Origin of the sequence: Streptomyces sp. NPDC015125 (assembly GCF_043080045.1) — a bacterium.
Lineage (GTDB): Bacteria > Actinomycetota > Actinomycetes > Streptomycetales > Streptomycetaceae > Streptomyces.
Window position 1 is genome coordinate 1 of record NZ_JBIBVF010000037.1, and the last position, 46,001, is coordinate 46,001.

Here is a 46,001-nt window from a genome sequence, read left to right on the forward strand (position 1 = left end):
CTCATCCCCCGGAAGTTTCCGGTGGACGGGGTATCAACATATCTGGCGTTGACTTTTGGCACGCTGTTGAGTTCTCAAGGAACGGACGCTTCCTTGGGATTCCCTCTCGGGTTTCCGCCGGGCGCTTCCCTTCGGTGTTTCACACTCTATCAGGGCTTTTCCGGCTTTCGAACCGCTGCTTTTCTGCAGACATGCAGAAGCGCGCAATTCTTGAGTCGCGATCAAGACGCTGGGAGTGCCGCCCACCTCAACCGGACGCAGTTGATTGCGTCCTGGCTGTCCGGGGCAGGTCTCAGACAGTACAGCTCTGGTGTGGGCGAGGCAAATCGATTCAGCGTGACGCGCGGTGTGCAACCGGCGTCTCTCATGCGGAACCGTCAGTTCTTATGACTTACGCTTCTGAACGGTGCGCCGTCCAGGACAGGTAGTGACGGCGGCCTGATGAATCTCCACCCCTGGGAGGCTTCCCATGACCACCGTGACGTCCCCTCTTGCCGGACGCGCCATCGGACTCGCGGCTGTGCCCGACCCGGTCTTCTCCGGAGCGATGGTGGGTCCCGGTACCGCCATCGATCCGGTGCGCGAGCCGTCTGCTGCGGTTTCGCCCGTGGACGGTGTTCTCGTGTCACTGCACCCGCACGCGTTCGTCGTCGTCGACTCCGAGGGGCACGGCGTGCTCACCCACCTCGGTATCGACACCGTTCAGCTCAATGGCGAGGGCTTCGAGCTGCTCGTGAACAAGGGTGACACCGTCGCCCGCGGTCAGGAGGTCGTGCGCTGGAACCCGGCCGCGGTCGAAGAGGCCGGCAAGTCTCCGGTGTGCCCGGTCGTCGCGCTGGAGGCCACTGCGGACTCACTCGGTGAGGTGCGCGTGGACGGCGACGTCAAGGCCGGCGATCAGCTCTTCTCCTGGCAGTAGCCGGGCGCCGTCCCGAACGGCAGGTACGACATCCACCGCGGCGGCTCGGACCGCCGCATCAACCGGAGACGGGTGCAATGGAGACAACGCTGCGAGGCGTCGGCGTCAGCCACGGCGTGGCGATCGGCGAGGTGCGGCACATGGGCACGGCGGTCCTGGAGCCGCCGGCCAAGCAGATTCCGGCGGACGAGGCGGAGCGCGAACAGGGGCGTGCCCGCCAGGCCGTGGAAGCTGTCGCTGCTGACCTGATAGCGCGGGGGAACCTGGCGGGCGGCGAGGCGCAGGCCGTGCTGGAGGCCCAGGCCCTGATGGCTCAGGACCCCGAGCTGATCGCTGATGTCGAGCGGCGGATCGCCGTCGGCTCCACGGCCGAGCGCGGTGTGTACGACGCGTTCGCCGCCTACCGGGCGCTGCTTGCGGGTGCCGGTGAGTACCTCGCGGGCCGGGTGGCCGACCTCGATGATGTGCGCAACCGGATCGTCGCCCGGCTGCTGGGTGTGCCGATGCCGGGCGTGCCGGACAGTGACGAGCCGTATGTGCTGATCGCGCGGGATCTGGCGCCGGCCGACACTGCGCTGCTGGACCCGACACTGGTGCTCGGGTTTGTGACCGAGGAGGGCGGGCCGACCAGCCACAGCGCGATTCTTGCGCGGGCGCTGGGGGTGCCGGCCATCGTCGCGCTCCCGGGCGCGGGCGAGCTCGTCGAGGGCACGGTCATCGCGGTCGACGGCAGCACCGGTGAGGTTTTCGTCGAGCCGGGCGCCGAGAAGCGGGCGGCACTGGAGCAGGCCGCGGCGGAGCGGAGGGCGGCGCTGGCGGCGTCGTCCGGTCCTGGTGCCACCTCCGACGGGCACAAGGTGCCGCTGCTGGCGAATGTCGGCGGTCCCGGTGATGTGGCCGCGGCGGTCGAGGCCGGGGCGGAGGGCGTCGGGCTGTTCCGTACGGAATTCCTGTTCCTGGACGACAGCAAGAAGGCGCCGTCCGAGGAGAAGCAGGTCGAGGCGTACCGGACGGTGCTGGAGGCGTTTCCGGAGGGCCGCGTGGTCGTGCGCGTTCTGGACGCCGGTGCCGATAAGCCCCTGGACTTCTTGACGCCGGGCGATGAGCCGAACCCGGCGCTGGGTGTGCGGGGACTGCGGACCCTGCTCGACCACCCGGATGTGCTGCGTACACAGCTCACGGCGCTGGCCAAGGCGGCCGAGGGGCTGCCGGTCTACCTCGAGGTCATGGCGCCGATGGTGGCGGACCGGATCGACGCCAAGGCGTTCGCGGATGCCTGCCGGGAGGCCGGGCTGCGGGCGAAGTTCGGGGCGATGGTGGAGATTCCGTCCGCGGCGCTTCGGGCGCGGTCGATTCTCCAGGAGGTGGAGTTCCTTTCGCTGGGGACCAACGACCTGGCGCAGTACACCTTCGCCGCCGACCGTCAGGTGGGTGCCGTCGCCCGGCTGCAGGACCCCTGGCAGCCGGCGCTGCTGGACCTGGTGGCGGCTTCGGCCGAGGCGGCGAAGGCCGAGGGCAAGAGCTGTGGTGTGTGTGGTGAGGCGGCCTCCGATCCGCTGTTGGCGTGTGTGCTGACGGGGCTCGGTGTCACCAGCCTTTCGATGGGGGCGGCGTCGATTCCGTACGTACGGGCGACGCTGTCCAAGCACACGCTGGCGCAGTGCGAGCGGGCGGCGGCGGCGGCGCGTGCCGCGGACACCGCCGACGATGCGCGGGCTGCCGCGCAGGCGGTGCTCTCCGGGGAGTGATCCCGCGCGGCGCGGTGCGTCGCAGAAGTCAGGAGTGTTGATGGCCGTCCCGCCCTGTGGCGGGGCGGCCATGGTGTTTGTGGGGGCCGGGTGGGTGGCTCGGTCAGTGGTGGTGCGGGTCGGGTGGGGAGGTGAGGGGGAGGCCGGGGGCGTAGTCGACGCCGTGCTCGGGTGGGATCGGTTCGCCGGTGTCGGCGTCGGTGCAGTAGGCGGTGAAGACCTCGGCGGCGCCGAGCGGGCGGGGCCAGGAGTCGCCGAGGGTCCAGCCGCGGACCGTGTCGTGGGGCCGGTCGCCGGCGTCGCGGGCGGCGGGAGCGGTGGTGCGGGAGACGAGGCCGCCGGGGCTGCGCAGGGCGAAGCCGGCGGCGAGGACCGTGCAGAAGACGAGGGTTTCGGATTCGGCGAGCTGGGGGCGGGCGCCGTCGTGGCTGGTGGCGTGCAGGACCGCCAGGAGGGACGGCTCGCCGGCCGCGACGGAGCAGACGAGGTGGTGGGTGCCGTCGCCGAGGGAGGCCAGGAGTTCCTGGAGGGCCTGGGTGGCGCGGGCGAAGGCGGCGTGGGCGAGGTCGTCGCCGCACTCCTCGCAGCTGCCGGCGCGGGCCAGGACGCCTGAGGCGTGGTCCCAGGTCGCCTGGCGGTCGGCTTCTTCGACGAGGAGCGGCAGCAGCTCGGTCAGCGGTTCGCCTTGGTAGGTCAGCGTGGCGCCGGTGCGGGCCACTTCTGCGGTGTAGCGGCTGCGGCTGCCGGGGCGGTCCGGGTCCAGGGCGAGGTCCGCGCAGTATTTCTCGTAGGCGGCCGGGTCGAAGAGGCTGATGGTCGTGAGCACGCCCTGGGAGGCGAGGCTGCGCAGCAGGGTCTCCAGCTGCCGGAGGTAGCTGCGGTGGTCGTCGAACGGGAAGGTGGGGTAGCGGCGCATGGCCGTGAAGTCCTGTTCGTCGGCCAGGACGGCGGCGCTGCTGGGGATTTCGCGGCGTAGTGCGCGGCGGGCGGTGGACGGGTCGGTGGGCCGGGATGTGGATGTCATGACTCCCCCTGAGTGAGATGCGCCGGCTCTGTGTGAGCGGTGGCGGCCGAACATCACTTGTCACTGAGAGTAATCGGGGGGTCTGACAATGCGGCCGGGCGCCGGACCGGTGGGCGTGGATGGCCTGGTGGTCCGGCGCGCCGGCGGGCCTACTTCGCGCTGTCGGCGGTGCGGTCGCGGGCCACCCGCTCGTAGAACCGGAGCAGTTCGAGGTTGTCGACGGAGCCGGGGTTGACGGCCTTGTCGAGCGGGGTGCCCTGGAGGAGGCGCTTGACGGGGACCTCGATGCGCTTGCCGGTGAGGGTGTGCGGGACGCCGGGGGCTTCGATGATGTCGTCGGGGACGTGGCGGGGCGAGAGCTGTTCGCGGATGGTGCGCTTGATGCGGTCGCGCAGGGCGTCGTCGAGGGTGGCGTCGGGGGCGAGATGGACGAAGAGCGGCATCCAGTAGCCGCCGTCGGGGAGTTCCAGGCCGATGACGAGGGATTCGCGGATCTCGGGGAGCCGTTCGACGGCCTCGTAGATGTCGGCGGAGCCCATCCGGACGCCCTGGCGGTTGAGGGTGGAGTCGGAGCGGCCGTGGATGACGACGCTGCCGCGGGAGGTGACGGTGATCCAGTCGCCGTGCCGCCAGACGCCGGGGTACATGTCGAAGTAGCTGTCGTGGTAGCGGGTGCCGTCGGGGTCGTTCCAGAAGCGGGTGGGCATGGACGGCATGGGGTGGGTGACGACGAGTTCGCCGACCTCGTCGATGACCGGTCTGCCCTGGGGGTCCCAGGCCTGCAGGTCGGTGCCGAGGCAGGCGGCCTGGAGTTCGCCGATGTGGACGGGGAGGGTGGGGACGGCGCCGGCGAAGCAGCTGCAGACGTCGGTGCCGCCGCTGACCGAGGCCGTCCAGAGGTCGGCGCCGCTCTCCGCGAAGCAGTCGTGCAGCCAGCGGAAGCCGTCCGGTGGGAGCGGGGATCCGGTGGTGGCGACACAGGTGACGGCGGACAGGTCGAGGTCGCGGGCCGGGTGGATGCCGGCCTTGCGGCAGGCCATGACGTAGGCGGCGGAGGTGCCGAAGACGGTGGCACGGGTGGTTTCGGCGACCCGCCACTGGGCGGAGATGTCGGGGTGGCCGGGGCTGCCGTCGTAGAGCACGATCGTGGCGCCCACCAGGAGGCCGGCGACGAGGAAGTTCCACATCATCCAGCCGGTGGAGGTGTACCAGAAGAACCGGTCGTCGGGGCCGAGGTCGCAGTGCAGGCCGGTCTGCTTGAGGTGTTCGAGCAGGATGCCGCCCTGGGACTGGACGATGGCCTTGGGCAGGCCGGTGGTGCCGGAGGAGTACAGGACCCACAGCGGGTGGTCGAAGGGGACCTGCTCGAAGACCGGTTCGGTGTCGTTCGAGGTCAGGTCCGACCAGTTCAGGGCACCTTCGGGAGCGGGGGTGCCGAGCAGCGGAATGTGGACGACGGCGCGCAGGGTGGGCAGCTCGGCGCGGAGTTCGGCGACGGTGTCGCGGCGGTCGTGCTCCTTGCCGCCGTAGCGGTAGCCGTCGACGGTGAACAGGACGACGGGTTCGATCTGCTGGAAGCGGTCCAGCACGCTGCGGGCGCCGAAGTCGGGGGCGCAGGAGGTCCAGACGCCGCCGACCGCGGCGGTGGCGAGGAGCGCGACGACGGCCTGCGGGATGTTGGGGACGTAGGCGCTGACCGGGTCGCCGGGGCGGACGCCGAGGCGACGGAGCTCGGCGGCCAGCGAGGCGACCTGGGCGCGCAGCTCCGCCCAGGTGACCGGGGTGGGCTCATGGGTCTCGTCGACGTACAGCAGCGCGGGGTCGCCGGCGCGGGCCGGGTCCTCGGCAGCGCGCAGGGCGTGCTCGGCGTAGTTGAGGGTGGCGCCGGGGAACCAGCGGGCGCCGGGCATCGCACGGTCGGCGAGGACGGTCTCGTACGGGGTGGCGAAGCGGACGTCGAACCACTCGGCGGTGGCCTGCCAGAAGGCGGGGAGCTCGTCGACGGACCAGCGGTGCAGGGCTGCGTAGCTCGTGGCGGGGTCGCCGGGGGTGGGGGCGGGCGCGCCGTGGTGCGCGGCCGCCCAGGTGTGGAAGCGGGTGACCTGTGCGCCGGCGATGCGGTCCGGACCGGGCTGCCAGAGGGGCTCCGGCTGTGGGGCGGACTGCGGTGCGGTGGTCATGATGCGGCTCCCGGGCGGTACGCGTCGTAGGCGTCGAACGCACACGGCGGTGGGGTTCCCCGGCCCAGTCGGTGGGCGTGTGCGCGTGACACGGCTTGCCTGGACGATGCCATGTGATCGACTTGTGCACCAGGGTGGGCCGCCCACATTCGGGGGGTGGCGGGTGTGGTGCCGGCACGTGCCACGGGCCGGATCCGGGGGGCGTGGCGGAACATACGACGGGATTCGGCCATCGGGGGACGATCCGCGGGCCTGAAGGTGGCCGAGCGTGACCCCGCGCAGGTGAACGGCAGTTGAACGATGCCCGCGCACCCGGCCGTCAATGGCAGGCTGACCGGCATGGACGGGCGGGATCTGGTGCGGTCGGTACGGATGATCAGGGCGGTCGGGCCGGCGCAGGGGCTACGGTCCGTGCGGACGGCGTGGCGGGCGCGGCGGGCGGATGCGCTGGCGCTGCCGCGGCACACCGCCGAGCGGGCGCGGGTGCCGGGGGCGGCTCGCGGTGCGGAGCCCCAGCCGGGCGGCGGGTTGATCCACTTCGCGCGGTCGTCGCTGCGGGTGCGGGTGGCCTCGGGCGGTGCGGTGTTCTGCGGCTGGGAGGGCGCCGGGCCGGAGCCGTCGTACGCGCTGGCCGGGGCGTGTCCCGAGGTGGACGCGCGGGCGGTGCTGGAGCCCGACACCGAGGGCGGCTGGCGGGTGGTCTCCGAGCGGGTGCTGGTGGTGGTGTCCCGGCACGGTGCGGTGGAGGTGCGGACACCCGGCGGGGCGGTGCTGCGGCGGGAGTTGCCGCCGCGCTGGTGGGACCGCATAGCCGAGGAGGGAGCGGGCGGGCGGCCCGAGGGGGGTGGCGCCTCGCGCTGGGTGCAGCGGGCACAGGTCGCCGCCGATGCCCGGTTCTTCGGGCTCGGCGGCCGGGCGCACGGGCCGCGGCTGCGGGACGGGGTGTACCGGCTGTGGAACACGGATCCGGGCGGCGCCTTCGCACCGGGGGACGATCCCCTGTCGCTGACGATGCCGGTGCAGCTGGTGGTGGCGGACGCCGGTACGCATCTGGTCTTCCACGACAACTCCTGGGACGGCCGGGTGACGCTGCGCGAGGGCGCGGAGGGTGCGGGCTCGGGTCATGACCGGCCGGGCACCTGTGAAGTGCGGATGGACGGCGGACCGCTGCGCTACTGGGTGCTGGCGGGCACCCCGGCCCGGGTGCTGCAAGGCTGGACGGCGCTGACCGGGGCGCCCGCGCTGCCACCGCAGTGGGCGCTGGGATACCAGCACGCCCGCTGGGGCTTCGGCGGTCAGGCCGAGGTGCGCCGGGTGGTGGCGGGCTACCAGGAGCGCGGGCTTGCGCTGTCCGCCGTCCATTTGGACATCGACCATTACGACCGGCACCGGGTCTTCACCGTCGACCGGCAGCGCTATCCGGATCTGCCCGGTCTGGCGCGGGAGTTGCGGGCGGGCGGGGTGCGACTGGTGTCGATCGTGGATCCGGCGGTGAAGGCGGAGCCGGGGGACACGGTGTACGAGGGCGGGGCGGCGGCGGATGCCTTTGTACGGGACGCGCGCGGCCGGGAGGTGCGCGGGGTGGTGTGGCCGGGCGAGTCGGTGTACCCGGACTTCACCGATGCCCGGGCGCGCAAGTGGTGGGGGGCGCTGTACGCGGAACGGCTGGCCCAGGGTTTCGCGGGCGTGTGGCACGACATGAACGAGCCGGTCTCCTTTGCCGCGTTCGGGGAGCGGACGCTACCGCGCTCGGCACGGCATGCCCTGGAGGGCCGGGGCGGCGATCACCGGGAGGCGCACAACGTCTACGGCCTGGCCATGGCACGGGCCGGTTTCGAGGGGCTGTGCGAACTGCGGCCGGCCGAGCGGCCGTTCCTCTTCTCCCGTTCGGGCTGGGCGGGGATGCAGCGCTACGGCGGCACGTGGTCGGGCGATGTGGCGACGGGCTGGGCGGGGCTGCGCGCTTCGCTGTCGCTGGTGCTGGGCCTGGGGCTGTGCGGGGTGCCGTACAGCGGTCCCGATATCGGCGGGTTCTCCGGAGTGCCGTGCCCGGAGCTGTATCTGCGGTGGTTCCAACTGGGCTCCTTCCTGCCGCTGTTCCGTACCCATTCGGCGCTCGGGGCGGGGCGTCGGGAGCCGTGGGAATACGGGGCCGAGGTACTCGAACACGCCCGTACGGCGCTGCGGGAGCGACAGCGGCTGCTGCCGTACTTCGGGACGCTGGGCCAGTTGGCGCGGCTGACCGGTGCGCCCTATGTCCGGCCGGTGTGGTGGAGCGCGCCACGGGACCGGGCGCTGCGGGACTGCGAGGACGCCTTTCTGCTGGGGGATGCGCTGCTGGTGGCGCCGGCGCTGGCGGCGGGCGTCACCCGGCGGCCGGTGCGGCTGCCGCGCGGCCGGTGGTACGACACCGCGACCGGGCAGGCGTACGACGGCCCCGGGCAGGTGTGGGTGGAGGCGCCGCTGTCGCGGATTGCGGTACTGGCACGGGCCGGTGCCGTGTTGCCGGTGACGGGGGCGGACGGCGGTCCGGAGCTGGAGGTGTGGGCGCCGGTGGCCGGGCGCGGGGGCAGCGGGCTGGTGGTGCCGGACGCCGGGGACGGCTGGCAGCGGCCGACGGTGGAGCGCTTCACCTCGCGGTGGGAGGGCGACCGGGTGATCGTGGAGCGGCGGGACGGGGGTGCGGTGGGGTATCCGGTGCGGGTGCGGGGGCTGGATGACGGGGTGGAGGCGTAGCGGGCCGGGTTACGCGGCGAGCGGTGGTGCTGCCGGGCTCCCTGCCGGTGGTGCGGCCGGGCTTCCCTGCCGATTGTGCGGCGGGGCTTCCCTGCCCCCTGCCGCGCCTGGTAGACGGGGGCCATGCCGAGACTTGCTGCCGCGCTGCGCGGCCTTGCTGCCGCTGCCGCCGCGCTGATCACTGTGGCCGCTGTCCCTTCGGGTGCGGCGGCGGGCGCCGCTCCGCACCGCCCGGCGCCGCCGTCGCCGCCGCCGTCGAGGCCGGCCAACGGCCCCAAGGCGCCCGCGGAGTTCGTCGCGCTGCGGGACGTGGATCCCACCGTCATCCAGGAGATGCGCTACGTCACCCCGCACGACTTCATGGGAGTGCCGGTGACCGGCTACCGGGCGCCGATGTGCCTGCTGACCCGGGACGCGGCACGGGCGTTGCACCGGGCGCAGCGCTCGTTCCTGCGTCGCGGGTACTCCCTCAAGGTCTATGACTGCTACCGGCCGCAGCGCGCGGTGAACCACTTCGTGGCCTGGGCCAAGGACCTCGGCGACCAGCGGATGAAGGCCGAGTTCTATCCGCGGGTCGACAAGTCGACGCTGTTCCGGGACGGCTATATCGCGGAGAAGTCCGGGCACAGCAGGGGCAGCACCCTCGATCTGACGCTGGTGCGGCGGCCGGCCCTGCCCACCCGGCCGTATGTCCCCGGGGACCCGCTGTCGTCGTGCTACGGCCCGAAGGCGGCCCGCTTCCCGGACAATTCGCTGGACATGGGCACCGGCTTCGACTGTTTCGACACCCTGGCGCACACCCTCGACCCGCGGATCAAGGGCGAACAGCGGGCGAACCGGCTGCTGCTGAAGGACGGCCTGGAGCGTGCCGGATTCGTCAACTACGAGAAGGAGTGGTGGCACTACACCTTCACACCGGAGACGTTTCCGGACACCTACTTCGACTTCCCGGTCGCGCGGCGGTCGCTCGTCCGGCACTGACCGGCCGCGCCCGCCGTTGACGGCCCTCGTGGCCGAAGGTGAGCGGGAGGGGGCCGAGGACCGGGCTTCCCTCGGCCGTCGCGTCGCCGACGGTCCGGGGCACAGAATCACCCCCGTCGATCCCGTGCCCCGGACCCTGCTGTGAGGGACGCGGGCGGGCCGCGTCCGGTTCAGCGAAAGTCTGCGGAGTCATCCTTTCGGGGTCCTGCGCCTCCGTACGGCGACCGACTCGGAGCCGGCCGCCGGCTGTGCGCTCAAAGGGCGACGGCAGTGGCGCCGAGGGCTCGCCCGCAGCGAGGTCCACAGTGCGGCGCGGGCGCCCGCGCTGTGGAGTGCGCCGCTCCCCCATCGCCCGGCGGCTGTATCGGGTTCCGCGCGGAGCGGCAGCGTGGCACACTCCTGACGTTCCGTCAGCTCTGCCAGTTCCGTTAGTTCCGTTAGTTCCGTCAGTTCCGTTGCTTCGGTCGGTTTCGTCGTGTTCGGTCAGTTTCGTCGTGTTCCGTTGTGGTCGGTCTGCGGTCGGGGAGGTTCTGTGGCACAGATACGGAAGCCGGTGGTGCCGGGGTGGTTCGATCAGGACGCGGCGGACTTCCGGCTGCTGGGGACGCGCTGCCGGGCCTGTGGTGCGGTGTTCTTCCCCCGTGAGGACGTCTTCTGCCGCAACCCTGCGTGCGGGGGTGACGAACTGGTGGAGGTGCCGCTGTCCCGGCACGGCACGGTCTGGTCCTACACCGACGCGCGCTACCGTCCGCCTTCCCCCTACGTGTCCGATCCGGAGGCCGAGTGGCGGCCGTACGCCCTGGTCGCCGTGGAGCTGGCGGAGGAACGGATGGTGGTCCTCGGGCAGACTGCGCCCGGCGTCCGCGCCGCGGAGCTCAGCGTGGGCACGGAGGTCGAGCTGGTACCCGGGACTCTCGACGAGGACGACGGGCACGTCTGGACGACGTGGCATTGGCGGCCGTGCGGGCGGGGCCCAGCGGTCGCGACGGATGCCGCGCGGGCTGAGACGGAGGCCGTGGCGGATACCGCGGAGGCCTTGGCCGATGCCGAGGAGGCCTTGGCCGATGCCGCGGGCGCCGGACCGCGGGCGGAAACCGCATCACTACACCCGCCCACCCCCCGAAGGGGGGTGGGCGGCGGGGAAAAAACCAAGGGCGCGGGTGGGCGGCGGGTAGGGGGAAGCCCAGAAAGCACCGCCCTCGGCGACGTGGGCAGGGTCGCAGGTGGGGCCGTGCCCGGCGACCTGGGCAGGGGCGGAGATGTGGCCGTGCCCGGCCACGTGCCCATGCCCGGCCACGTGCCCATGCCCGGCGAAGTGGCCGTGCTGGGCGCCGGTATGCACCCCTGGGGCAAATGGGGGCGCAGCTTTGTCGAGTACGGCACGAAAGCTGCCAGAGAGGCGCTCGCGGACGCCGGGCTCGACTGGCGCGCCGTGCAGAGCATCGTCGGCGCGGACACGGTACGCGGGGGCTATCCCGGTTACGTGGCGGGCGCGACCTTCGCCAAGGCGCTGGGCTGGCAGGGCGCCCGGGTGACCAGCGTCTACGCCGCCTGTGCCTCCGGCGCACAGGCCATCGGCGCCGCGCGGGCGCAGATCCTTTCGGGGATGGCGGAGGTGGTCCTGGTGGTGGGCGCCGACGCCGCGCCCAAGGGCTTCTTCGTCCCGGCGGGCGGCAACCGGCCCGACGATCCCGACTGGCTGCGGTTCCGGGTGCTGGGCGCCACCAACCCGGCGTACTTCGGGCTCTACGCGCGACGCCGGATGGCGCTGTACGGCGAGACGGTCGAGGACTTCGCGCAGGTCAAGGTCAAGAACTCGGCGGCGGGCGCGGCCAATCCGTACGCCCGCTACCGCAAGCGGGTCACCGCGCGGGAGGTCGCTGCGTCAGCCGTGGTCTGCGACCCGCTGCGGCTGCTGGACATCTGCGCCACCTCCGACGGTGCCGCGGCGCTGGTCCTGACCAGCATGGACTTTGCCCGTCGGCACGGCGTCACGGATCCGGTCCGGATCCGCGCGGTCTCCACGGCCACCCCGCGGTATCCGCGGACCGTGCTGGATCTGCCGGATATCGCCACCGACTCCGCGGCCGCCGTTCCGGAGCCGGAGACCGGCTTCCGGGCGTCGATCGCGCGCACCGCCTACGAGGAGGCCGGGATCGGCCCCGGGGATCTCTCCCTGGCCGAGGTCTACGACCTGTCCACCGCCCTGGAGTTGGAGTGGTACGAGGACTTGGGGCTGTGCGCCGCCGGTGAAGCGGCCACGTTGCTGCGGGACGGGGCGACCGCACTGGGCGGGCGGCTGCCGGTGAATGCCAGTGGTGGTCTGGCCTCTTTCGGGGAGGCGGTGCCCGCCCAGGCCATCGCCCAGGTCTGCGAGCTGACCTGGCAGTTGCGGGGGCAGGCGGGCGCGCGGCAGGTGGCCGGTGCCCGGGTGGGGGTGACCGCCAACCAAGGGCTGTTCGGGCACGGGTCGGCGGTGGTCGCGGTGCGGTGACCCGGCGGTGCGGGACGCCGTGGCCGTGAGGCACGAGCGCGGCCACGGACCCGTGGATGACGGGACGGACGCCTCCGCTCCACCGGTCGGCAGCCGTCGGCGTCCTCCGCTGTGCGCGACCTTGACGCCCCCTCATCACCGGTGAACACTTCCGGATGCCAGTCGGCACCGCCGCACTCAGGCACCCCGGCCGGGTGGCAGCGGTTGTCCGCTGCCCGCCGGTGGCACGCACCCTGCACGGAGGACCGGGGGACGTCCCCGGGCCAGGGCCAAGGAGCCGCCATGTATTCCAATGGGGACATCGTCGTCGGTGAAGTGATCGGCACCGCGATACTCATACTCTTCGGGGCCGGTGTGTGCGCCGCCGTCACCCTGCACTATTCCAAGGCGAAGGACGCCGGCTGGGTCGTGATCGCTTTCGGCTGGGGCATGGGCGTCCTGGCCGGCGCCTACACCGCGGCGCCACTGTCCGGCGGGCATCTCAACCCCGCGGTGACGCTCGGCTCGGCGGTCGCGGGCGGCACCGAGTGGTCGAAGGTGCCGCTGTACATCCTGGCCCAGATGGTCGGTGCGGCGATCGGGGCCGTACTGGCCTGGGCGCTCTACTACGCACAGTTCGCCGCCAACGCGGACCGGGACAAGGCCCAGCCGACGCTGGGGATCTTCTCCACCGGCCCGGAGATCCGCAAGCCGGCCGCCAACCTCGTCACCGAGATCATCGCCACCATCGGTCTGGTGCTGCCGCTGCTGTTCTTCGGCCGGAACAAGGGGATCGGCATCGGCCAGGTCCCCGGCGAGCACGTGGGCGTCTACGGCTCCGGGATCAATGTGCTGCTGGTCGCCCTGCTGGTCGTCGGGATCGGGCTGTCGCTGGGCGGGCCCACCGGCTACGCCATCAACCCGGCCCGGGACCTCGGACCGCGTCTGGTGCACGCTCTGCTGCCGATCCCCAACAAGGGTTCCTCGGACTGGGGTTACTCCTGGATCCCGGTGGCCGGGCCGCTGATCGGCGCGGTGCTGTCCGGCCTGGTCTACAACGTGGCGTTCTGACCCCGGCCGGGGCGTGTCCGCCCGCCCGGGCGGCCCCCGGGCCCCGGGCCCCGCTGCACCCACTCACCAGGACTTCAGGAGGCGTGACGGCATGACGGAGCGAACCGGGAAGACCGAGAAATATGTAGCCGCGATCGACCAGGGCACCACCTCCAGCCGCTGCATCATCTTCGACCACGGCGGGGCGATCGTCGCCGTCGACCAGCGCGAGCACCGGCAGATCTTCCCCAAGCCCGGCTGGGTGGAGCACGACGCCACCGAGATCTGGTCGAAGGTGCAGGCCGTGGTGGCGGGCGCGCTCACCCGGGCGGGCCTGCGCGCGGACCAGCTCAGCGCGCTGGGCATCACCAACCAGCGGGAGACCACGGTCCTGTGGGACCGGGCCACCGGCAGACCGGTGCACCAAGCGATCGTCTGGCAGGACACCCGGACCTCGCAGCTGTGTGCCGAACTGGGCGGCGCCGACGGCCAGGACCGCTTCCGGGAGGCCACCGGGCTGCCGCTGGCGAGCTACTTCTCCGGGCCGAAGGCGGCCTGGCTGCTGGACGAGATACCGGGGCTGCGGGCCCGTGCCGAGCGCGGCGAGATCGCCTTCGGCACCATCGACTCCTGGCTGATCTGGAATCTGACCGGTGGCACCGACGGCGGGGTGCATGTCACCGATGTGACCAACGCGGGCCGCACGATGCTGATGAACCTCGCCACCCTCCAATGGGATCCGGCGATCCTGTCGGCGATGAACGTGCCGGCCGCGATGCTGCCGGAGATCAGGTCGTCGGCCGAGGTGTACGGCACGGCCGTGGGGCAACTGCACGGGGTGCCCGTCGCGTCCGCGCTCGGCGACCAGCAGGCGGCCGTCTTCGGCCAGACCTGCTACGGCGTCGGCGAGGCCAAGAACACCTATGGCACCGGCTCGTTCCTGCTGCTGAACACCGGAAACCGCCCGGTCCCGTCCAAGAACGGGCTGCTGACGACGATGGGCTACCAGCTCGGTGGCGAGCCGCCGGTCTACTGTCTGGAGGGGTCCATCGCCATCACCGGTGCGCTGGTGCAGTGGTTCCGCGACCAGCTGGGCATCATCGCGTCGGCCGACGAGATCGAGCCGCTGGCGGCGAGCGTCCCGGACAACGGCGGGGCGTATGTCGTACCGGCGTTCTCCGGTCTGTTCGCGCCCTACTGGCGTTCCGACGCACGCGGCGTGATCACCGGTCTGACCGGGTTCGTCACCAAGGCGCATCTGGCGCGCGCCGTACTGGAAGCGACCAGCTGGCAGACCCGGGAGGTGGTGGACGCCATGTTCCAGGACTCGGGGGTGCGGATCACCCGGCTCAAGGTCGACGGCGGGATGACCGCCAACCATCTACTGATGCAGCATCAGGCGGATGTACTCGATGTGCCGGTGATCCGCCCGGTCATCTCGGAGACCACCTGTCTGGGAGCGGCGTACGCGGCCGGTCTGGCGACCGGTGTCTGGCAGGATCTGGACGAGCTGCGGACCCACTGGAAGCGGGACACGCAGTGGACGCCGCGGATGGACGCGCAGACCCGCGACCGCGAGTTCGCCAACTGGCGCCAGGCCGTGGAGCGGAGCTTCGGCTGGCTGGCCGAGGACGGCTCGGCGGGATAACGGCGCCGGCAGCGCGCAGACGTACGGGCCGTACCCCGGACGGCGGGGTACGGGCCGTACTTCCGCGCCCCGTCAGGGAAGCGCGGGCTCCCGGCGGCGGGCGCCGACCTCCCTCGCATGCTCGACGACGGAGATCAGCACATCCCGCGCGGAGTCCTTGAGGCGGGCATCACACAACATCACCGGCACCTGGGGGTCGAGGTCCAGGGCGTCGCGTACGGATTCCGGCGGGTAGCGGTCGGCGCCGTCGAAGCAGTTGACGGCGACCGTGAAGGGCAGCCCGCGCCGCTCGAAGTAGTCGACGGCGGCGAAGCTGTCCGACAGCCGCCGGGTGTCCGCCAGCACCACCGCACCGAGCGCGCCCCGTGCCAATTCGTCCCAAAGGAACCAGAAGCGGCCCTGCCCCGGGGTGCCGAAGAGATACAGGACCAGTTCGTCGTGGACGGTGATCCGTCCGAAGTCCATCGCGACGGTGGTGGTGGTCTTGGTCTCCACCCCGTCGAGGTCGTCGACCGGCCGCCCCGCCTCGGTCAGCCGCTCCTCGGTGCGCAGTGGTTTGATCTCGCTGACGGCACCGACCAGGGTGGTCTTACCGACCCCGAATCCGCCCGCGACCAGGATCTTGAGCGTCACCGGCTCGACGGCGGCGGACCGTCGGCGGCGATCGGATCGCCCGAAGGCCATGGGATTCTTCTCCTGAATTGCCGTGTATACGGGTGGAGCTCACGCGTGCCATCCGAGCGACGGTGCACGGGGCAGCAGGCGCAAGGGAACGGTACAACGTGCTCAGCACGGCGCCCACTTGAGATGCGTCACGCCGGGGGACGCCGTGGGTCAGAGGCGGCCAAGCTGCCCAAAAGGGCGCCGGCCGGGGGGAGGAGCGTTTCCGGGGGCCGGAGCGTGCCCGGGGGGGGCCGGGAGCCGTCAGATTTGCGGCGGGGCGGGCCGGGACCGTCCTGGTGCCCGGCCCGGCCCCGGCCCGCCGCCGGCCCGCCCCGGCGTCAGGCGTACTGGCGTACTGGCGTACTGGCGTACTGGCGTCAGGTGTACTGGCCGAGGTGGTCGAGGATCTTGGGTGTGACCACGTCGGGGACCTCTTCGGGCAGCCAGTGGCTGGCGCCCTCCAGGGCCTCGAAGCGGTAGGGGCCGTCCGCCCACTCCCCCGTGGATTCGGCAGCTCCGCGGCCCAGGGCGGTGTCCTCACTGCCCCACAGGAAGAGGGTGGGGACGGTGATCCGGCCGGCGGGCACCGAGATGACCGACTCCGGGGCGCGGTACCAGTTCAGCGTGGCGGTGAGCGCGCCCGGGGCGGAGAGGCGGCGGACATTGCCGTCCACGAGGGCGGCGGGCACCTTGCCGGCGTAGGCGGCGCGCAGCCGGGCGGCGTCATCCGCGAGCAGCGCGGTCTCCGCTGCGCCGTCGTCGCGGCGGAAGAAACGGACGTAGTCGAGGCGGTGGTGCTGGGCGGGGTCCTCGGCGGCGGCCCGGTTGAGGGCGTCCGGGTGCGGAGTGGCCAGTACGGTCAGGGACTTCAGCCGCTCGGGGTGGGCACCGGCCAGCGCCCAGGCGACCATGCCGCCCCAGTCGTGCGAGACGAGGTGAAAGCGGCCCGCGCCCTGGGAATCGGCGAAAGCCAGGGCGTCGGCGACGAGTTCGGGCACGGCGTAGTCGGCGATCCGGGGCGGGCGGGCGCGCGGGGAGTAGCCGCGCTGGTCGACGGCGACGGCGCGGTAGCCGGCCGCGCCCAGGGCGGGGAGCACCGCGCTCCAGGAGTCGGCGAACTCGGGCCAGCCGTGCAGCAACAGGACGAACTCCCCGTCGGTGGGGCCGCAGGCCAGTGCGTCGTAGGTGTACGGGCCGGCCTGGATCTCCAGGTGCTCGACGGGTGCCGGGGTCTCGTCCGTGGCCATGGCGGCGGATCTCCTCCTGTTGACGATTGCTCCACAGGCACCGTAGCCGGGACACCCGACGCACCGCCCACGGGGAGCCGACGGGACCGCGCCCCGGCCGACGCTGCGGTTCCCCGCCCGGAGCCGGACGCACCCGGAGCCGGACGCGGCCGGAACGCGGGGGCCGCCACCGCGGAAGCATGTTCCGGAGGCCGGTGGCCGCCGGCCCCGGCGGGTCACAGCGCGCGCAGGCCGTCGATCACCTCGCGCAGCACCTTCTCGTCCGGCAGCTCGGCCGGCGGCACCGGCCTGCTGACATGGACCAGCTCGGCATCCAGCAGATCCCCGATCAGGACCCGTACGACGCCGACCGGCAGGTCGAGTTCGGCCGCCAGCTCGGCGACCGACAGCGGCTCCTGCCGACACCGCTCGACGATCTCGACATGCTCGGGCGACAGGGTCTGGTCGTCGACGGTCTCCTGCGCGCGGCTCTCGGCGATCACCAGCGCGATCAGATCGAGGCGTCCCTCCGCGGCGGTACGGGTGCGCCCGCGCGTCATGGCGTACGGCCGGACGACCGGGCCCGCGTCGTCGTCGAACCAGCGGGCCGCTTCCCGGGCCCGGGCCGGCCGGCCGTCCTGCTCGCTCATGCCGAAACCTCGCTTCGCTCGGCCTCGCACTCGCGCGGCGCGCACCTGACGATTCTTCGCTCGCCGCGCTCGCTCATGGCGTCACCGTCGTCGTGCTCAGGTGGAAAGGCCGGACCGGGGCGCGGTGCCCAGGTGCGTGCCCACGCGCTTGACCAGCAGCGTCATCTCGTACGCGATCAGCCCGACATCGGAGTCCGCGTCGGCCAGTACGGCCAGGCAGCTACCGTCACCGGCCGCGCTGACGAACAGGAACGCCTCGTCCAGTTCGACCATGGTCTGCCGGACGTGGCCCGCGTCGAAGTGTCGGCCGACGCCCTTGGCCAGGCTGTGGAAGCCCGACGCGACCGCGGCCAGATGCTCGCCGTCCTCGCGGGTCAGATCCTTCGAGGCCCCGGTGGCCAGGCCGTCGCTGGAGAGGATCAGCGCCTTGCGGATGGAGCCGACCCGTTCGACCAGCTCGTCCAGGAGCCAGTTCAGCTCCCCGGATCCCTTCTCCGAGACCGGTGCGGTGGAAGCTGCTGCCTTCGGTGCGGTCATGGACCGTCCCCTCCCGATGTGGTTCCTGGTGGTGCTGTGGTACCCGTGCCGTTGCCGTGGTGCGTGGCCGTGTCACGGGCGTCCGGGTCTGTGGTGTCCGGACCGATGGTGTCAGGGCCGGTGGTGCCCGGCCCCGTGGTGTCCGGACCGGTGGTGCCCGGACCGGTGGTGGTGCCCGGACCGGTGGTGTCCGGGAGCGTGTTGCCGGTAGGCGCCGTGTCGCCGGCTGCCGGGTCGTCGCCCGGTGGCGTTCCGGTCGCGCGCGGGTCCTCGCCGTTGTCGCGGCGGCCGCGCTGCCAGCCGCGCTGGAGCGAGGCCATCCGGGCGCGGACCGCCTCCGCATCGCGGTCGTCCGCGTCCGGTGCGCTCCGCCCCCGCGTTTCGGTCTGCCCGGTGGGGTCGGCCTTGAGCTGGGGCGCGAGGCTCGCCTGCCGTACCCGGCGGGGCAGGCCCTGGGCCGTGGTGGGCGCGGGCTTCTCCCGGCCCTCGGTGGTCCGGGCTCCGTCCGCGGCCGGGTCCTGCGGCGCGGCGGACGACGACGGCCGGGCGTCGGAGCGCTCGGCGGCGCGCTCCCCGGAGCCGGCGCGCTCGGGGCGCGGGCGCCCGGGGCCGGGGCGTTCCGCGGCCCGTTTCCCGTTCGGGTCACGGTCGTCGACCGTCCTGCCGTGGTCGGAGACCAGCACCGGCGGGCGGGGACGGCGCGGCAGCGGTGCCAGCCCGCCGGGCGCCTGGTCCCGGGTCTGCTGATGCTGTTCACCGTCGGGGACGGGCGGCACCGGTGCGATGCCGCGCGGTGCGGCGGCCGGGCCGTCGGGGAGGGCGGGCTTCCTCCGGCCGCCGCCGCGGCCCCGCTTCCGCAAGGGCGCGTCCTCGTCGTCGGCCGGTCCCTGCTCGTCCGGGCCGAGCGGCGGCTCCAGTTCGACCGGCCCGTCGATGACGGCCGGGGCGCGCCGCTCCCGCCGGTGCGGTGATTGCGCCTGGGAGAGTGCGGCCAGCTTGCCCGCTGCATGCTCCAGTTCATTGCCGACGGGTCCGCCGGACAGACCGTCCGGCGCCGGGCCGTCGTCCTCCCGGCCGCCGACGGCGGAGTCGGCGAGGAGCCTTGCCGGGATGAAGACCACGGCGGTGGTGCCGCCGTACGGCGAGGGCTGCAGGGAGACCCGTACGTCCTGGCGCCGGGCGAGCCGGCTGACCACGAACAGACCGAGCCGGTCGGTGTCGGACAGCTCGAACTCGGGGGTCTCGGCGAGCCGGAGGTTGGCCTCCAGCAGCAGATCGGGGGCCATGCCCAGTCCCCGGTCGTGGATCTCCAGGGTGTAGCCGTTGGCGACCCGTTCGCCCAGGACCTGCACGGCGGTGTGCGGCGGGGAGAAGACGGTGGCGTTCTCCAGGAGTTCGGCTATCAGGTGCGTGAGGTCCGATACCGCGGGGCCGTCCACCGCGAGCCGCGGCAGCCGGCGCACCTCGATCCGCTCGTAGTCCTCCACCTCGGCGACCGCCGCGCGCACCACGTCCATCAGCTGGATCGGTTTGCGCCACTGCCGGGAGGACGCCGCCCCGGAGAGGATGACCAGCCCCTCCGCGTGCCGTCGCATACGGGTGGTCAGGTGGTCGATCCGGAAGAGGTCGGCGAGTTCGTCGGTGTTCTCGGTGCGCCGTTCCATGGCGTCCAGCAGGGTCAGCTGGCGGTGCAGCAGGACCTGGCTGCGGCGGGCGAGGTTGACGAACACCTCGGAGACGCCGCGGCGCATTTCGGCCTGTTTGACGGCGGCCTCGATCGCGGCCCGCTGGAGGGTGTGGAGCGCCTGGCCGACCTGGCCGGTTTCGTCCGGGCCGAAGGCGAGCCGGGGCGCCTCGGTCTCCACATCGACCTGTTCACCGGCCGCCAGGCGGCGCATGACACTGGGCAGCCGTACCCCGGAGACGTCATGGGCGGTCTTGCGCAGCCGGATCAGGTCCCGGACGTGCCGGCGGCCGATGCGGAACGAGACGATGACCGAGACCAGCAGCGCGGCAAAGCCGAGGACGCCGGCGACGGCGGCCTTGAGCAGGACGTGCATGGCGACGGGGGCGACGCGCTCCTGGTAGCGGTCCCCGGCGTCCTTGCCCATCCGCTGGAGGTCGCCGAGCACCTTGCCCGCGGTGGTGTTCCAGCGCTCGGCGTTGACCGCACGCGGTCCTTCCTGTGCACCGGCGGCGATCACCCGGTCCTCGTACGAGGTCAGCTCGCGGGCCTTCGCGGAGCGCCAGTAGTCCTCGTAGAGACCGCGGTCCTTGGCGGGGAGGCCGGGCAGGCTGGTGCTGTAGAGGACCCGGCGTTCGGCGACCCGGTCGGACAGGGCGCGCAGATCGCGCTTGTTCATGCTGCCGGAGAGGAACACCGCGGACATCAGGGCGTCCTCGCGGGAGACCGCCTCCCGGGCCCGGGTGATATTGACCAGCGCCCTGGCCTGCTTGTCCATCTCCACGTTCTCCAGGGCGTGGAGCGCGGCGAGGAAGTCATAGCCGGGGTCGACGAGGGAGTTGTAGCTCTCCATGGCCTCGTCGCGGGAGACGGTGTTGTCCTCGACCTGGGCCCGCAGCGAGCCGAGTGTGCCCAGGCCCTTGAGGACGCCGTTCAGCCGGTCGGCATTGCCGTCGCTGAGATCCTCGCGGACGCCGCGCAGGTCGATGTCGGCGCGCAGCTGGGTGACGGCCTCGTCGGTGGCCCGGGTCTGCCGGTGGAGCTCGTCGAGCGCGTTGGCGCCGCGCCGGTCGGCGAGGTACAGCAGGCTCTGCCGGCGCTCCCGCTGGAGGGTCTGGATGACGTCCTCGACCGGGTAGCCCAGATTCTTCACGACGTTGCCGACGTCCAGCAGCTGGTTCGCCTCACGCCCGGTGATATAGGTCGTGAACGCCCACATACACGTCAGGGACACCAACGGTACGAGCAGCAACGCCACGATCTTCCGGCGGACCGACTTCCCGCGAAAGCGCATGGCCTCCCCTACGTCAACCCCGGCGCACGGGGGTGGTGTTCCGTCAACAAACGGCGCGAGCCTACTACTGTCGGGGGACCAAGCCGAAGACCTCTCCCGCCGTCGGGGAAGCAACCGGGGCGGGATCCTCGTCAGTTGTCCACCGATTCCCGGACAACCTGCCCGCGTTCACGCCCCGGACCACGCCCTTACCCTCCGGCAACATCCCGGACGGTTGGCCGGTTTTGCTCTACCCCGGGTAACTCTGCGCGGCTCCGGTACGTGACCATGAGGAGGAACGGGGTGCGGCACCACGGGCATGTACCCGGCGAAATCCGGGCAGCCACCGAGGAGTCGGACACGCGGGGAGAGTACGGGGAGAGTGACGCGTTCATGGACACCGGCAGACAGCCGTTGTGGCAGGAGGAACCGGCGGTCCGGCGCCGGATGGCGGATCCGGTGCGTACCGCCGCGGTGCGTGCCGTGATCATCGTGGCACTCACCCTGATCCAGGCGATGGTGGCCTTTCTGTGCACCCTGGCGGGCTCCTGGTTCGCGTTCCCCGCCGTGCTCAGCACGGTCGCCAGCACCGTGGTCGCCACCTGGGCGGTGCTGGACGTCTGGGTCACCCGCCAGGTGTGGGTGCAGCGCTACGGGGTGCAGTCGCAGCCGAGCAGTACGGCCCGGGAACGGCGCCGCGAGCGGCGAAGGGCACGCCGGCAGCGGCGCCGGGCATCACGGGAGGGCCCGTCGCGGATCGACCGGGCGGCCGCCTGAGCGGCCGGGTGTTTACGCCACCGCCTCTTCCCGCACGGCGGGCCGCACATGAATCATGCCGTCCAGGACACTGACCTCGTGGGTGCGCACCGGCCGGCGGGCGGGCAGGCAGGCCGGGGCGCCGGTGCGCAGGTCGAACAGGGCCGCGTGCAGCGGGCATTCGACGAAGCAGCCCTCGACCCAGCCCTCGGAGAGCGAGGCGTCCTGATGGCTGCAGGTGTCGTCGACGGCGTAGTAGCCGCCCTCGGCATGAAAGACCGCGATGGCCGGTGTGACGTCGTCGATCTCGATCCGTACGGACTCACCCTCGGGCAGGTCCTCGGTGCGGCAGACGGGAATCATCTGGCCCCCCTCTCGCTGATCGGTATCATGTGTTCTGAATAACGCATCGCAGAGCGCGATGCGCAACAGAATCCAAGCCGGGGAGCGGGCCGTCAAGGGCTTCCCGACAGATGCCCTCAGACGTGCCCCGCAGGGGCCACCGGGTGGTGACACAAAGACCCATGTCGAACACGAGCGATACGGCAGGCGACCGGTCCGAGGAACGGCGCGGCGGGGCGGGATCCGTCCAGTCCGTGGACCGTGCGGTGAGCGTGCTGGAGATCCTGGCCAAGCTGCGCGAGGCCGGGGTGACCGAGATCGCCGAGGAACTGGGCGTCCACAAATCGACCGCGTTCCGGATCCTCGGGGTGCTGGAGAACCGCGGGCTGGTGGAGCAGGAGAAGGATCGCGGGAAGTACTACCTGGGCGCCGGGGTGCTGCGGCTGGCCGGCGCCGCCGCGATCCGGCTGGACATCTCGCAGGAGGGCCAGCCGGTGTGCCGTGCGCTCGCCGAGGACACCGGGGAGACGGCCAACATCGCGGTGCTCGACGGTGATGCGGCGGTCAACATCATGCAGGCCAGGGGCTCCGCCGCGGTCACCGCGTACAACTGGCTGGGCCGCCGCACCCCGCTGCACGCCACCGCCAGCGGCAAGGTGCTGCTGGCGCATCTGCCGCCGGAGCGCCGGGAGACCCTGGTGACCCGCAAGCTGCCGCGGTTCACCGAGCACACCCTGACCACGGCGTCCGGTCTGCGGGCGCAGCTCACCGCCGCGCTCACGGACGGATTCGCCTGCACCAGCGAGGAGTTGGAGATCGGCCTGAATGCGGTGGCGGCACCGGTCCATGCGCACGACGGTGCGGTGATCGGCGCGATCGGCCTCTCGGGCCCGGCGTACCGGATGGAGCACGGGCTGCTGCCGGAGCTCGCGGAGCGGTCCGCGAAGGCGGCCGCGGAACTCTCCCGCCTGATGGGGTACCCGGGTTGAGCCGCCGGGGCCCAGGGGGCGTCTCTCCCTAGCGAAAAATCCCCCTTGACGGATCCTGACCCGACTTCCAGCATGTCTCCTATAGCGCAACCCAGCGCACTATGGGCAACACGGAGACAGGGGTGGACCGTTCTCCACCGCTGTCCCCTGTCGCAGGTTTCCTGGTCTCCGCATTCCCCGCATTCCCAGCACCGCGCACCACTCCCACCCCTCACAGGCATCCGTGCCACCTCACGCGTGCTACCCGCCCTGCCGCCCGCAGGCGCCGTTTTAGGAGTGAGACATGCCGCACGAAGCCCGCGCCGTCGTCGCCCTCAAGAAGGGCGCCCCCGTCGAGGTGCTGTCGATCCTCGTACCCGATCCCGGTCCGGGCGAAGTGCTCGTGACCGTGCAGGCCTGCGGGGTGTGCCACACCGATCTGCATTACCGCGACGGCGCGATCGGCGACGACTTCCCGTACCTGCTCGGCCATGAGGCGGCCGGGGTCATCGAGGCGGTGGGCGACGGTGTCACGGACCTGGCCCCCGGTGACTATGTGGTGCTGGCCTGGCGGGCGCCCTGCGGACAGTGCCGTGCCTGCCGTCGCGCCCGCCCCTGGTACTGCTTCGCGTCCCGCAACGCCGAGCAGCGGATGACCCTGCAGGGGGGCACCTCCCGGACGAGGTCCGGGGGAGGTACGGAACTGACCGCGGCGCTGGGCATCGGCGCCTTCGCCGAGAAGACCCTGGTCGCCGCCGGGCAGGCGGTGAAGGTCGATCCCTCGGCCCGCCCGGAGGCCGCGGGGCTGATCGGCTGCGGGGTGATGGCCGGATACGGCGCGGCCGTGCACACCGGAGGGGTGGGCAGCGGGGACACCGTCGCCGTCATCGGCTGTGGTGGCGTCGGCAATGCCGCGATCGCGGGCGCCTCCCGGGCCGGCGCCCGACGGGTGATCGCCGTCGATCTCGACGAGGGCAAGCTGGACGCCGCCGAGCGCTTCGGCGCCACCGACACCGTCAACTCCCGTGGCACGGACCCGGTCGAGGCGGTCCGCGCACTCACCGGCGGGCACGGCGCCGATGTGGTGATCGATGCGGTGGGCCGCCCGGAGACCTACCGGCAGGCGTTCTACATGCGCGATCTGGCCGGCACGCTGGTCCAGGTCGGCGTGCCGGACCCGGACATGCGGATCGAACTGCCGCTCATCGACCTCTTCTCCCGCGGCGGCGCGCTCAAGTCGTCCTGGTACGGCGACTGTCTGCCCAGCCGGGACTTCCCGGTGCTGATCGACCTGTTCCTGAGCGGCAAGCTCGATCTGGAGCGGTTCATCAGCGAGACGATCACACTCGACGACATCGACACGGCCTTCGCGAAGATGCAGCGCGGGGAGGTCCTGCGGTCGGTCGTGGTGATGTGACCGTCCGCAGGCCTCCCGTGCCGTGGCTCACCCGGTGGCCGGATCCGCCTCCTCCTCGGGAGCCGGGTCCTCCGGTCGGCGGTACATCCGCGTCGCCGTGATCTGGCCGTGCACCGCCTCGCCGGAGGGGTCCGGCTGCGGCAGGCCCGGCCGCAGATGCTCCTCGACGCTGATGTACTTCAGCCCGGCCCGCAGGTCCGCGTCATTGCGCAGCCGGATGACCAGCGGGAACTCCGCGAGCGCCGTGGTGTCGAAGAGGCCCGTGGTGTAGAGCAGCTGGACGCCCAGCGCATCGGCGACGGCGCGCTGGAGCTCCAGCAGATAGGTCGCGTTGGCGCGGCCGATGGGGTTGTCCAGGAACAGCGTGCCGGCGTGCCGCTGCTTGTCGCGACCCCGGTCGTTGCTGCGCAGCGCCGCCATCGTGCAGTACAGCGCGATGGCGGCGGTCAGCAGCTGACCGCCGGAGAAGACATCGCCCATCTGTCCGACCGGCACCCGCTCGGCGCGCAGTACCGCGTCCGGCTTGAGGATCTCCACGGCCACCCCGCGCGGCTGCAGCGCCGCGCTGACCCCGCGCAGCAGCAGGGACATCCCGTCCCGGCGCAGATCGCTGTTCTTCTTGACGGCCGCACGGGTCGCCTCGTCGATCACTTCGCCCAGCCGCTCGGCGAGCGTGGCCTGGTCGGGGTCCTCGAAGCGGATCCGCAGGAACTCCTGCCCGGACCACTCCCCCAGCCCCTCGGGCAGCCGGGACAGCCGCTGGGCCGAGCGCAGTGTCGTCAGCGACGACTCGACCAGCCCGCGCAGCCGGTCGACGATGGAGTCGCGGTTGCGCTCCAGCTGCTCCAGCTCGTCGGTGAGCACCCGCAGCCGGGGCGCGAAGGCCTCCGCCCACTTGGCCGCATGGTCCGGCAGGGCCGCGGCGGGCAGTTCGCGGATCTGCTGCCGGGCGGGGGTACGGACCTGTTCGTAGCGGGTGGAGTTGGCGTGCCGCACGAGGATGTCGCTCGCCTCGCGCACCGCGGACTCGGCGGTGGAGAGGTCGGCGGCGCAGCCGCGCAGCGAGCGGCGGGACTCGGCGGCGGCCTGCCGGGCGTCCTCCACCCGGCCGGCGTACGGCTCGGTCGGCCCGTCGCCGGCGTCCTCGGCGTCCTGGTGATCGCGGAGCAGATCGCGCAGCAGGGCGGCGGTCTCGTCGAAGCCGCCCGCGGCGTCCTCGGCGGCGCGGTGGCCGCGCAGCAGCTCCTCGTGCTGCGCCCGGGCGGCCTCCAGCGCCTCGGTGGCGGTGGCCAGTTCACCGGACGCCGCGCGCAGCAGCTCCTTGGCGCGGTCGGCGTCCTTGGGCACCAGCTCGTCGGGCAACTCGGTGTGTGCCTCGCCGTCGGTGGGGGCGAGGCGCTCGGCCTCGCCACGCAGCCGGCCGAGCTGTTCGCTGGCGGCCGAGGCGCGGGTCTCCAGCATCTGCACCAGCGATTCGGCGCGGCCCGCGGCGGCCTGCCGGGACGGGCCGTCGGCGGCGTCCGGGCTCTCCAGCAGCGCCTCCGCGCGGGTGCGGACCTTGTTGGTGAGGCGGTTCAACTCGGCCAGGGCGGCGCTCTCGTCGCCCTCGGCGCGGGCCTGTTCGGCGCGCAGATCGGCGCCGACGCCCACCTTCTCGTACAGCTGGGAGGCGGCGCGGTAGGCCTCGCGCAGCGCGGGCAGCGAGGCGCTGGTGCCCTCCGCGGCCGCCCCCACCTCGTCCGGTACGCCGGCGATCTCGGCGCGCTCGGCGCGCAGTGCCCGGGCGGTGCGCCGGGCGTCGTCGGCAGCGCGCTGGGCGGCCCTGCGGTCCTCGTCGGCGGCCCGTGCGCGATCCACGCATTCCTCGGCGCGATCCTCGAACTCGGCCGCCTCATCGGCGAGTTCACGCATCCGGGACTGCCAGGAGGCGCGCTCGCGCAGCCGGTGGGCAAGCCCGGCCAGCAGGTCGGCGGCGCGGCGGGCGCGCTGTGCGGTCTCCTGGCGTTCGTCGCGCACCCGGGTGGCCTCGGCCGCGACCTCCTCGGTCCCGTCGCGGGCGGCACGGGCCTCGGCCAGCTCGGCGGCGGCCTCCTCCGCCGCCGTACGGGTCTCGTCCGCGGCGGCGGTCAGTTCCCCCAGGCGCCCGGCCGGGCAGCCCGCACGCCACGAGCCGAGCCGGGCGGCCAGTGCCCGGTCCCCGGCGAGCCGGGCGGCCAGCGCCCGGATCTCGTCGTCACGCTCTATGGCGCGCGCCCGCAGCGCCTGGCGCTCCTCGTCGGCGGCGGATTCATCGTGCATCGCCGGGTTCGGCGGGACGAGGAATACCTGACCGGAGGTGCTCTCCCGCTCGTCGGGGGCGGGCGTGGGCGCGAGCAGCGCGGCGGCGGTACCGACCGCGACGGCCGAACGCGGCAGCAGCGCGGCCTGGGCGAGCACCTCGCGGGCCCGGGCATGGGTGTCCGGGTCGGTGATGATCACGCCGTCGACGAGCTCGGGGCGGGCGGCGAGCACCCGGGTGTGGTCGGCCGGGTCGACGGACTGGGCGAGATAGCGCCAGCCGGGCAGTGCGGGGACGCCGTGCTCACCGAGGTACTCCACGGCGGCCAGCACATCGGGCCCCGGGGGCAGCAGTCCGCCGTCGCCCAGCGCGCCGAGGATCCGCGCATCGTCGGCGGCGGCCGTGCGCAGGTCGAACAGCTGCCGTTCGGCGGCGGCGACGCCCCCCTCCAGCAGCTCGTGCAGCTCGTCGGCGTTGCGGTCCAGCTCCTCGGCGGTGAGCGGGCCGGCGGTGGGGCGGCGGGGGGCGACCGGGTCCGTGCCGGGCGTGGCCGTACGGGGGGCGGGCACGCCGGGGGACTTGGCCTCGGACTGCGGGAGTCCGAGGAGGTCGGCGAGCCGCTGCTCGGCACCGATCGACTCGGCGGCCCGGCGCTCGGCGTCGTGGGCACGCTCGGCGGCTTGCGCGGCGTCCTCGGCGCGGGCCGCCGCCAGCTCGGCGGTGGAGTGCCTCGCTGCGGCCTCGCGGGCGCGGTCGGTGGCCTGCCGGGCGGTCTCCCGGGCGGACTCCCAGGCTTCGACGGCGGTCTTCTCGGCGTCCGCGGCGGCGAGCGCGGCACGGGCCGGGTCGGCGTCGGGGGCGCTGTCGTCCAGCCAGCCGGCCCGGACGGCTTCGGCGGTCTCCTCGGTGACCTCCGCCAGACGCTGTTTGAGGTGGTCGGCCTCACTGCGGGCGCGCTGGGCGTGGGTGGCGGCCGTGGTGGCACCGCGGTGCGCGGACTCACCGGCCTCCTGGAGGGCCGCGGAGCGTTCCTCCTCCTCGTTGGCGACCTGCTCACCGGCTTCGGCCGCGGCATGCAGGGCACGCACGAGGTCGGCGGCGGCGGTGGCCCGGGCGGCGAGCGCGGGGGCGGCGTCCCGCTCGGCCTCGCGGATGGCGGCGGCGACCCGCGCCGAGCGGTCGGCGGCGGCGCGGTGCCGCAGCGCGGTCTCGGCGGCCTGCCAGGCGCTGTGCAGCGTACGGGCGTCGTTCAGCTCACGGCGCTGGGCGGCGGCGCCCTTCTCGGCGGCGGCCAGCGCCAGCGAGGCGTGCCGGTAGGCGAGTTCGGCGGAGACCAGGGAGCGGCGCTCGCGGCCCCGCTCGGCGTCGGTGACGCGATGAGCCGCGGCGGCGACCTCTTCGGCCAGCTCGGCGGCGCGGCCGCGCTCCTCGGTGCCGCGGGCGTAGAGCCGCTGGGCGAGGCCGCGGGTGCGGCGCTCGGCGCCCGCATGCACCTCACGGGCGCGTTCGCGCTGCTCGGCGGCGTCGGCGATACGGGAGAGCAGATCGAGGGAACCGGCGGTGAAGTCCCGCTCGGCGGTGAGTTCGGCGCGCCGACCGAGCTTGTGGGCGAAGCCGTGCACGAGGTCGGCGAGGCCGTCGGTGTCCCGGGTGTCCGTGACGGCGCGCAGGAGGAGGTCGGTGAAGTCCGAGTCGTTCTTGACCGCGAAGAGGCCGGCCGCCTCACCCTCGTCGGCGTTCATCTCCCGCTGGTAGCGGAAGAGTTCGGGGTCCAGGCCCAGATCGCCGAGGTGTACGTTCCAGCGCTCGTGGGTCTCCTCCCAGACCACGTCCAGATTGGGGTAGCTCTTCCCGGCCTCGGTGAGGACGTCGCGGAAGCCCTTCATCGTGCGCCGGCGGCCCTGGGCTCCGGAGCTGCCCTCACCGCTCTCCTGGCGGGGACGGACGACGGTGGCCTCGGCGACGGGGAGGGAGTCCAGGCTCATGCCCGGACCGGGACGGAAGCTGTACCAGGCCTCGGCGAACTTCCGGGGGTCGTTGGAGACCTGTCGGCCGCGCCATTCGCTGACCTTGCCGACGACCACGCTCTCACCGGTGAGGACGTGCTGCCACTCCAGGGCGACATGGCCGCAGTCGTCGGCGAGCAGGAATTTGCGCAGGACGCCGGAGCTGGCGCCGCCGAGGGTGTTGCGGTGGCCGGGCAGCATCACCGAGAAGATCAGCTTGAGCAGGACGGACTTGCCGCCGCCGTTCTCCAGGAAGAGCACACCCGCGGGCGCCGGGCGGCGTGGCGGGCCGACCGGTTCGTCCTCGAAGAAGTCCGCCTGGGCCGGGGCCGGTCGGGGTACGGGCGCGCCGACTCCGCGCAGGTCCAGCACGGTGTCGGCGTAGCGCGCACCGGCGGGCCCGATGGAGTAGAGGCGGACCCGGGACAGCTCGTACATGGCGGACTCTCGTTGTCGTGTCGGGAAGGGGTGGTGCTGCTCCCCCGCCCCTCCCCCTCCTCCCCTTCGGGGAGGGTTCGGGGGTGGGAGGGAAGCAAGGGCGTGCGGCGGTCGGCCGGCGGCGGTCGGAACGGTCCGTGTCGGGTGGTCGGTCGGAGCAGTCGATGGCTGTCGTTCGGCGCGGTGTCGGTGGCGGGCCGGCCGGCGCGGTCGCCCGCCCGCCGGTCGGAATGTCAGCGGTCGTGGGGCCGGCCCGTCATCCGGAGTGGAAGGGCAGTCCGGCGTCTGCGACCAGGTCGAGGTCTTCGGTGTCCTCGCCCGGCAGCAGTGCGGCGCTGCCGTCGGCGACGGGGACGATGCCCAGCTCCAGCAGCTCGGCCATGGCGGCGCTGCCCGCCATGTCGCGGACCTGGAGCTGATAGCGGGCGGTGGTGCGGTAGGCGCCACCGGAGTCATCGCCGGTGCGCTGCAGGAAGCCGGAGTCCACGAGGAAGGTGACGGCCTTGGCGATGATGCCCGTGGTCGAACCGGCGAGCCGGCGGGCGTCCTTGGTGGCGCCGGTCGCGCTGCGCCGCGCGTAGAGGCGCCAGGCGGATTCCAGGCCGGGGGCGTCGGTGGCGGGGTCGGTGTTCTCGCCCTCCTGCTCGGCGCGCTCCTCCAGGCGACGGCAGGCCTGCCGGACGAAGGCGTCGACGCCGTTGACGGTGATCCGGCCGATATAGCCGTCGTCGGCGAGGTCATCGGGACGCGGGAAGGCCAGTGCGGCGACGGCGAGGTGGGCCAGGCCGTGCAGAAAGCGGTCGGCGGAGTCGGCGGAGGTGCGACGCGCGTAGTCACCCATCCGTACGGCGAAAACGGAGTCCTCGTGGGCGGTGACGGCCATCCCGGCGCGGGTGGAGACCTCCAGGACGACCAGGCCGAGGCCGGTGGCGACGGCGTCGGCGAGCCGGGCGAAGGCGAGCTCGTCGCGATAGCGGCGCAGCAGTTCGCCGTATTCGGCGTCGCGGGCGGGCAGCAGCTTGGGCTGGAGGCCGAAGGACACCAGCCGGGCGGCGTCGGCGGCGTCGGCCGGGGTGACGGATTGGGGTCGCCCCTGCTCGTGGCGGTCCCCCCGCTCAAGCGAAACCGGGGGAGGCGGAGGAGCCGGGAGCTCGGGGGCGGGCCCGGCCGCGGCCGGCTCGGTGTCGGCGGTGGGCGCGCCCCAGCCCGGTTCACCGGCCGCGGACGCCGGATCCGGCTGCGGCGCCTCGTCGTACTGGGTCACGGAACAAGCTCCTTGCTGGGGACGGTCTCGGAAATCTCTGGCCGGCACGACGCCGGGCGGCGGGGCGGCATCGGGCCGGGGCCCTGCCGGACCGGGCGCGCCACGCCGCTGGCCGGCCGCCCGTCCCGGACACGCGCCGCCATCACGCCACCTCCGAACGGTCCGCGGCCATTCCGGCGGAGTCCAGCAGGGCCGTGCCGACGATGAGGTCGGCGCCGCCGAACTCGGGGTCGGTCAGCTCGGTGCCGTCGTCGACGGCGAACAGCAGCTGCTGCTCGCCCTGCCGGTACGCGGTGCCGACCGGCGGGCTGGCGGCGTGCACCGCCAGCAGGGCGACGAGGTAGGGGAGTTCAGGGTCGCTGCGGCGGGCGTCGGCGAGGAGTCCGGAGAGCCTTCGGGGGGCGTCGGCGGGCAGGTCGAGCAGCGTCATCGCGGCGTCGAGCTGCGCCTCGCTGAAGCGGCTGTCGTCGGGCGTCGCCACCAGGTCGGGCTCGGGCATCTCGGCGCCGAGGTGCTCGCGCTCCACGGGCGGGGTGAGCAGCACCTCGACGAGGTCGCCGACCCGGACTGCCGAGGGCGTGCGCAGGCCCGTGCCATGGGCGAAGAAGGCGTCGGTGACGCGGATGGCCTGCTCGGCGGGGAGCGGCAGCAACGGGGCGACGAGCTGGCCGTAGAGGTCGAGCCCGGAGCGGGCGACGGGGGTGGCGAAGGCCTGCCGGTCCTGTTCGGCGCGGAAGAGCGGTCCGGCCTCCAGCAGCCGGGACTGGAGCTGGGTGTGGCGGCGGATGCAGTCCTTGACGATGTCGACGAGCTCGGCGGCGCGGCGCTTGTGCTCGGGCTCCTCGGTCTCGTCACGGGCCTTGCGGATGTTGGTCAGGATGGCGTTCTCGTGGCGGTAGCGGTCCGCGACGTGGTCCAGCGCCTCGTTGATCATGTCCGGGACGGTCTCCAGCCAGTCCACGGCGCGGACGTTGCGGCGGGTGGCGTCCAGGGTCCTGCGCAGCGTCTCGGCGTACTGCACGGTGCGGTAGCGGGCCTGCTCGGCGGCGAGCTGGGCGTCGGCCAGTCGGCCGCGGTTGATCAGCACCTCCAGCTTGACCTCGGCGGCGATCTGGGCGCTGGTGACGTCCGTGTCGAGCGCGCCGACCAGGACGTTGACCGCTTCGTCGGTGGCCCGCAGGAAGACGGTGCCGCCGGTGCCGGGGACCTCCTCGATCAGCTTGAAGTCGTAATCGCGGCGGACGTACTGGCCTTTGACGTCGAAGGTGCCGTAGACGGCCCGGAAGCCGCGGTCCACGCTGCCGACGTTGATGAGGTTCTCCAGCACCCAGCGGGCCACCCGCTCGTGCTCACCCGTGGGACGGCGGGGAGCCTGGGCGGCGACCCGCGGGAGTACCTTCGCCACTATCTCCTCGTGGTCGGCGCCGGTGTCGAAGTCCATGTTGAGGGTGACGAGGTCGATGACGGCGAGCGCCACCTCCGCCATGGCGTAGATCCCGTACTCGCCCGCGAGGTTGGCCTTGCGCACGTCGAGGTCGTGCAGCGGCGCGGTGCACGCGAGGGCGCGCAGCCGGCGGGCCAGGCCTTCGTCGGCTGCCGGTCCCGGCGCGGGCCGGTTCGGGCCGTTGAGCTGGGGCGCAGCGGGCCCCGGGGCGGAAAAAGTCACGTCGCACAGAGTAGGCGCTCGCACTGACAACGGACGAAACGGCGCGGATCCGTTCAGCGGATCCGTTCATGGGTGGAACCGCTGGTGGATCCGTTGACGGACCACTCGCCGGGCCGGCGCGTCAGTCTACGGCGTGGCCCGCGGCGGCCGGCCGCCAGGTCCGCGGCCTCCGTCGCCAGAGCTGGCGCCCGTCCGTGTCGGTGCCCGTGTCGGCGTCGGTTCCTGTACCCGTGTCGGTGCCCGCGCCCGTACCCGTGTCGGTGCCCGCGCCCGTGCTCAGTGGGTCGCCCCTCCCGCAATGCGGAGATCGGTGCGGGTGTGCGCGGCGGTGACCGCGATCTCCCGCAGGGCCCGGGCGACCGCGTCGGCCGGCAGCGACGGCTGGGCGCGGTCGACGACCTGCTCCGGCGTGTACGGGACGTGGACGAATCCGCCGCGCAGCTCGGGCAGTTCGGTGGCGATGAGGTGGGCGAGGCCGTAGAAGACGTGGTTGCAGACGAAGGTGCCCGCGGTGTTGGAGACGGAGGCGGGCAGACCGGCGGCGTGGACGGCCGCCACACACGCCTTGACCGGCAGGGTGGAGAAGTACGCGGCCGGGCCGCCGGGCACGATCGGCTCGTCGACCGGTTCGGCACCCGAGGCGTCGGGGATCCGGGCGTCGTCGACGTTGATGGCGAGGCGTTCGACGGTGATGTCGGGGCGGCCGCCCGCCTGGCCGACGCACACCACTATCTCGGGACGGGTCTCCTCGATCGCGGCACGCAGCACCGCCACCGACGCCCCGTAGACGCAGGGCAGCTCGGCGGCGAAGGCCTCGATGCCGGTGGGCGGTTCGTCCGCGGCGGCGCGTACCGCCTGCCAGGAGGGATTGGTGGATTCGCCGTCGAAAGGCGCAAATCCGGTCAGCAGTACCCGGGTCATACGGTCATCCTTGGTGCGGTGCGGTGCGGTGCGGTGCGTCCGGCGTCGGAGCCGACGGGCGACGGGCGGGGGCGGGGGCGGGGGACGGCGGGCCCACCATGCCGCGGAGGGCGGCACCGTGAGCCCGCAGCGGGCTCAGAAGGCGAACAGCGCCATGATCAGGATGTTGCAGCCGAGCAGGATCCCCGCGGTGGGCAGCTGCGCCTTGATCGGTCCGTACTGGTCCTTCAGCTCCAGCAGCGCCGCCGGAACGATGTTGAAATTGGCGGCCATGGGCGTCACCAGGGTGCCGCAGAATCCGGCGAGCATGCCGATGGCCAGGACGGCGGCGGGGTTGCCGTCGAAGTGGCCTATCAGGACCGGCCAGCCGACCGCGGCGGTCATCACGGGGAAGGCGGCGAAACCGTTGCCCATGATCACGGTGAACGCGAACATGCCCACGCAGTAGACGACGATCGCGATGCAGAGCGAGCCCTCGGGCAGGACGGAGGTGGTGAGCTTGCCGACCTGGTCGCCGACGCCGGAGACCTGGAAGATGGCGCCCAGCGTGGCCAGCATCTGCGGCAGCAGCATCGCCCAGCCCATCGCCTCCAGCATGGAACGGCCGGACTGCACGGGCACGGAGATCCGCTTCTCGCGGAGCATGATCATGCCGACGACGAGGGCGACGACGGCGCCGATCCCCAGGCCCAGGATGGTCTCGCTGCCCTCCTGGAGGACCGGTTCGCCCCCGATGGACAGGTGCTTGACGCCGATGGCGCAGGCCATGGCGACGGCCGGGATGGTGAGCGCGGGGACGAACAGCCTGTTGCCGAGCTTGGCGGCACTGGCGGTGCGCTGCTCGGGGGTCGTGGTGCGCGGGGTGCCGCGCCCGGTGAAGCCGAAGCCGGCCAGGCAGGCCATGACGAGCACCGCGGCGCCCAGGGGTTCGGCCGGCGCCTGCTTGGTGACGACCCAGCTGCTGTAGATGAAGCCGGCGCCGATCAGGCCCCAGAAGGCGCCGGTGCCCAGGCGCTTGGGGTTGCTGCGGTCGGTGACCATCTGGGCGGCCATCACCAGGAAGCTGAGGCCCACCAGCCAGTAGAACCACTCTGCCTTGATCACTGGGCGGCCTCCACTGCGGCGGTGTCGGGGACGTTGGCGGTGAGCAGTTCGCGTTCCAACTGGCGGTCCAGGCGCAGCAGCCGCCAGCCGTGGACGACGAAGGCGCACACGGCGGTGGGGATCGCCCACAGCGCGAGCTGCAGCGGTTCGAGGTGGGTCCCGTAGGTGGTGTTGACGAAGCCGGTGATCAGCAGGATCGAGCCGACGGCGAGAAAGACGTCCTCCCCGAAGAAGAGGCCGACGTTGTCCGCGCTGGCGGCGAACGACCTGACCTTCTCCCGTGTGCGGTCGGGGAGTTCGCCGTATTTCCGCTCGGCCGCGCCCTCGGCCATCGGGACGGCGAGCGGGCGGACGGTCTGGGCGGGGCCGAAGACATTGGTCAGCCCGACCGCGGCGCCGATCTGCCGCAGACCGAGGTAGAGCGCCAGGAAGCGTCCCGTGGTGAGCCCGGCGAACCGGGCGATGAGGTTGCGGGCCTGCTCCTGGAGGCCGTAGCGCTCCAGGAGGCCGATGACCGGGAGGGTGATCGCGAAGATCGTCACCGCCCGGCTGCCGGCGAAGCCGTCGCCGAACGCGGCGAGCACCTTGCCCGGCGACAGCCCTCCGAGGAGGCCGGTCGCGATGCCGGCCACCCCCACGACCAGCAGGGGATTGCGTTTCGTGGCGAAGCCGATCACGACCACGAGCACGCCGAGGAGCACGATCATGGATCCGCCTTCCGCGTACGGGGACCCACCCGGGTCCGCAAGGAGATGAAGAGATTGCAGCGGAGGCTAGGCGATTGTTCAACGATCCGACAAGGGGTCTGCGGGGACGGATCTCAACCCGCCTCCACGGCACGGCTCATGACCGACCTCGCGGCGCCCCGGCACGTACCGCACTGCACCCCGCCGCACTGCTCCCCCTCTGCTCACCCCTCCGCAATGCGCTGCGCGTACGCCCCCGACAACTGAGTGCGCGAGTCCTCCAGGTACGACAGCAACAGCCGCTCGGCCTCGACGGCATCGCCCGCCTGCAGCGCCTCGACAATTTGCCTATTACGGGTCAAATAGGGCGCATGAAAGCGCCGGGGGTCGGCCATGACATGGAAGACGAGCCGGAGCTCGGCGAGCACACCCCGCATCAGCTCATCCGTGCGCGGACTGCCCGCCAGGGCCACGATTCCCTGGTGGAAGCGGATGTTGGCGGTCGAGAGCGCCTGCCACTCCCGGCCTTCGGACGCGGCCTCGCCGGCCTGCACCGCGGCCTCGATCGCCGCAATGGCATCGGTCGCAGCAGCGCCGTAAGACCCCTGCCCCAGACCCCGTACCGCCGCACACTCCACGAGCATGCGCACCCGGTAGATATCCTCCAGGTCCTCGACCGTCACCACCCGGACGAACACCCCGCGGTTGAGCTCGTGCACCAGCAGCCGCTCGTGCGTCAGCAGCCGGAACGCCTCGCGCAGCGTGTTGCGCGAGACCCCCAGGGCGCCGCCGATGCTCTCCTCCGAGAGCCGGGCACCGGGCGGGAAGTAGCCCTCGGTGATCCGGTCGCGCAGGATGTCGGCGACCCGTTCGGCCGTGCTGGAGCGCCCCAGCAGGGCACGGTCCCCTTCCAGGCTCGCGACCTCGGTGAGCCGCCACTGATCGTTCTTCGCCGCTCCGCGCGCCATACCGCTCCCCGCTCTCGCGCCGTACCGGGACGGCGATCGAGGCCGCGCCGGTGTCGTGTGAGCGAAAGTCAATCCCAGATGGGAGAACGAAACAACGCATCCATGATCGCACCCCGAACACCTCTTGTCGGATCGTTGAACAATCCTCTACGTTGTCCTCGGCGCCGGTCGGCTCCAGTGCACTCGCTCCAGTGCACTCGCTTGAGTGCCCTCGAGGGAGAGTCACTACGGATACGGGCCGGCCGGAACGTCCCGCCGCCCCTGTCCGCGCACGAGCCGTCACACCGGCGCCCCCGCGCCCGGCCGGCCCCGAGCCCCATGGAACGGACCCATATGAGCGACCCGGCGAACCCTCCCGTCATCGACCTCAACGCCGACCTCGGGGAAGGCTTCGGCCGCTGGCAGCTCACCGACGACGAGGCCCTGCTCTCCGTCGTCACCAGCGCCAATGTCGCCTGCGGCTTCCACGCCGGCGACCCGGCCACCATGCGCCGGGTGTGCGAACTGGCCGCCGAGCGCGGCGTGGTCATCGGCGCCCAGGTCTCCTACCGCGACCTGGCCGGCTTCGGCCGCCGCGCGATGGAGGTGCCGCCGGACGAGCTGTCCGCCGAGATCACCTACCAGATCGGGGCGCTGGACATCTTCGCGCGCGCCGCCGGGACCCGGGTCCGCTATGTCAAACCGCATGGCGCGCTCTACAACCGCTGTGTCCACGACGAGGAGCAGGCCGCTGCCGTCATCGACGGCATCCGCGCCGCGGGCGGCGGCCTGCCGGTCCTCGGACTGCCCGGCTCACGGCTGCACGAGGCCGCCCGCCGGGCCGAACTGCCCGTCGTCGGCGAGGCCTTCGCCGACCGCGCCTACACCGACGAGGGCACCCTCGTCCCCCGCCGCGACCCGGGCGCGGTGGTCCACGACGCCGACGAGGTCGTCAAGCGTGCCCTGGGCATGGCCCGCGACCGCACCGTCACCTCCCGCGACGGCCGGCGCGTCGGCATCACGGCCCGCTCGCTGTGCCTGCACGGCGACACCCCCGGCGCCGCGGACCTGGCCCGGCGCGTACGGTCCGAGCTGGCCGCGGCCGGCGTACACATCCGGAGCTTTGCATGAGGCCGCTGCCGGTCGGTGAACACGGTCTGCTGATCGAGCTGGACAGCGCCGAGGAGGTCGAGGCGCTGCACGCCGAACTGCTGCGCCGGGCCGCCGACGGCGCCCTGCCGCCGCTGCGCGAGATCGTGCCGGCCGCCCGTACCGTGCTCCTCGACGGCCTCGCCGACCCCCGCGGGCTCCTCGCCGAGCTCGCCGCCTGGGACATTCCGCCGCTCACCGCCGGCGACCGGCCCACCGTGGAGATCCCGGTCCGCTACGACGGCCCCGATCTCTTTGATGTCGCCGCCCTGTGGGACTGCACCCCCGACGAGGTGGTGCGGCGGCACTCCGCAACGGAGTTCCACGTCGCCTTCTGCGGCTTCGCCCCCGGCTTCGGCTATCTGACCGGGCTGCCCGAGCCGCTGCACGTACCGCGCCGGGACACTCCCCGTACGAAGGTCCCGGTCGGCTCGGTCGCCCTGGCCGGCCCGTACACCGGCGTCTACCCGCGCTCCTCCCCCGGCGGCTGGCAGTTGATCGGCACCACCGACACCGTCCTGTGGGACCCGCGCCGCGAACCGGCCGCGCTGCTCGCCCCCGGCACCCGTGTCCGCTTCGTCCCGCAGGAGACCACCCGATGACCGACCGCGCGTTCTCGGTCGTCCGGGCCGGTGCGCTCACCACCGTCCAGGACCTCGGCAGGCCCGGTCACGCCCACCTCGGGGTGCCACGGGCCGGCGCCCTCGACGCGCCCGCGCACCGCCTCGCCAACCGCCTGGTCGGCAACCCCGAGTCCGCCGCCACCCTGGAGACCACGCTCACGGGCTGTGCCCTGCGGGTCCGTACGGCCGCCACCGTCGCCGTCACCGGCGCGCCCTGCCCGGTGACCGTCGACGGCCGCCCCGCCCCCTGGGGTGCACCGGTCCGCGTCCCGGCGGGCGCCGTCCTGGACGCCGGGCCGGCCACCCACGGCCTGCGCTCCCACCTCGCCTTCGCCGGGGGCATCGACACCGAACCGGTGCTCGGCAGCCGCGCCGCCGATCTCCTCTCCGGCCTGGGCCCCGAACCGCTCGCCGAGGGGACGGTGCTCCCGCTGGGCGCCCCGTACGGCCCGCCGTCCACCGCCGACGCGGTCCCGCACCCCGGCCCGGTGACGGAGCTCCTCCTGCCGTTCCTGCCCGGCCCCCGCGACACCTGGTTCACCGCCGCCGGTCTGCACACCCTCGCCACCGGCCGCTTCCGCGTCTCCCCGGCCGGCAACCGCATCGGCCTGCGCACCGAAGGCCCGCCCCTGGAGCGCGCCCGGACCGGCGAACTCCCCAGCGAGGGCATGCCCCTGGGCGCCCTCCAGGTCCCGCCCGACGGCCTGCCGGTCCTCTTCCTCCACGACCACCCCACGACCGGCGGCTACCCGGTCATCGGCATCGTCCCCGAGCGCTATCTGGCCCCGGCGGCCCAGGCGGTACCGGGGACACCGGTCCGCTTCCTCCGGATGCGTTAGGCGCTTTCCGATCTCTGCAGGCCCACGGAGTTCGGGACGACACACCTAAAGGCTGTCAGCAGCGACGTCCTGGCCAACGGGAGAACTCGCAAGGCGCACCGCGTTGCCACCGCCAGCCAGTCGACCGGTTTCGCGCCGCCGGTCACCTTCCGCAGCAGCCCGTCCGTACGGCGTGCACGCCCACCCCGGCCGCGGTCAGCTCCGCGCACAGCGCGGGGTCCTCCGCACCCGCCGAGCGGAGCACGTACTCCGGAGCGGCCCCGGCGGCCACGAGCTGCCGGATCAGGCCCGGGCCTTCGATCAGGCAGCGTCCGGCGGCGGTCCGTCCGGAGCGGGTGGCCAACGTCCGTGCGGTGGCAATCCGCGCGTCCTTGATCGAATCGATGAGCTCCATGGCCGACCAGACTGTCGATGCGCCGCGCGGGGGCGTGCCCAGGCCCACGCGGCCGCCCGTCAGCCCCCGTCCGCCTCTCCATATCCCCCGCCGCCCGGTGTGCGCAGCACCAGCACATCGTCGACGCCGACATCCACCGCGTCACAGCCCGCCAGCTCCACCCGTGAACCGTCCGCCCGTTCCACGGAGTTGGCGCCCAGCGCACCCGGGGCGCCGCCCGCCATGCCGTACGGCGCGATTCTGCGGTGGTTGGTCAGCAGGGCGACCGTCATCGGCTCCAGGAAGCGCAGCCGGCGCTCGACGCCACAGCCGCCGTGCCGGCGCCCCCTACCGCCGCTGCCGGAGCGGATGGCGAAGCTGTCGACGCGGACGGGGTAGCGCCACTCCAGCACTTCGGGGTCGGTCAGCCGGGAGTTGGTCATATGGGTCTGCACGGCGTCCGCACCGTCGAAGCCGTCGCCCGCGCCCGAACCGCTGGCGACGGTCTCGTAATACTGCACCCGGTCGTTTCCGAAGGTGACGTTGTTCATGGTGCCCGAACCCTCCGCCTGGACACCGAGCGCGGCGTAGAGCGCGCCGGTGACCGCCTGGGAGGTCTCCACATTGCCCGCGACGGTGGCCGCCGGAAAGACGGGGGCGAGCATCGAGCCCTCCGGGATGCGGACCTCCACGGGCTTGAGGCAGCCGCTGTTGAGGGGGATGTCGTCGGCGACCAGGGTGCGGAAGACGTACAGGACGGCGGCCATCACCACCGAGCTGGGCGCATTGGCGTTGCCGGGCTGCTGGGGTGAGGTGCCGGCGAAGTCCAGTACGGCGCTGCGGGCGGCACGGTCGACGGTCAGCGCGACATGGATCTCGGCCCCGCTGTCGGTCTCGTAGCGGCAGCTGCCGTCCGACAACCGGGCGATGATCCGCCGCACCGATTCCTCGGCGTTGTCCTGGACATGCCCCATATAGGCCTGGACGACCTCCAGCCCGAACTGTTCGGTCATCCGCCGCAGTTCCTGGATGCCCTTCTCGTTGGCGGCGATCTGGGCGCGCAGATCGGCGAGGTTGGCGTCCGGCGCGCGGGAGGGGTAGGGGCCGGCGGCGAGCAGGTCGCGGGTCGCGCGCTCGCGCAGCTCGCCGTCGCGCACCAGCAGCCAGTTGTCGAAGAGGATGCCCTCCTCCTGGATGGTGGTGCTGAAGGCGGGCATCGAGCCTGGGGTGATCCCGCCGATCTCGGCGTGGTGGCCGCGCGAGGCCACCAGGAACAGCAGCTCTGCCCCCTCGGTGCCGAAGACGGGGCTGACGACGGTGACGTCGGGGAGGTGCGTGCCCCCGTGGTACGGGTCGTTGATCGCATACACATCGCCCGGCCGCATCTCGCCACCGCGGCGCCGGAGCACCTCCTTGATGGACTCCCCCATCGAGCCCAGGTGCACGGGGATGTGCGGGGCGTTGGCGATCAGGTTGCCGTCGGCGTCGAAGAGGGCGCAGGAGAAGTCCAGGCGCTCCTTGATGTTGACGGAGTGTGCGGTGTTCTCCAGGCGGACGCCCATCTGCTCGGCGATGGCCATGAAGAGGCTGTTGAAGACCTCCAGCATCACCGGGTCGGCTTCGGTGCCGACGGCGGCCCGGCCGGTACGCGGCCGGGTCCGGGTCAGCAGGAGGTGCCCGCCCTCTCCCATGGCCGCCTGCCAGCCCGGGTCGAGGACCGTGGTCGCGTCCTCCTCGGCGATCACGGCCGGGCCGGTGAGGGTGTCAGCGGGGCGCAGGTCCGTGCGGCGGTAGAGGCCGGTGTGCTGCCAACGGCCGGCCGTGTACATCCGTACCGTGGCGGCCGGTGTCAGCTCACCCTCTCTGCTGCCCGCTCGGGCCTCGTACCCGCCCGCGCCGCCGGCCGCGCCCAGCGCTTCGACCGACACCGCCTCGGCCACCAGCGGTTTGTCCATGGTGAAGGCGTAGCGCTCACGGTGTGCCCGGACGAATTCCGCCGTCATGGTGTCGGCGTCGGCCAGCGGGACGGCGAGGGTGGAGTCGGTCCCGGCGTAGCGGATCAGCACCCGGGCGCGGGTGGTGACCGATGCGTCCGGCACCCCGTCGTCGAGGAGTTCGCGCCGGGTCTGTCCGGCGAGGGCCTCGCACACCTCGTGCACCCGGCGGAGGGCCGCGGGGTCGGTGAACTCCGCCTCGACGGCCTGCTCGCGCATCGCGGTGGCGTCGGCGACCCCGATGCCGTACGCGGAGAGCACCCCGGCCAGCGGCGGGACGAGCACCGTGTCGATGCCCAGCGCGTCGGCGACGGCGCAGGCATGCTGGCCGCCGGCGCCGCCGAAGCTGGTGAGGACGTAGCGGGTGATGTCGCGGCCGCGCTGGACGGAGATCTTCTTGACGGCGTTGGCCATGTTGAGCACGGCGATATCGAGGAAGCCGGCCGCGACTTCCTCGGGGCCCCGGTCGTCCCCGGTCTCGGCGGCGGCCCGCGCAGCCAGCTCGGCGAAGCGGGTGCGGACCACCTCGGCGTCCAGCGGCTGGTCGCCGTCCGGCCCGAACACCGCGGGGAAGTGGGCGGGCTGGATACGGCCGAGCATCACCTGGGCATCCGTGACGGTGAGCGGGCCGCCGCGCCGGTAGCAGGCCGGCCCCGGGTCCGCACCGGCCGAGTCGGGGCCGACCCGGTAGCGGCGGCCGTCGAAGTGCAGTACGGAACCGCCGCCGGCCGCGACGGTGTGGATGTTCATCATGGGTGCGCGCATCCGTACGCCCGCGACCTCGTTGCCGAAGACCCGCTCGAACTCACCGGCGTAGTGCGACACATCGGTGGACGTGCCGCCCATGTCGAACCCGATCACCCGGTCGTGACCGCCGCCCGCGTCGGCGGCGGTACGCACCATGCCGACGACGCCGCCCGCGGGACCGGACAGCACCGCGTCCTTGCCCCGGAAGTGTGCCGCCTTGCGCAGTCCGCCGTTGGACTGCATGAACATCAGCCGGATGCCGGGGAGTTGGGCGGCGATCTCGTCGACGTACCGGCCCAGGATCGGGGAGAGGTAGGCGTCGACGACGGTGGTGTCGCCACGCGGCACCAGCTTCATCAGCGGGCTGACCTCGTGCGAGCAGCTGACCTGGGAGAACCCTGCCTGCCGGGCCAGTTCGGCGACGGCTCGTTCGTGGTCGGCGTGGCGGTAGCCGTGCAGCAGGACGACCGCGGCGCTGCGCAGGCCGTCCGCACGGGCCCGGATCAGTGCCCGGCGGACCTCGTCGACGTCCAGCGGCCGGATGAGCTCACCGTGGGCGCCGATCCGCTCCGGCACCTCGATCACCCGGTCGTAGAGCGCCTCGGGCAGCACGATGTGCCGGTCGAAGATCCGCGGCCGGTTCTGGTAGGCGATCCGCAGCGCGTCCCGGAACCCTTCGGTGGTCAGCAGCACGGTCGGTTCGCCCTTGCGCTCCAAGAGGGCGTTGGTGGCGACGGTGGTGCCCATCTTGACCACGGAGACCCGCTCGGCGGGCACCGGTTCGTCCGGGCCGAGCCCCAGCATCATCCGGATACCGGCCACCGCGGCGTCCCGGTAACGCTCCGGATGGTGCGAGAGCAGCTTGCCGGTGACCAGCCGTCCGTCCGGCCGCCTGCCGACGACGTCCGTGAACGTGCCACCGCGGTCGATCCAGAACTCCCAGCGTCCGGTCATCCTGTCATTGTCGCAGCGCCCCTCACCGTCGCGGCGGTTCTCCCCGCCCGGGCACCGTCCGACCCGCCGGACCCGCCGGACCCGCCCGGCCCGTCAGCCCTGTCCAGCCCGTCAGCCCCCTTCACCTCGTCCGACCCGTCCGTCCCGTCCGTCCCGTCCGTCCCGTCCGTCCCGTCCAGTGCGGCGAGCGCGGTACGCGTGGCATGGTCGGCCGCGGCGTCCAGCAACCGCCCGGATCCCGCGAGCCCGTGCCGGCACTCCTGAAGCGCCAGGCCCAGCAGGCCGGGCAGCAGGTCCGTGCACCGGTCGGCGACCCAGCGGGTGCCGCGGGTCGCCATCCACCGGACCGATCCGGCGCGGGTCGGCGGCGGGCCGTCGGGGGTGAGCGCGGGCGGCGGGCCGACGGGCAGGCCGGCGGCGGCCAGCGCCGCATGGAAACCGCGGGCCAGCAGCCGGTGGCCGCGCTCACTGGGGTGCAGCCGGTCCACGCTCCAGCAGGCACGTTCGGCGACCCAGGCGTGCTCGGCGAGGTGCAGATGAACGCCCTGGTAGCGCGCCGACACCGCATGGACGACGGTGTTCACGGCGCGCATCCGGCGGGCCAGCGGACGCGCCAGCGGCGCGGGCAGGCCCAGCATCCGGCCCGGATCGGGCAGGCATGCCGTCAGCACCACGGCCCCGTCGGCACTCAGTGCGCCGTGCGCCCGGTCCAGCGCGACCGCGACCCGCTCGATGGCGAAGGCCGCGCGCAGGGTGTCGTTCGCCCCGACGACCAGCGAGGCGAAGCGCGGCCGGAGCTCGCGCGCCATGGGCAGCTGCCGCTCGCCCAGCTCCGCCGCCAGCGCCCCGCTCCGCGCCAGGTTCACCAGTTCCACGCCGCCGGGCCGCTCACCCAGCGCCCCGGCGAGCAGGGCCGCCCAGCCGCGCCAGCCGCCGCCCGGTACGGGGTCACCGAGCCCTTCGGTCAGCGAGTCACCGAGCGCGACAAAGCGGGCCGGGGCCGGCGAACGGCCGCCCCCCGGCCCCGGCTTCGGCATCACCGCTCCCCCGTCCGGTATCACCACTCCGCCGTCCGGTATCACCACTCCCTCCGACCGCACCGTCACCACCCGCCCAGCGGGCCGGCCGGGGACGGGAAGGACGAAGCGGTGACCGGCCTGCCGAGCGGGGCGGCCGCGTCGTGCGCCGCCAGGAAGGCCTCGACGGCGGGCTGCCAGCCGTAGCCTTCGGCACGGCGGCGGGCGGCGGCGCGCCGGGCGGGCCCGGGCCGGGCCAGGACGCGCTGGACCGCATCGGCGAACGAGGGCCCGTCGTCGAGCGCCGTATCGCCACCGCTGCCGACCAGCCCCGCCAGCGCCGACGCCGCGCTGGCGACCACCGGGGTACCGCAGGCGAGCGCTTCCAGGGCGGCCAGCCCGAAGGTCTCGGCCGGGCCGGGCGCCAGTGCGACATCGGCGCCGGCCTGCAGCGCGGCGAGCCGGGACCGGTCGGCGAGATGCCCGAGGAAGGCCACGGGCAGCCGTTCGGCCCGTGCCCTGGCCTCCAGGCGGGCCCGCAGCGGCCCGTCACCGGCCACCACCAGCGTCGCGTCCACACCGCGCCGCCGCAGCTCCGCCAGCGCGTCCAGCGCCCGCCCCGGCCGCTTCTCCTGCGACAGCCGGGAGCACAGCAGCAGCAGGACCTCCGCCCGGCCCGCCCAGCGCCGGCGCAGCTCCGTGCTGCGGCAGCCGGGGTGCCAGGCGGCGAGATCGACGCCGAGCGGAGCGCGCACCACATTGCGCACACCGGCCCGGGTGAACTCCGCCGCCGCCCATGCGGTGGTGCACACGACCCGGCTGTAGGCGTGCGCCGTACGGCGGTTGAGCCGGTCCGCGGTGGCGCGGGCCAGCGGCTGCGGTATGCCCCAGGTGCGCAGCACCCCGTCCACGCTCTCGTGCGAGACCATCACCGCGGGGATCCGTGCCCGGCGCGCCCACTCCCCCGTCCAGCGCAGCGTCGTCCGGTCGGAGACCTCCAGCCGGTCGGGGGCCAGCGAGTGCAGCAGTCGCTGGACCTTGCGGCGGTCGGTCAGCATGCGGTAGCCGCCGCTGCCCGGCAGCTCCGGCCCCGGCAGGGTGATCACCCGTCCCTGTGCGGTGACTTCGTCACACCAGCCGGCCGGGCCGCCCACCCCCGGGGGTCCGGGAACGATGAGCACCGGCTCGTGCCCGGCGGCCCGGTAGCCCGCGCCGAGCTCCCGCAGCGCGGTGCGCAGCCCGCCGGAGGCCGGCGTGACGAAGTTGGCGATCCGGACGATCCGCAGGCCCGCCCCGCGAACGTGTCGCGCGTTCATGCCGCCACCGCCGTCCGGTCGCTCAGCACGGCCTCGTAGTGGCCCAGAAGCTGGTCGCCGACCGCCGCCCAGGTACGGTCCTCAACGGCTCTGCGGGCCGCGGCACCGTACCGGACGCGCAGCTCGGCGCTGCCCGCGAGCCGGCCCACCGCGTCCCGGAACGCGCCGCCGTCCCCCGGTGTCACCAGCAGCCCCGTGCGGTCGTGGTCCACCAGGTCGAGCGGGCCGCCCGCCCGGGGCGCCACCACCGGCACCCCGGAGGCCATCGCCTCCTGCACGGTCTGACAGAAGGTCTCGTACGGCCCGGTATGGACAAAGATGTCCAACGAAGCATAGAGCCGGGCGAGTTCGTCACCCGTACGGCGGCCGAGGAAGCGCACCCCGGGCAGCGCGGTCCGCAGCCCGGCGGCACTGGGCCCCTCGCCGATGACGACGGTGCGTACGCCCGGCAGCCGCGAGGTCTCGGCCAGCAGCCCGACGTCCTTCTCCGGCGCGAGCCGTCCCACGTACCCCACCAGCAGCTGCCGCCCCGCGGTGAGCGAACTGCGCAGCACGGCGTCGCGCCGCCCGGGGTGGAACCTTTCGGAGTCGACGCCGCGGGGCCACAGATGGACCCGGGGCACACCGTGCTCGGTCAGATCCAGCAGCGCCGCGCTGGAGGGCGCCAGGGTGCGGTCGGCGGCGCCGTGCACCGCCCGGATGCGGCGCCAGGCCGCGGCCGCGCCGCCGCCCAGGTAGGTGCGGGCGTAGCGGCCAAGATCGGTCTGGTAGACGGCGACGGCGGGCACCTGGCGGCGGGCGGCGGCCGCCATCCCCCGGGCACCCAGCACGAAGGGGCTGGCGAGGTGGACGAGATCGGGGCGGTGCCCGTCGAGCGCCGCGGACAGCCGGCGCCCGGGGAGCGCGATCCGCACCTGCGGATAGCCGGGCAGCGGCATCGAGGGCACCCGGACGACGGGGCAGGGACTCTCGTACGTACCGGCGGCCGGCGAAGCGCCACCGAGCGGCGCGATGACCAGCGGATCGTGGCCGCGGCGGACGAGGTGCCGGGCGGTTTCCAGGGCGCAGTGGGAGACGCCGTTGACATCGGGCGGGAAGGATTCGGTGACGAGGGCGACACGCATACCGCTGTTCTCGGCGGGCCGTGCGTGGAGGGGACCAAGGGGATCTTTCCAACCGGAGAACGTCCCATGACCGTCCGCTGCGCTTCCGCTGCGCTTTGCCTCGGCCCGTTTTCGGCTCTCTCGCCGTTGCGCCTGGCGGCGGGCGGGGTCCGCTGCGCGGGGCTGGGTCCGCTGCGCGGGGCGTTGCCGCTGCGCGGGGCGGGTCCGCTGCGCGGGGCTGTCGGGGTGCGGTGACGGGCCTGCGCGGGTGGGTGTCCGGACTGCTTCGCTTTACGTCCGGA

The 46,001-nt window shown here is 73.1% G+C and carries 33 protein-coding genes and 1 pseudogene; 14 read left to right on the plus strand and 20 right to left on the minus strand.

Annotation, left to right across the window (positions count from 1 at the left end; all coding sequences use genetic code 11):
• The first annotated feature begins 469 nt into the window (after window positions 1-469).
• Together ACF088_RS40570 and ptsP are read left to right on the plus strand one after the other, a co-directional pair.
• On the plus strand, window positions 470-919 hold the full coding sequence (locus ACF088_RS40570) for a PTS glucose transporter subunit IIA (RefSeq protein WP_392381013.1): 450 nt from the start codon (window positions 470-472) through the stop codon (window positions 917-919).
• 77 nt (window positions 920-996) lie between these two features.
• Window positions 997-2,667 (plus strand): phosphoenolpyruvate--protein phosphotransferase, encoded by a 1,671-nt coding sequence (gene ptsP / locus ACF088_RS40575; protein WP_392381014.1) that lies wholly within the window; start codon window positions 997-999, stop codon window positions 2,665-2,667.
• Between the two features lie 103 nt (window positions 2,668-2,770).
• On the opposite strand, the gene ACF088_RS40580 is transcribed toward ptsP, so the two are convergent.
• Both ACF088_RS40580 and ACF088_RS40585 read right to left on the minus strand, forming a co-directional pair.
• A complete protein-coding gene (locus tag ACF088_RS40580) occupies window positions 2,771-3,691 on the minus strand; it encodes a hypothetical protein (RefSeq protein ID WP_392381015.1) in 921 nt (306 codons plus the stop codon).
• Window positions 3,692-3,840: 149 nt separating this feature from the next.
• On the minus strand, window positions 3,841-5,871 hold the full coding sequence (locus ACF088_RS40585; protein WP_392381016.1) for an acetoacetate--CoA ligase: 2,031 nt from the start codon (window positions 5,869-5,871) through the stop codon (window positions 3,841-3,843).
• Window positions 5,872-6,210: 339 nt separating this feature from the next.
• Here ACF088_RS40585 and ACF088_RS40590 point away from each other — a divergent pair, with 339 nt between their 5' ends.
• The 6 genes and pseudogenes from ACF088_RS40590 (at window position 6,211) to glpK (ending at window position 14,759) form a co-directional block, all read left to right on the plus strand.
• Complete coding sequence (locus ACF088_RS40590) at window positions 6,211-8,607, plus strand: TIM-barrel domain-containing protein (protein ID WP_392381044.1); 2,397 nt, start codon at window positions 6,211-6,213, stop codon at window positions 8,605-8,607.
• A gap of 123 nt (window positions 8,608-8,730) precedes the next feature.
• Window positions 8,731-9,588: a M15 family metallopeptidase gene (locus ACF088_RS40595; protein ID WP_392381017.1), complete on the plus strand. Its 858-nt coding sequence runs from the start codon at window positions 8,731-8,733 to the stop codon at window positions 9,586-9,588.
• 532 nt (window positions 9,589-10,120) lie between these two features.
• Window positions 10,121-10,555, plus strand: a pseudogene (locus tag ACF088_RS40600) (Zn-ribbon domain-containing OB-fold protein); the annotation flags it as partial.
• A gap of 336 nt (window positions 10,556-10,891) precedes the next feature.
• On the plus strand, window positions 10,892-12,082 hold the full coding sequence (locus tag ACF088_RS40605) for a lipid-transfer protein (protein ID WP_392381045.1): 1,191 nt from the start codon (window positions 10,892-10,894) through the stop codon (window positions 12,080-12,082).
• Between the two features lie 282 nt (window positions 12,083-12,364).
• Window positions 12,365-13,132 carry an MIP/aquaporin family protein gene (locus tag ACF088_RS40610; RefSeq protein ID WP_392381018.1) on the plus strand — a complete coding sequence of 256 codons (768 nt, stop codon included), beginning with the start codon at window positions 12,365-12,367 and terminating at the stop codon, window positions 13,130-13,132.
• A 91-nt stretch (window positions 13,133-13,223) separates the two neighbouring features.
• Window positions 13,224-14,759, plus strand: a complete 1,536-nt coding sequence (gene glpK / locus ACF088_RS40615; protein WP_392381019.1) for a glycerol kinase GlpK — start codon at window positions 13,224-13,226, stop codon at window positions 14,757-14,759.
• A gap of 72 nt (window positions 14,760-14,831) precedes the next feature.
• Here glpK and ACF088_RS40620 read toward each other — a convergent pair whose 3' ends face one another.
• The 5 genes from ACF088_RS40620 to ACF088_RS40640 all read right to left on the minus strand — a co-directional run bounded on the left by ACF088_RS40620 (window position 14,832) and on the right by ACF088_RS40640 (window position 20,813).
• Window positions 14,832-15,443, minus strand: a complete 612-nt coding sequence (locus ACF088_RS40620; RefSeq protein WP_392381020.1) for an ATP/GTP-binding protein — start codon at window positions 15,441-15,443, stop codon at window positions 14,832-14,834.
• 356 nt (window positions 15,444-15,799) lie between these two features.
• Window positions 15,800-16,669, minus strand: coding sequence for an alpha/beta fold hydrolase (locus ACF088_RS40625; RefSeq protein ID WP_392381021.1), 870 nt, complete (start codon window positions 16,667-16,669; stop codon window positions 15,800-15,802).
• A 215-nt stretch (window positions 16,670-16,884) separates the two neighbouring features.
• Window positions 16,885-17,298 carry a DUF742 domain-containing protein gene (locus ACF088_RS40630; RefSeq protein WP_392381022.1) on the minus strand — a complete coding sequence of 138 codons (414 nt, stop codon included), beginning with the start codon at window positions 17,296-17,298 and terminating at the stop codon, window positions 16,885-16,887.
• 96 nt (window positions 17,299-17,394) lie between these two features.
• A complete protein-coding gene (locus ACF088_RS40635) occupies window positions 17,395-17,835 on the minus strand; it encodes a roadblock/LC7 domain-containing protein (protein ID WP_392381023.1) in 441 nt (146 codons plus the stop codon).
• Window positions 17,832-20,813, minus strand: coding sequence for a nitrate- and nitrite sensing domain-containing protein (locus ACF088_RS40640; protein ID WP_392381024.1), 2,982 nt, complete (start codon window positions 20,811-20,813; stop codon window positions 17,832-17,834). The genes ACF088_RS40635 and ACF088_RS40640 overlap by 4 nt, the downstream gene beginning before the upstream one ends.
• A 282-nt stretch (window positions 20,814-21,095) precedes the next feature.
• On the opposite strand from ACF088_RS40640, the gene ACF088_RS40645 reads away from it, so the two are divergent.
• Complete coding sequence (locus tag ACF088_RS40645) at window positions 21,096-21,569, plus strand: hypothetical protein (protein WP_392381025.1); 474 nt, start codon at window positions 21,096-21,098, stop codon at window positions 21,567-21,569.
• A 12-nt stretch (window positions 21,570-21,581) separates the two neighbouring features.
• On the opposite strand, the gene ACF088_RS40650 is transcribed toward ACF088_RS40645, so the two are convergent.
• A complete protein-coding gene (locus tag ACF088_RS40650) occupies window positions 21,582-21,911 on the minus strand; it encodes a bifunctional 3-phenylpropionate/cinnamic acid dioxygenase ferredoxin subunit (RefSeq protein ID WP_392381026.1) in 330 nt (109 codons plus the stop codon).
• Window positions 21,912-22,072: 161 nt separating this feature from the next.
• On the opposite strand from ACF088_RS40650, the gene ACF088_RS40655 reads away from it, so the two are divergent.
• On the plus strand, window positions 22,073-22,879 hold the full coding sequence (locus ACF088_RS40655; RefSeq protein WP_392381027.1) for an IclR family transcriptional regulator: 807 nt from the start codon (window positions 22,073-22,075) through the stop codon (window positions 22,877-22,879).
• A 283-nt stretch (window positions 22,880-23,162) separates the two neighbouring features.
• A complete protein-coding gene (locus ACF088_RS40660; protein WP_392381028.1) occupies window positions 23,163-24,275 on the plus strand; it encodes an S-(hydroxymethyl)mycothiol dehydrogenase in 1,113 nt (370 codons plus the stop codon).
• Window positions 24,276-24,302: 27 nt separating this feature from the next.
• Here the strand turns inward: ACF088_RS40660 and ACF088_RS40665 are convergent, their stop codons facing one another.
• The 7 genes from ACF088_RS40665 to ACF088_RS40695 form a co-directional block, all read right to left on the minus strand.
• Window positions 24,303-28,997: a hypothetical protein gene (locus ACF088_RS40665; protein ID WP_392381029.1), complete on the minus strand. Its 4,695-nt coding sequence runs from the start codon at window positions 28,995-28,997 to the stop codon at window positions 24,303-24,305.
• 256 nt (window positions 28,998-29,253) lie between these two features.
• On the minus strand, window positions 29,254-30,261 hold the full coding sequence (locus tag ACF088_RS40670) for a hypothetical protein (protein WP_392381030.1): 1,008 nt from the start codon (window positions 30,259-30,261) through the stop codon (window positions 29,254-29,256).
• Window positions 30,262-30,403: 142 nt separating this feature from the next.
• Window positions 30,404-31,927: a hypothetical protein gene (locus ACF088_RS40675; protein WP_392381031.1), complete on the minus strand. Its 1,524-nt coding sequence runs from the start codon at window positions 31,925-31,927 to the stop codon at window positions 30,404-30,406.
• A 276-nt stretch (window positions 31,928-32,203) separates the two neighbouring features.
• Entirely contained in the window at window positions 32,204-32,848 is a 645-nt protein-coding gene (pcp, locus tag ACF088_RS40680) for a pyroglutamyl-peptidase I (protein ID WP_392381032.1), read from the minus strand.
• Between the two features lie 135 nt (window positions 32,849-32,983).
• A complete protein-coding gene (locus tag ACF088_RS40685; protein ID WP_392381033.1) occupies window positions 32,984-33,952 on the minus strand; it encodes a DUF979 domain-containing protein in 969 nt (322 codons plus the stop codon).
• A complete protein-coding gene (locus ACF088_RS40690) occupies window positions 33,949-34,659 on the minus strand; it encodes a DUF969 domain-containing protein (RefSeq protein WP_392381034.1) in 711 nt (236 codons plus the stop codon). The genes ACF088_RS40685 and ACF088_RS40690 overlap by 4 nt, the downstream gene beginning before the upstream one ends.
• 203 nt (window positions 34,660-34,862) lie before the next feature.
• Window positions 34,863-35,606 (minus strand): GntR family transcriptional regulator, encoded by a 744-nt coding sequence (locus ACF088_RS40695; protein WP_392381035.1) that lies wholly within the window; start codon window positions 35,604-35,606, stop codon window positions 34,863-34,865.
• Window positions 35,607-35,939: 333 nt separating this feature from the next.
• Here ACF088_RS40695 and ACF088_RS40700 point away from each other — a divergent pair, with 333 nt between their 5' ends.
• The 3 genes from ACF088_RS40700 to ACF088_RS40710 are packed head-to-tail and all read left to right on the plus strand — an operon-like array spanning window position 35,940 to window position 38,196.
• The gene (locus ACF088_RS40700) at window positions 35,940-36,716 is read left to right on the plus strand and encodes a LamB/YcsF family protein (RefSeq protein ID WP_392381036.1); all 777 of its coding nucleotides are present in this window, start codon (window positions 35,940-35,942) and stop codon (window positions 36,714-36,716) included.
• A complete protein-coding gene (pxpB, locus tag ACF088_RS40705; RefSeq protein WP_392381037.1) occupies window positions 36,713-37,336 on the plus strand; it encodes a 5-oxoprolinase subunit PxpB in 624 nt (207 codons plus the stop codon). Before ACF088_RS40700 ends, pxpB begins: the two co-directional genes overlap by 4 nt.
• Complete coding sequence (locus ACF088_RS40710) at window positions 37,333-38,196, plus strand: biotin-dependent carboxyltransferase family protein (RefSeq protein WP_392381038.1); 864 nt, start codon at window positions 37,333-37,335, stop codon at window positions 38,194-38,196. Before pxpB ends, ACF088_RS40710 begins: the two co-directional genes overlap by 4 nt.
• A 142-nt stretch (window positions 38,197-38,338) precedes the next feature.
• Here ACF088_RS40710 and ACF088_RS40715 read toward each other — a convergent pair whose 3' ends face one another.
• The 5 genes from ACF088_RS40715 to ACF088_RS40735 form a co-directional block, all read right to left on the minus strand.
• On the minus strand, window positions 38,339-38,590 hold the full coding sequence (locus ACF088_RS40715) for a hypothetical protein (RefSeq protein WP_392381039.1): 252 nt from the start codon (window positions 38,588-38,590) through the stop codon (window positions 38,339-38,341).
• Between the two features lie 59 nt (window positions 38,591-38,649).
• Window positions 38,650-42,264 (minus strand): hydantoinase B/oxoprolinase family protein, encoded by a 3,615-nt coding sequence (locus ACF088_RS40720; RefSeq protein WP_392381040.1) that lies wholly within the window; start codon window positions 42,262-42,264, stop codon window positions 38,650-38,652.
• The gene (locus ACF088_RS40725; protein WP_392381041.1) at window positions 42,261-43,301 is read right to left on the minus strand and encodes an SGNH/GDSL hydrolase family protein; all 1,041 of its coding nucleotides are present in this window, start codon (window positions 43,299-43,301) and stop codon (window positions 42,261-42,263) included. The genes ACF088_RS40720 and ACF088_RS40725 overlap by 4 nt, the downstream gene beginning before the upstream one ends.
• Before the next feature lie 65 nt (window positions 43,302-43,366).
• Window positions 43,367-44,596, minus strand: coding sequence for a glycosyltransferase (locus ACF088_RS40730; RefSeq protein ID WP_392381042.1), 1,230 nt, complete (start codon window positions 44,594-44,596; stop codon window positions 43,367-43,369).
• Complete coding sequence (locus ACF088_RS40735; protein WP_392381043.1) at window positions 44,593-45,720, minus strand: glycosyltransferase family 4 protein; 1,128 nt, start codon at window positions 45,718-45,720, stop codon at window positions 44,593-44,595. Before ACF088_RS40735 ends, ACF088_RS40730 begins: the two co-directional genes overlap by 4 nt.
• Between the last annotated feature and the right edge of the window lie 281 nt (window positions 45,721-46,001).

Excerpts from the sequence above, each read along its gene's own strand:
- ACF088_RS40570 (WP_392381013.1), top strand. The coding sequence starts at position 470 with ATGACCACCGTGACGTCCCCTCTTGCCGGACGCGCCATCGGACTCGCG.
- ptsP (WP_392381014.1), top strand. The coding sequence starts at position 997 with ATGGAGACAACGCTGCGAGGCGTCGGCGTCAGCCACGGCGTGGCGATC.
- ACF088_RS40580 (WP_392381015.1), bottom strand. The coding sequence starts at position 3,691 with ATGACATCCACATCCCGGCCCACCGACCCGTCCACCGCCCGCCGCGCA.
- ACF088_RS40585 (WP_392381016.1), bottom strand. The coding sequence starts at position 5,871 with ATGACCACCGCACCGCAGTCCGCCCCACAGCCGGAGCCCCTCTGGCAG.
- ACF088_RS40590 (WP_392381044.1), top strand. The coding sequence starts at position 6,211 with ATGGACGGGCGGGATCTGGTGCGGTCGGTACGGATGATCAGGGCGGTC.
- ACF088_RS40595 (WP_392381017.1), top strand. The coding sequence starts at position 8,731 with ATGCCGAGACTTGCTGCCGCGCTGCGCGGCCTTGCTGCCGCTGCCGCC.
- ACF088_RS40605 (WP_392381045.1), top strand. The coding sequence starts at position 10,892 with ATGCCCGGCGAAGTGGCCGTGCTGGGCGCCGGTATGCACCCCTGGGGC.
- ACF088_RS40610 (WP_392381018.1), top strand. The coding sequence starts at position 12,365 with ATGTATTCCAATGGGGACATCGTCGTCGGTGAAGTGATCGGCACCGCG.
- glpK (WP_392381019.1), top strand. The coding sequence starts at position 13,224 with ATGACGGAGCGAACCGGGAAGACCGAGAAATATGTAGCCGCGATCGAC.
- ACF088_RS40620 (WP_392381020.1), bottom strand. The coding sequence starts at position 15,443 with ATGGCCTTCGGGCGATCCGATCGCCGCCGACGGTCCGCCGCCGTCGAG.
- ACF088_RS40625 (WP_392381021.1), bottom strand. The coding sequence starts at position 16,669 with ATGGCCACGGACGAGACCCCGGCACCCGTCGAGCACCTGGAGATCCAG.
- ACF088_RS40630 (WP_392381022.1), bottom strand. The coding sequence starts at position 17,298 with ATGAGCGAGCAGGACGGCCGGCCGGCCCGGGCCCGGGAAGCGGCCCGC.
- ACF088_RS40635 (WP_392381023.1), bottom strand. The coding sequence starts at position 17,835 with ATGACCGCACCGAAGGCAGCAGCTTCCACCGCACCGGTCTCGGAGAAG.
- ACF088_RS40640 (WP_392381024.1), bottom strand. The coding sequence starts at position 20,813 with ATGCGCTTTCGCGGGAAGTCGGTCCGCCGGAAGATCGTGGCGTTGCTG.
- ACF088_RS40650 (WP_392381026.1), bottom strand. The coding sequence starts at position 21,911 with ATGATTCCCGTCTGCCGCACCGAGGACCTGCCCGAGGGTGAGTCCGTA.
- ACF088_RS40655 (WP_392381027.1), top strand. The coding sequence starts at position 22,073 with ATGTCGAACACGAGCGATACGGCAGGCGACCGGTCCGAGGAACGGCGC.
- ACF088_RS40660 (WP_392381028.1), top strand. The coding sequence starts at position 23,163 with ATGCCGCACGAAGCCCGCGCCGTCGTCGCCCTCAAGAAGGGCGCCCCC.
- ACF088_RS40665 (WP_392381029.1), bottom strand. The coding sequence starts at position 28,997 with ATGTACGAGCTGTCCCGGGTCCGCCTCTACTCCATCGGGCCCGCCGGT.
- pcp (WP_392381032.1), bottom strand. The coding sequence starts at position 32,848 with ATGACCCGGGTACTGCTGACCGGATTTGCGCCTTTCGACGGCGAATCC.
- ACF088_RS40690 (WP_392381034.1), bottom strand. The coding sequence starts at position 34,659 with ATGATCGTGCTCCTCGGCGTGCTCGTGGTCGTGATCGGCTTCGCCACG.
- ACF088_RS40695 (WP_392381035.1), bottom strand. The coding sequence starts at position 35,606 with ATGGCGCGCGGAGCGGCGAAGAACGATCAGTGGCGGCTCACCGAGGTC.
- ACF088_RS40700 (WP_392381036.1), top strand. The coding sequence starts at position 35,940 with ATGAGCGACCCGGCGAACCCTCCCGTCATCGACCTCAACGCCGACCTC.
- pxpB (WP_392381037.1), top strand. The coding sequence starts at position 36,713 with ATGAGGCCGCTGCCGGTCGGTGAACACGGTCTGCTGATCGAGCTGGAC.
- ACF088_RS40710 (WP_392381038.1), top strand. The coding sequence starts at position 37,333 with ATGACCGACCGCGCGTTCTCGGTCGTCCGGGCCGGTGCGCTCACCACC.
- ACF088_RS40715 (WP_392381039.1), bottom strand. The coding sequence starts at position 38,590 with ATGGAGCTCATCGATTCGATCAAGGACGCGCGGATTGCCACCGCACGG.
- ACF088_RS40720 (WP_392381040.1), bottom strand. The coding sequence starts at position 42,264 with ATGACCGGACGCTGGGAGTTCTGGATCGACCGCGGTGGCACGTTCACG.
- ACF088_RS40725 (WP_392381041.1), bottom strand. The coding sequence starts at position 43,301 with ATGCCGAAGCCGGGGCCGGGGGGCGGCCGTTCGCCGGCCCCGGCCCGC.
- ACF088_RS40730 (WP_392381042.1), bottom strand. The coding sequence starts at position 44,596 with ATGAACGCGCGACACGTTCGCGGGGCGGGCCTGCGGATCGTCCGGATC.
- ACF088_RS40735 (WP_392381043.1), bottom strand. The coding sequence starts at position 45,720 with ATGCGTGTCGCCCTCGTCACCGAATCCTTCCCGCCCGATGTCAACGGC.